We start from the raw sequence: 57671 nt of genomic DNA, 5'->3' as shown, positions 1-57671 counted from the left end.
TTGATCGAGCCGTCGTTGCCTTTAATCGGGTCTAGGGACGTGAGCGTCGGCATCGTCGATTGCAGGACGAGCGAATCCGTGCCGCGCTTCGCTTCGTCCTTGAAATCGATGTCCTCCCAGACGAGCGAGCGGGACTTGGACAAACGGACGGACTCTTTCTTGAGTACGTCCTGGTTCAACGCCTGCGCCTTAAGGGAATTGTAGAGCGGCGCAATGTACGCTTTGTCGAAGACGAGCTGCTGCTCGAATTGTTTGTACGTATCGACGTACTGTTCCGGCGTCTGCGTAGATGCCGTATCGATGAGCTTGTCGATCTCGGGATCGGCCAGAATGCTGTAATCGCCGCCCGTCTTGAACAGGGAGCGAACCGCGTAATCGGGATTGCCGGTTACCGTCGTCCAGCTGGACAAGGCGATGTCGTAATTGCCCGCGTCCTGCTGCGATTTGAAGCTGCCGTAGTCGGCCTGGATGTTGAGCTTGACGTTGAAGCCGTTCTTCGCGAGCTGGTCGCGGACGATGTTCAGATCGGCTTCGTTGGCGCTCATGCCGAGCAGTTCGATATCGACGGGCGCGCTCTCGTTCGTGGATTCGGTCTGCTGCGCGTTCGTCGTGGTGGACGTATTCGCCGGCGCTTCGGCCGCCTCGTTCTTGGTCGTGACTTTGCAGCCGCCGAGCACCACCGTCAAACTAATAAGCAGCAGCGCGGCAAGCTTTCCTCTCTTCATCATGCCAATTACCCTCCTGATAGATCAATATAAGTATGTAAACTCATACGCATCAATCGTTCATTCCTGTTTCGAAACGTCAGAAGGCCGATAGAATATGAATGGGTTTTTGTAATTGCGAATGCTCGTTACCGCAATGCGGCGGCTTCGTTAATCCAGCTTCGGATCCAGCGCGTCGCGCAAGCCGTCGCCCAGAAAGTTAAAGGCGAGCACGAGCGCGATGATCGCGATGCCCGGATAAATCGCCGTATAGGCATGCGTCTCGAGATAGGCGCTTCCCAGCTTCAGAATGTTGCCCCACTCGGGAATATGCGGCTCGACGCCAAGACCGAGATAACTGAGGCTGCTCGTCGAGATGACGGCCGTCCCGATCGTCAGCGTCGACTTGACGATCATCGGCGCGAGCGAGTTCGGGATGACGTGCTTCGCGAGTATCGTCCAATCGCCGGAGCCGAGCGCCCGGGCGGCCTGCACGTATTCGAGCGTGGAGACGAGCATGACGTTCGCCCGCATCGTCCGGGCATAGGTCGGGATCGCGCCGACGCTAAGGGCGATGATGAGATTCACGGTGCTGGCTCCGAAGGCGGCGATGATCGCGATCGCGAGCAGAATGCCCGGTATCGCGTACAGAATATCGAGCAAGCGCATGATGACGTTGTCGGTCTGCCGTCCGTAGTACCCCGAGAGGGCGCCGAGCAATCCGCCGATCAACACGGGGATGATCGTGGAGAGCAGCCCGACGATCAGCGAGATGCGCGCGCCGAAGACGATGCGCGAAAACAGGTCGCGTCCGAAATTATCGGTGCCGAGCGGGTAAGCGAGACTCGGCGGCTGCAAGATCGCGCCGTAGTTATTCTCGATGGCGAGACTGTAATCGAAAGTCCAATAGCTGGCCGCCGATAGGGCGAATAAGAAGAGAACGAACAGCAATCCGAGCATCGAGGTCGTGCTTCCGGACAACCGGTCGATGACCTGTCCGGCCCTGGATCCGGCGGTGCCGCCGCCGTCTCTTCGTCTTGCAAGGAGCAGCAGGCCGAGCATGAGGGCGAACAAGTTGCCGGTCGCCGCCGTTACGATTAAGGCGGCGGCCACGAATGCCGCGGAGCGTGGGAGAGCGGTTCGATCCGCCGTCTTCGCCACGTAGAGCAGGGCGCCCAATTGCACGATCGCCGCCGCCAGCAGGAGCGACATGCCCGGCAGGAAGCTGTTCGCAACATAAGGTTTGAACAGATGAAGCGCGGACACGGCCATAACCAGCAAGGTGGTGATCAACGTATACACGGCCAGCGTATAAGCGGCGTTCTTCCTTGTCCGGACCAGCTGGAACGCGGCGGTGGCGATGAAGATATTCCCGCTCAGCAGGCTGAGCATCAACCCGTAGCCAAGCGCCCTTGTCTGGATTCTAATCGCCCCGAATTGAATCAGATCGGCGCGAATTCTGATCCATGCCGCAAGCTGCAGCAGGGCGAAGAGGAGGTAGACGCAGCTTGCGGCCAGCAGAATAGGCGCGAATCCGCCCGTGCCAGGCGAGTATCCGCCGAGCAGCAGGGCTAGGGATGCGGCGAAGGAGACGATCCAAGCGAAGCTCGCCTGCCCGTATTCGGGCGCGGATTTCAACCGGAACCGCCTTTGTTCAATCGAGATCTTAGGCTTCATAGGACAGCTCCTGTTTCAATATTGTTTCATTTTGGAGCGGATTCTCGGATCGATGAACGCATAGAACAAATCGACCAGCACGTTCACGATGGAGATCGTAATGGCCGTATAGACGACCCCGCCCATAATGCTCGGGATATCCGGAATGAATTGTTTGTCCACGATATAACTGCCGATGCCGCTAATGTTGAACACTTTCTCCGTCACCGCGGCGCCCCCGAGCATCCCGCCGAATTGCAGGCCGATCACGGTGATGATCGGAATGAGCGCGTTGCCCACTCCATGCCGCCACAACACCGTCCGTCTGCTCAGTCCCTTGGCTTTGGCCGTCGTGATGTAATCCTCATGGATGACCTCGAGCGTGGAAGAGCGGGTCATGCGCGCCACGGCGGCGGTTAATCCCGTGCCAAGCACGACGATCGGCATGATCGCCGACAGCCAGTTGTCCGGATTATAAGTTGCTGGCAGCCAGGACTGTTTGATCGAGAAGTTCAGGATGAAGATGAGTCCCTGCCAGAAATTCGGGATCGACAATCCGAGCAGCGCGACGAACATGAACGTATAGTCGAAAAAGGAATTCGGACGCGTCGCCGAAACGATGCCGATCGGCAGCGCGATCAAGACGGCAATCAGCGTCGAGACGAAGGTCAGCGTCAACGTAACCGGGAATTTGCCGGCGATGGCGGCGGTCACCTGCTCGTTGCCAGCGAACGATTTGCCCAGGTCGAATGTCAGAATGCCTTTGAGCGTATCCCACAGTTGGACCAGATAAGGCTGATCCAACCCATATAGCCGGTTAAAGGCGGCAATCTGTTCGGCCGTCGCGGTCTCCCCGAGCAAGTTGGCCGCCGGATTCATCGGCGATACGTAGAGAAGGGTGAAGACAAGGAACGCGACGCCGAAGATGACGAAGATCGCCATGACGAGCCGTTCCGCGATGTATTTCGAATACGGATTGGCATAGATGGCCATCAGCGCGTACATCGGCAGGCCGAGCACGATCGACAGCGCGAACGCGAGCGGGCTTTCGATTAATTGACGATACGTATCCTCGAACGAAATCCGTCCGCCGGATCCCGCCAGCCGCTGCTCGACACGCTCCTTGACTCTTGCGTCGAATTGCTGCCCGGCGATTCGACGCACGTCCTTCTCCACGAGGGCGGCTGCCGGCTGCCTGCCGAAGAACCGGTGCTTGCGCAGCTGCTGGTCGCGAACTTCGGCCGCCAGCGCATCGTAGACGCCAGCTTGCCGAAGTTCCTTCGCGGCCTCGGCGGCGATCGTCCGGTAACCGAGCTTCGTCCGACGGGCCAGGTAGCAGACGAATACGATTAACGTAATCGGCGCGCCGGACAGGAAGAGCAGATACCGGTAGATGCGATGTCGCATCATCTTGCGAAAAACGGCGCTTAGCGGCTGAGATATTCCGCTGCTTGCGGCCGTCACATACTCAACCAAAGGTATTCGCTCCTTTTCCAACACTTTAATTGAACTATTCCGATAGATATAGTATATTTTAGTTCGATAGAAAGTCAATATTTTCTTATTTATCGATTGCGTCATGATTTTAGGCTCGAGTTGCTCATGAATTTCGTTCCAATATCGGCCGAGTCATGAAGTAAAGCATGAATTGCGCATGAATGAATTCTAATATTTGGTAATATTAAAAGGTGCAGGTGACACGATGAGCCAACTATTGCAAGTCCACAATCTATCGGTTTCTTTCTTTGCGCATGGCCGTGAAACAGAAGCGGTGCGAAACGTCAGCTTTGAGCTTGCCCGGGGGGAGACGCTTGGCATCGTCGGAGAGTCCGGTAGCGGGAAGAGCGTGACCGCCCGCACGATCATGCGGCTTCTGCCGTCCCCGCCTTCGATGGTGAAGAGCGGGGAAGTGCTGTTCCAGGGAGAGAATTTGGCCGAGAAGACGGATGCGGAGATGGAGCGGATCCGCGGCAGCGAGATCGGGATGATCTTCCAAGATCCGATGTCGTCGCTCAATCCGACGATGCGGATCGGCCGGCAAATCGAAGAAAGCTTGATCAAGCACCGGAAACTGAAGGGACGGGAGGCGAGAGAGGAGACGATCAAGCTGTTGGATATGGTCGGCATTCCGGATTGCGTAGCGCGATACGAGCAATATCCCCATGAGTTCTCCGGCGGCATGCGGCAGCGGGTCATGATCGCCATCGCGCTCGCCTGCCGTCCGTCGCTGCTCATTGCCGACGAGCCGACCACGTCGCTTGACGTGACGATACAAGCGCAAATTCTGCATGAGTTGAAGACGATTCAGCGGCAGCTGGGCACCGCGGTCATTCTGATCACGCACGATCTTGGCGTGGTAGCGGGCATGTGCGATCGCGTCGTGGTCATGAAGGAGGGCGAGATCGTCGAGACTGGCGCGACGGAGCAAATCTTCGCCGATCCGAAGCATCCCTATACGAAGCAGCTGCTTCAAGCGCTGCCAAGGCTGGACGAGCCCAAGAAGGCGAAGCCGCCGGCTCCCCGCGTTCGATCGTCCGACGACGTCCCGCTGCTTCAGGTGCGGTCGCTGCGTCAGCATTTCGACCTGGGCAAAGGGCAGGTGGTGAAGGCGGTCAACGATATTAGTTTTCATATCGAGGCCGGCGAGACCCTTGGCGTCGTCGGCGAATCGGGCAGCGGAAAGTCGACGACGGGGCGGACGATTCTGCGCCTTCACGAAGCGACGGGCGGCGAGGTGCTGTTCCGGGGCATTCCGCTCCAAGGGCTGAACCGGACGGAGCTGAAGACGATGCGACGGCACATGGGCATTATTTTCCAAGACCCGTACGCGTCCTTGAATCCGCGGCTTCGCGTGGCGGATCTGATCGGCGAGGCGCTTGACGTGCACGGGCTCGCGAAGGGAAGGAAGGAGCGGCAGCGGCGAATCGACGAGCTGCTGGAGATGGTGGGACTTCAAGCTTCCCATGCGCAGCGTTATCCGCATGAATTCTCCGGCGGCCAGCGCCAGCGGATCGGCATCGCCCGGACGCTCGCGGTATCGCCCGAGTTCATCGTATGCGACGAGCCGCTGTCGGCGCTCGACGTGTCCATTCAGGCGCAAATCGTGAACCTGCTCGAGGACCTCCAGCAGCAGCTGGGCTTGACCTATCTGTTTATCGCGCACGATCTGTCCATGGTGAAGCATATCAGCGATCGCGTCGCCGTCATGTATAGAGGCCGGATCGTGGAGATGGCGGAGAGCGAGGAGCTCTATTCCAACCCGCTGCACGCGTACACGCGGTCGCTCTTGTCGGCGATTCCCGTTCCGGATCCGGCCGTCGAATCCCGGAAGCAGCCGCCAGTCCGCGCAGAGGCGGACATCCCGGATCCTTATGGGCTTGAACATGCCCGATTCGTCGAAGCTCGTCCCGGCCATTGGGTAGCCGTCGCGGCCAATTAACGCCGGCGAAGAAGATGCCAATCCTCCTATTCGGGAGCGATTGGCATCTCTTTGGCTTAGCGTACGTCCGGCCAACCGCCGCGCACGGGTTTCAGCTGCGTCGCAAGGGAGACTGGAATGAACCGCAGATCATAGATTTCCCGAAAAGGAACGGGAATCTCGTTCACGAGCTGCAGCGTCCGAAGGTCGATGGTACGCACGCGGGCGATTCCCGCATCCTCCTGACGGCGATGGCCGCTAATGCCGATGGCGACGATCTCATCCGTGATCGCAATGCCCCGCGGGTAGCCGCCGAGCGGAATTTCCGCCCTGACCTCGGCGCCGTCGGAGATGAGCAGCCGCCCGGTTCCGGAATCGCAGATCAAGTAATAAGCCCCGGCTTGCCGCGGAGAATGAGGCTCCGTCAGCTGTCCCCATACGTCCTCGCCCGTCTGCACGTCCATCACTAGACCGTTCAAAGGGGCGCTGCCTTTATACTCGCGATGCTTGGCGAATCTGCCGAACGCCGATACGACAAGACGATCATTCCATTCGTCCAGGCAATTCAGGTGCATCGAATCGGGTTCGCCGGGGAATGTCCGCCGGGATACGATCTCGCCGCTGCGCGCCGAAAGGCAGACGATCTCGTTCGTGCCGGTCGACACCGCATAGATAAAGCCGTTCTTCACGTAAACGTCATGAATGTCCGAGAACTCACCGAACCGCAGCCGCCTCGTCCGGCCGCTCAAGTGCTGCACCACCAGATCCGCATGGTCTTCTTGCTGAACCGAACGAACGAAGAATTCATCGTCCGAACCGATTCCCGTCGTCGATACCCGGTCGATGACGTGCCAGTGCCGCTGATCGAATATGGCCATGCCGCCGCCGTTCGGTGACGATAGAAGCAGCATCTTTTCATCGCTCCACATCATCTTCCCTACTTTCGGAATATAATAATCTACTCTATTCTTGCATCGAGCGCGCCGTCCGTGCCCTTGTTCCGCTTGCGAAGAAAATCCGTGTACAGAAAGCCTTTCCGTCTTCCGGCTTCTTACATAAAATGATAGAGAGTTCGCAGAACAAGCATGGAAGAGAGGAGGAGATTGATCATGCCTTCGGAATCGGTTGAAGAGGGCCGCGAGGCGGCTTCCGCATCCCATATCGTCAGGCACGAATCGTCCGTAACCAAAGAGGAACGCGCCAGGCGCGCCGGTCACGGCGGAGGGATCGCGTGGTTCACGGGTCTGCCGGGGTCGGGCAAGTCGACGCTGGCCGGAGCGGTGGAGCGCAGCCTGTTCGACAGAGGCGTGCAGGTCTTCCTGCTGGATGGGGACAATGTCCGCCATGGCTTGAACGGCGATCTCGGGTTCTCCCGGGAGGACCGAAGGGAGAATGTGAGGCGAATCGGCGAGACGGCGAAACTTATGGCGGATGCGGGACTTATCGTTCTTGTCGCGTGCGTATCGCCTTACCGCGAGGAGAGGGAGAAGGCGCGCGCGCTCGTCGCCGAAGGGGCTTTCGTCGAAGTGTACGTGAACTGCGCGGTGGCGGAGTGCGAGCGGCGGGATCCCAAGGGACATTATCGCAAAGCTCGAGAAGGCGTTATTCCCGATTTCACGGGCATTAGCGCGCCGTACGAGCCGCCGCCGGCTCCCGAGCTCGCCGTGGATACGGAAGCGGAGAGCGCGGCGGACGCCACCGCGCGAATCGTCGGCTATTTGGCGGCTTGCGGTTGGATTGCGCGATAAGCAAGGCAACATGGCGCCGTGAGGAGATGCCGGCCGCAGGCGCCATGTTGTATAACCGGTCGTTATCAGTCAGTCGCTATGTTCACGGCGGTATTTCGGCTTTACGCAACAAGCGATATTTGTTTTCTTGTAAAAAATGCTTTACAACGCTGCTCAAACTCGCTATTGTATACATGGGCATCATTACCAGCCCTCCTCGGATAGACTAACGTTGACCGAATACCCTCGTTTCAGCCGCTGCCGCGCAGCGAATACCCGAACCGCTTTTGATTCTCCTTCCGCTTGACAACCAACTTCCGAACCGATGTTATTGCCTTTTTTCTTCGTTCATACTTTTCTGCTCTGCATGATCCGTCTGCCCATTGCCGCGAACGAGCGGCCAACCACTCCGCAATACCGCTTGATTTTTCAAACTCGCCAACCTTTATTTCTGTTTGACCACCTATCATTTCGCTTATCTCCCATCCGTAGTCTGACCTTGGCGACCGCGCGCCTGCCGCTATTTTCATTCCGAGCGCGGTAATTTCGGCATGCTTATTTAAGTATCGCCGGGCTTGGCCGCCGCCGGGTATTTCAGCCGATCAGGATGGGTTGCATGAGATAGAGAAGCACGACAATCCAAGGAGGAACGACAATGAAACGTTTACGCAAAACGATCCAGACCGCTGCCATCGGCGCGATCGCGGTTCATACTCTGGCAATGGGCGGAGCGGCCTTCGGGGCCGACATCGTCGCATCGCCGCTGCAGGTCAAGGAGTTCCGGTATCTCGATAAAGAGTTGGACCGGATCTCGCTCATCAAGACGGGCGAACCGGACGGGACGCGCGACGGCCATCTCAGCCTGCTGATCGACGCGGGCGAAGGGATGGAGATCAAGCAGATCGTCATGAAGACGGCCGACGGCAAAGGCGTCGATACCGGACATGGCATATGGACGACGTGGAAAGAGCCGAGCGACGTCGGCAAATACCTGCTAGCCGTGGAGCACGACGGCAAGACGCTCAATACGACGTTCAAGGAATCGCTCGGCCAATTCAAGGGCATCAACCAGTTCGACCTCTACGCTTCCGACAACAACAGCATGAAGGACGGCGAATATTACTACTTGGAGATTACGACGAGCTCGGGCGTCGTCAAGACGGACATCACGCCGTTCGCGGACGCCGCTTTTTCGTACGCGCCGGTCATTATTCGCGAATTCAGCGGGGCGGGCTTGACCGAGGACAAGATCTCGATTGCCAAATTCGGCGAGGACGGCAGTAAGGACGGCACATTCAAGCTGAAGCTGGCGTTCGCGCAGAAAACGAAGGTGCTCTCCGTCATTCTCCGCGCGACCGATAAGGACGGCAAGGAAGCCCCGGGCATATGGCGCACGAACCGGGCGGGCGTAGGCTGGCTCCTCGGTCTTAAGCAAGGGGAGAAGATCGTCAATCCGGAGTTCAACAAAGACGTGACGACGCCGGTCGGCACGTTCCGGGGGACGGTCGACCTGACGCTGTATGCCAACAACAACGGCTCGATCAAGAACGGCCAGTTCTACGTGATCGAGGTGGAGACGCAATTCGGGACGGTGATTTCCAAGCCGGTCGAGTTCGGGAATAAGGACTCCGTCCACCTCGACAATACCGTCTTCCCGTTCAAGACGATCTCGCTGAAGCTCAACCAGACGGAGGCGTCCGTGGACGACAAGAACGTCAAGCTGGACGTCGCCCCGTTCTCGCTGGACGGCCGCACGATGGTGCCGCTTCGTTTCATCGGAGAAGCGTTCGGCGCGAAGGTGGACTGGGATAAGAAGGCGAACCGGATTACGATCGCGAAGGACGGCAGCACGATCCAGCTCGTCATCGATCAGAAGGAAGCTCTCGTCAACGGCGAGAAGGCGCTGCTCGATTCCCCGGCCATCACGCGCAACAACGTCACGCTCGTGCCGATCCGTTTCGTCAGCGAATCGCTCAAGATGAAGGTATTCTTCGACGAAGGCGAGATTTTCGTCACGGACGCGACGGAACAGTAGGAGCAAGCGCCAATATCCGAGCAGCTTGTTTCCGCTTATATACCATGAACAAGCAAGGGTTCTCCCATCGTCGGCTTCAAGCTGGCGAAGGGGGAGCTCTTGTTGGCTTTGCGGATCGAATTCGGCTATCTCCGCAGTTCGATCGCCTCATGCCGACGTCTGCTTCATGACGAATGCCATCAATATTTTACACCGGGATTGTTCAATTTTCTGGGTATGGTCCTCGCGGGAAGGTCTCTACAATAGGCAATGACAGCGCTTACGGGCGAAGTAAGTCGAACGAAGGAGGGAGTGGGCGAAGAATCATCAAGCGCAGTCAGAGCATGCAGGCAATTGGACGAGGAGGCTGGTTAGTGTGTCAAGTTTAAGGTCGAAGGCGAGAAGAAGCGTCTCGCTGTTGCTCAGCGCGGTTATGCTGTTCTCGGTCATCTTCTCGATCAACGTGAAGAATACCGAAGCGGCGGTCGCAAGCAATTTCAAGGCGGCCGTGATGGGGCCGCTGTCGCAGGTGACGGATTGGAACGCGTTCAAAGCCCAGCTGCAGACGCTGAAGAACAACAACGTATACGCAATCACGCAGGATGTCTGGTGGGGCATGGTGGAAGGCGCGGGCGACAACCAATTCGACTGGAGCTACTACAAGCAGTACGCAAGCGTAGTGAGAGAGGTTGGTTTGAAATGGATTCCGATCATCTCGACGCATAAGTGCGGCGACAACGTCGGCGATGCCTGCTTCGTCGAGATCCCGTCCTGGCTCTGGAGCAAAGGAACGGCGGACGAGATGAAACTGAAGAGCGAGACGGGCTTCGTGAATTCCGAAGCGGTATCCCCGCTGTGGAGCGGCGTCGGCCAACAGTACAAGGAGCTGTACAGCGCGTTCGCGGCTGCCTTCGCCGAGTACAAATCGATCATTCCGAAAATCTACTTGAGCGGCGGTCCGTCCGGCGAGCTTCGCTTCCCGTCCTACTATCCGCCGGCCGGTTGGAGCTATCCGTCCCGCGGCAAATTCCAGGTGTATTCGGAGCACGCGAAGCAGACGTTCCGCACGGCGGTGAAGACCAAATACGGGACGCTCGCCGGCATCAATTCCGCTTGGGGAACGAGCCTGACCGCAGATAGCCAGATCAACCCGCCGTCGGACGGCGACGGATTCTACACGAGCGGCGGCTATAACACGACCTACGGCAAGGACTTCCTCTCCTGGTACCAAAGCGTGCTGGAGAATCACCTTGGCGTCATCGCCCAAGCCGCGCACGAAAGCTTCGATCCGGTGTTCAACGTGCCGGTTGGCGCCAAAATCTCCGGCGTCCACTGGCAGATGACGAACCCGACGATGCCGCACAGCGCGGAGAATGCAGCAGGCTATTACGACTACAACCGCCTCATCCAGAAGTTCAAGGACACGAATATGGATCTGACGTTCACATGCTTGGAAATGTACGATTCGGGCAGCGCGCCGAATTACAACATGCCGTCCACGCTCGTCGATCAAGTATCCGCAATTGCCAATAGCAAGGGCGTTCGCCTGAACGGGGAGAACGCGCTGCCGGTCGGCGGATCGGGCGGTTTCTCCAAGATCGAGGAGAAGCTGACGAGGTACGGGTATACCGGGTTTACGCTGCTGCGCATCAATAACGTGGTGAACGGCGACGGCTCGGCCACGGGCGAGATGGCGAATTTCAAGAACTACGTCACGAAGTATTCCACGCCGGATAATACCACGAACAACTCGGTGACGGTGTATTATAAGAAAGGCTTTGCGACGCCATACATGCACTACCGTCCTGCGGGCGGCGCATGGACGACCGCGCCAGGCGTTGCGATGCCGAATTCGGACGTGAACGGTTATGCGGCGCTCACCGTCAATATCGGCTCCGCCTTCCAGCTGGAAGCTGCCTTCAATAACGGCAGCGGCACATGGGACAGCAACGCGACGAAGAACTATATCTTCGGCGTCGGCACCTATACGTACACGCCGGGCGCTAATGGCGCGGCAGGCGCGATCACCCCTGGCAAACCATCGGGCGACACGGGCACGGGCACCAATTCGGCGACGATCTATTACAAGAAAGGGTTCGCGATGCCTTATGCCCACTATCGGGTAGCCGGCGGCACCTGGACGACGGCGCCGGGTACGGCGATGGCGGACTCGGACGTAAGCGGCTACGCGTCGATTACGATCGCGCTCGGCAGCGCGACATCGGTCGAGGTTGCCTTCAATAACGGCAGCGGCACTTGGGACAGCAATTCGTCGAGCAACTATATCTTCCAGACGGGGACGTCGACCTATTCGCCTGGCGCGAACGGCGGAGCTGGCGCGATTACGTCCGGCAAGCCATCGGGAACCGGCGGAGGCACGACCAATACGGCCGTCATTTATTACAAGAAAGGGTTCGCGGCCCCTTACGCGCATTACCGGGTAGCCGGCGGCACCTGGACGACGGCGCCGGGCGCGGCGATGGCGGATTCCGATGTGAGCGGCTATGCGTCGATCACGATCGCGCTCGGCAGCGCGACGTCGGTCGAAGTGGCTTTCAACAACGGCAGCGGCACTTGGGACAGCAATAACCAGAAGAACTATATTTTCCCGGCAGGCACGTCGACCTACACGCCGGGGACGAACGGAGCGGCGGGCGCCATTGCGCCCGGCGCTCCTTCCGTCGACGGAGGTACGGGCAATGGGGGCGGAGGTACGCCGGTCGATTTGGCCGACTGGTCGACCAAAAACATCTATTTCATCATGACCGACCGATTCGTGAACGGCGATCCGAGCAATGATAATTACGGCGGATTCAACGCGAACAAGTCGGACATGACCAAATGGCACGGCGGCGACTTCCAGGGCATCATCAACAATTTGGACTACATCAAGAACATGGGCTTCAACGCGATCTGGATTACGCCGGTTCAGATGCAGCGCAGCGACAACGCTTATCACGGCTATCACACCTATGATTTCTACGCGATCGACGGCCACCTCGGCACGATGGCGAAATTTCAAGAACTGGTGAACGCGGCGCACGGCAAAGGGATGGCGGTCATGCTAGACGTCGTGCTCAATCACGCCGGCGATTTCAACAACAGCGGATATGCGAAGGCGCCGTTCAACAACGCCGATTGGTATCACCATAACGGCGACATTACGAGCGCGGATTACAACGCTAACAATCAGTCGAAAATCGAGAATGGCGACGTGGCCGGCCTTGATGACCTGAATCAGGAGAATCCGGCGGTCATGTCCGAGCTGAAGAACTGGATCGGCTGGCTGAAGCGGGAGTCCGGCGTGGACGGCTTGCGCGTGGATACGGCGAAGCATGTGCCCAAGTGGGCGCTGAAGGAATTCGACGCCGCGGCCAATACGTTCACGATCGGCGAAGTATACAGCGGCGACGCCGGTTATGTCGGCGATTACAGCAACTATCTCGATGCGGTGCTCGACTTCCCGATGTATTACACGTTCAAAGACGTCTTCGGCGGCGACGCCTCCATGACGCTCATCCGGGATCGCTATGCGCAGGATGCCAAGTACCGGGATACCCGCTATAACGGACTGTTCCTCGATAACCACGACGTGAAACGGTTCTTGAACGCGGCGACCGGCAATCCGTCTAATCGCAGCGACAAATGGCCGCAACTGAAGGCGGCGCTCGGGTTCATGTTCACCTCGCGCGGCATTCCGATCGTGTATCAAGGGACGGAGCTTGGCTACACGGGCGGCGATGACCCGAGCAACCGCGAAGACGTCGTGCCGAATGCGAACCACGAACTGTATACGTACATCGCCAAGCTGAACGGCGTGCGCAATAGCCATCCGGCGCTGCAGAACGGCTCGCAGAAGGAGAAGGCGGCGGAGAGCGCGTTCTACGCGTTCCAACGGTCGAAGGAGGGCGACGAAGTCGTCGTGCTGATCAACAATTCGTGGAGCAGCCAGACGAAGACGATCGGCAACTTGGATAACCTGGCCAGCGGGACGCAGCTTAAGAATCAACTGGGTTCGGACACGCTGACGGTCAATAACGGCTCGATCACCGCGACGCTCGGACCGAAGGAAGTGAAGGTATTCACGAAATAAGTCCGATGGGATCGCGCGTGCGTGTCGGAGAGGTTGCCCTGGGAAGGCGGGGCGGCCTCTTCGTTTTTTTCGTTGGTATTCGAAAAAAGCAGACCCGCCTTCAAGACGGGACTGCTTTATTTTCGTTTAGAAAATTATGCGGTCGTTCATGTTGTGGAACAAAAAAGCGTGTCCACGGGAGTGGGCGAAAGCGAAGGGTCAGCACGTTGTCCCGCCAAGTGCTCGGAGTGACAGTTTTACACCCCAAGGCAAACCGTCTCGAACGAAGCTCGAACAAAAGCTTTGTCCGGTAGGACAAAGCGGCTTATTGCGAAAGGACACATCAAGGACGGCCGCGAAACGAGGCACGCTTATTAGCAGAGTCCAGAGGGTTGAACGTTTTTCGAAGAAAAACGACATCGGAAGCATAAGCTTAACCCTCTGGTTCCCTTCCGTTGGAGGGGGAAGGGGCGTGGGTGAAAGGAATTACGCCGCGTGGGACGCTTGGTTCTCCTTGCTTTTGCCGCCGGAGAGGAACCAGCCGGACACCGCGATGCCGATCAGCACGGCGTAGAAGGTGAGTTTCCAAGCGGTCGACTCGGCGAAATCATGCGGGATGACATGGATCGAAGGGTGCGCCAGCGTATGAACCGCGAGCTTCACGCCGACCCAGCCGACGATGCAGAACGCCGCGACTTCCAGCGCCGGGCGGCTCTCCAGCAATTTCACGAACAACGTGGCGGCGAAACGCATGATGACGAGACCGATGAAGCCGCCGAGGAAAATCACGATGAAGTGACCGCCGTCCATGCCGCCGATATCCGGCAGGCTCGTCGTCGGCAGCGCCACCGCGAGGGCGACGGCCGCCAGAATCGAGTCGATCGCGAACGCGATATCGGCGATCTCGACTTTCAGCACGGTCATCCAGAAGCCGCTCGGCTTGCGTTCTTTTTTCTCGCGTTTCGCGTCGTCGTCTTCGCCTTTCTTCACGATCAGCTTGCGGAAGATATGGTTAAGCGCGATGAACAACAAGTATAGCGCGCCGAGCGCCTGTACTTGCCACACGTCCACGAGGAAGGAGATGGCGAACAGCGAGGCGAATCGGAAGACGAACGCGCCGGCCAATCCGTAGAACAATGCTCGCTTTCGTTCCTGCTCCGGCAAATGCTTCACCATGATCGCCAGCACGAGCGCGTTGTCGGCGGCAAGAAGACCCTCCAGCGCAATCAATACGAGCAATACCCAACCATACTCCAGCAACAATCCGAATTCCATTGTGGGACCTCCTTAGAATAGTGAAAATCAGCGACTCCAGCCATTTGCGCAAAAGAAAAGAGACCTCTGCCTTATATAAGGCAAAGGTCTCGCTAACAGTGCCGTCTGAACGGCAGTGCCAATAAAGCCGGAGGCGCAAGCCGCGCGCTCGTAATGACGACGTTTATTGTACCAGCTACTCCCCTTTGGAGCGGTTCTTCCTATGCAATTTGCGTAAAGCCTCTTATAGACAGGTGATACGGGAGACGAATAGCTTGGTTTCGAATTCCGAAGAAAAAAGTTGCGGGCCATCCGCGATCGGCATGCGGAAGGGCGGTCTCGAAAGGCAAACGTAACGCAATCTCTTTTTGCGGCAATTGAGATTCTGGGGCCAAAGTTGGAAAAGATAGCGTTTCCACAGGAGAAAAGGAGAGCCGCGTCGAATGGGTCGTGAAAGAAGCATCGGCTAAAGGAGGTACCGTCCGTCTTGCAGGTGCGCGCTTACTACAACAACCAGTTGATCAAGAACAAAATTTTCCTCATCACGGCCGTCATCATGGCGCTCGTGTCGGGGCTCAGCATGATCGCCGTTCATTTCGCGACTCGTATTTACGAGGACAAGGTGTACGCCGAGGCGGCGCAAGTGCTGAATTTGTCTTCGGGCACGGTCGACGGCAAGTTGAGGGAGATCGAGGATTTGACCTTCGACATTCTCAGCGACCGGACGATCCAGTCGCAGTTGTCAAGCGTGACCGACACGATGAACGAATACGATTATTTCAAAATGAAGGACAAGCTGATGGATCGGCTCGTCGAGCTCGCCCGGCATCAACGCGCCATCGCGGCGATCCAGGTTAACGATGCGTCGGGCGGCGAGAGTCAGGCAGCCATCACCTCGCGTTATCGCCTGGACACGGAAGCGTACGAGCGGAAGGCGATGGAGGCGGGCGGCTCGGTCGTCTGGTTGCCGGCCGACGAGCCCAACGTGCTGATCGCCGCCCGGCAGATTCGCCGGATGAGCGGTCTCAGCTTGAAAAATCTCGGCGTCATGATCGTCTTCGTCGACATGAAGCGATTGACCGGTCAGTCGCTCGAACTGGCGGAAGGCCGCTTCTTCGTTATGGAGCATGCGGGGCGCGTCGTGCTGGCGAGCGGCGATGGCCCGTCCGAGCAGCTAGCCCAACTGCCGCTTCGCGAGCGGCAGGGCTACACGATTATGAAGTTGAACGGCGACGCGTATTTCATCACCCATCTCATCTCCAAGTACCAATCCTTTACTTACTACAACGTCCTGCCGTACGGCAGCGTCTTCCTGCAGTCCAAGATGATCAAGTGCGGCCTGTTCGGCCTCTATGCGCTGCTGTTCATGCTCGCGCTCTACTTCGCCAGGGTGGCCGGCCGCGCAATCTCCAAGCCTTTGGAGCAGCTGACGGCCAAGATGAAGCTGGTTCAGAAGGGGAACATCGATTCGGCCGACCTGTTCCGGGACGAGAATTTGAATATGGACGAGACAGGCCAAATCCACCGTCATTTTCGCCTCATGCTGGAGACGATCAACGCGCTCATCCGCGAGAATTACGCGAAGCAGCTGGCGATTAACGAATCGGAATACAAAGCGCTGCAGGCGCAGATCAACCCGCACTTTCTGTACAACACGTTGGAGTCGATCAACTGGATGGCCAAGGCGAATCGGCAGCCCGACATCTCGGCGATGGTGACGGCGCTCGGCCGTCTGCTGCGGGGCATCATCAGCCGCAAGGAACCGCTCATTACGATCGAGGAAGAGATGCGGTTCGTCCGCAACTATGCGACGATTCAGCAAATCCGGTTCGGCGAAAGACTGCAGCTGCGCATCGAAGGCGACGAGCAGCTGGCGGGCTGTTATATCCCGAAATTGACCGTGCAGCCGGTCATCGAGAACGCGATCCAGCACGGCTTGGAGGCGATGTCGGCGCCTTGCGCCATCACGCTCTCGTTCGTCGCGGGCGAATCGCATATGACCATATGCGTGACGGACAACGGACCCGGCATCGACGAGGCGACGCTGGCGGCCATCCGGGAAGGGCGGGTCGTCTCGAAGGGGACGGGGATCGGACTGAGCAACATTCGCGAGCGGATCCGGCTCATGTTCGGGGATGAATACGGCGTCGAGATCGAAGCCGGAGCCGAGTCAGGGACGACGGTACGTATCCGCGTGCCGTACAGATGGGAGGGAGATCATGTATAACGTGCTGCTCGTGGACGACGAGCGGATTATTCTCGAAGGCATCGCAAGCGTCGTGGAGTGGGACAAGCACGGCACGCGTCTGGCGGGCAAAGCGGTCAACGGGAAGGATGCGGTCCGGCTGATCGAAGCGCAGCCGCCGGATATCGTCATTACCGATATCCGGATGCCGGAGCTTGGCGGCATCGAGCTCATTCAATGGGCGAAGGAGCGCTATCCGCGCATGCACTTCATCGTCCTCTCCGGGCATGAGGAGTTCGCCTCCGCCCAGACGGCGATGAAGCTGGGGGTACGCCATTATTTGCTTAAGCCTTGCTCGGAAGACGAAATCGCGGGCGTGCTGGACGAAGCGGTGGAGGAGCTGCGGGAACGGGAACGGCAGGAGTCGTTCAAGGCGTCGACGATGGAGCAGCTCGCGCGGGTGCTGCCGCAAATCAAGGAGCAATTTCTGAAGGAATGCCTCATGAACAAGACGTACAGCAAGCGGGACTGGGATTACTACGGCGGCTTGCTCGGTCTCGACATCGATGACCGTTCGGTCCGTCTGCTGTTGTTCGAGATCGAAGGCAGCTGCGAATTCGAGCATCTGTTCGCGCTGCATAACATCGCCGAGGAACTTGTTCGGGAATCGGGAAGGCATGTGCTGCTCAACACCACGATCGGCGAGCGGCTCGTTCTGCTCGTCGAAGAAGGAGAGCTGGCCGAGTGGCTCGCCTTGCTGGAGCGGGTCAAGCGAATCTACGGGCAATATTTCCGGCTCGATCTGACGATCGCCGTCAGCCATCCGGGGTTGATCACGCAGCTGCGGATGCTGTACCGCGAGACGCAAGCTTGCTTGTCGCACCGGTTCTATTTGGGGGAAGGGAGCATTATCACGTCCGAGGATATTCACCATCCGGCCGAAGGGCTTCCGATGGAACTGGAGGTAGACACGGAAGCGTTCGCCATCGCGGTGCGCAGCGGGAATACGGAACGCGCCCGCGAATTCGTCCGCGAGACGATCGCCCGTCTGAAGGCAAGCAAGCTGGACGTCGGGCTCGTCAAATCGTGCGTGCTCGAGCTCTATCTCGTGCTGCTGCGCGAGAAGGGGCGGGCGAAGCCGTCATGGTCGGCCGGGGCCGACGGAAGCGGGCAGGCGCGGGCGAGACCGATGCGCGGGCTCGAGACGTTCCTGCTGCGGGAAGATGCGTTCGATACGCTCGACCAGACGGAGGACTATCTGCTCCAGGCGGCCGTCGAGGCGGCGGAGCGCAATTACGAGGCCAACGTGCAGACGCAGTCCAAAGTCATCGCGCAAGTGGTTCGTTACGTGGAGGATCATCTGGACGACGAGTCGCTGACGCTGTCGAAGCTGGCGCACGACATCTTCTACTTGAACGTGGACTACCTCGGGAAGCTGTTCCGGAAGGAAACCGGCGAGAAATTCTCGCTCTACATGATCCGCGTGCGCATGGAAGAGGCGATGCGGCTGATCGCCCGCGCCGAATCCGTCAAAATATTGGACATCGCCGCGAAGGTCGGGTTCCGCGGCAATCCGCAATATTTCAGCCAAGTGTTCAAGAAACATACGGGCTCGACGCCGTCGGAGTATAAGAAGCAGCTATCCAACATGTCGGAAAATTGAACGAAAGCCGCAATAATGAACGTCAACAAGCCGATACCGCGGGCGCACGCCCCTTGCGATATCGGTTTTTTTAACGAATTAGACCGTTTCGTTTCATTTTCGCCCGGCGTTGTATGCGCTACCATGAAGAGGAAGATAAACGAGATAAGCCCAAGGAGGTCTATCGATATGATGAGAACACGCTCGACGTTCATGACGCTTGCCGCGGCATTGCTGTTGACATTCTCGCTGTCGGCATGCAGCGGCGGAGGCAGTAACGGCGCGGAGACGAACAACGGCGTCGCCGGCAATAACGCGGCACCGGCCGAGACCAGCGAAGGCGCGAACCAGACGGAGCCGGCGAAGACCGAAGGCGGAGAAGAAGACGTTACCCTGCGTCTCATGTGGTGGGGCTCCCAAACCCGGCACGATCTGACGAACGAAGTGGTGAAGCTATACGAATCGAACAATCCGCACGTGAAAATCGAGACGGAGTTCACAAGCTTCGACGGGTATTGGGAGAAGCTGGCCGCGATGGTCGCGGGCAACAACATGCCGGACGTGCTGCAAATGAACTTCGGCGAATATTTGACGCAATACGCGAGCAAGGACGTGCTGCTCGACATGAAGCCGCTTACCGAGAACGGCACGATCGACGTCGGCAAAGCGAACGAGGGCATCATGGCGTCGGGCGTCGCGAACGGGAAACTGCTCGGCATTCCGCTTGGGATGAACGCGCTCACGGTCATCTACGACGAGAAGATGCTGCAGGACGCGGGCGTCGCGTCGCCGGATCTGAATTGGACGTGGGACGACTGGAAGAAGGCGGCCGAAGCGGTGCACGCCAAGTCCGGCAACTACGGCACGCAAGGGCTGGAGATCACGAATATTTTCGAATACTACGTCCGCCAGCACGGACAGACGATGTACAGCGCCGACGGCAAGGGACTGGGCTTCGACGACAAACTGCTGACCGACTACTTGGCGATGACGCTGGAGCAGCAGGAGAAGAAGACGTATCCGTCGATGGACGTGATCATGCAGCACGAGGCGATCGAAGATCAGCTCATCGTGCACGGGAAGGCGCCGTTCGACTTCCGCTGGTCGAACCAGGTCGTCGCGCTTACGAAGGCGGCGAACCGGATGTTGAAGCTGGCGCCGCTGCCGGGACCGGATAGTAGCAAAGGGATGTACTTGAAGCCGTCGCTGTTCTTCTCGATCAGCAAGCAATCGAAGCATCAGGAGGAAGCGGCGAAGTTCATCAACTACTTCATCAACGACGCGGAAGCGAACAAGATCATGAAGGGCGAGCGCGGCGTGCCGATCACCTCCGACATTCGCGAAGCGCTGGCGGCGGACCTGGACGAGACGAACAAAATGATCTTCGACTATATCGATATGATCGGCGCGAACAGCAGCCCGATCGACAGCGTCTATCCGGCCGGCGCGTCGGAAATCTCCAAGGCGATGGAAGAGATCAACGAGCAGGTCATGTATAAGCAGCTGAAGCCGGAAGAAGCGGCGGCCGAGTTCCGCAAGCGGGCGGAAGAGATCATCGCGCGCGGCGCGGAATAACAAGAGCGACGAGCGGCTGGAGAAGGGCCGGTTCTATGACGGATGGTCCGCGGGAAGCGCATCCTCGGGCGGAACCGGCCCGCATACGCAGACGCTGAAGGGAAGGCGGGAATGTAATGAAACAGGAGGCTTCCATGCCGCTTCTGGCGGCTGAGGCGAAGGGCAAGCGCAGGCGCAAGAAGGGGATGGAGAACGATAATCTGACCGGTTATCTGTTCATTCTGCCGTTTCTCATCGGATTTTTCGCGCTGACGGTATTCCCGGTGGCGATGTCGCTGTACCTGTCGTTCACAAACTACGACATGCTCGGCACGCCGCGCTGGATTGGCTTGGACAATTACGAGCGGATGCTCATGGACGATACGAAGTTTATCAAGTCTATCAAGGTGACGCTGTTCTACGTCTTCACGGCCGTGCCGTTCCGGCTCGTCTTCGCGCTGGCGATCGCGCTGTTGCTGGCGAGGCTCGTCGTCCTGAAGGGCGTGTACCGGACGCTGCTGTACCTGCCGTCGGTCATCGGCGGCAGCGTTGCGGTATCTGTTATGTGGCGACAGTTGTTCGGTAACGAAGGGGCGCTTAACTCGATTCTGGCGAAGCTTGGACTGCCGACCGTGTCGTGGCTCGGCGATCCGTCGTACGCAATCTGGACGCTCATTTTGCTGTACGGCTGGCAGTTCGGCTCGTCGATGCTTATTTTCCTCGCGGGGCTGAAGAACATCCCGGCTTCTTATTACGAAGCGGCGGAGGTGGACGGCGCCGGTCCCTGGCGTCGGTTCATCAACATCACGATTCCGCTGCTGACGCCGATCATCTTATTCAACGTGGTCATGCAGACGATCCAAGGGTTTATGGCGTTCACGCCGAGCTATATCATTTTCGAGGACGGTCGGCCGCTCAATTCGACGCTGCTGTACGTGCTGTATATGTTCCAGCGCGCGTTCACCTTCTTCGATATGGGGTATGCGTCGGCGATGGCGTGGCTGCTGCTGCTCGTCATCGGGCTGTTCACGGCATTGATCTTTAAGAGCTCCTCGTATTGGGTCCACTACGAATCGGAAGGAGAGCGGTAATATGCAGGCGCGGCGAAAGGCGGTTATCAAGCTGGCGGGCGAGCAGCTGCTCCTGCTCGCGCTGACGTTCATGATGCTCTATCCGCTGCTGTGGATGGTAGCCGGCTCCTTCAAGGATAACGGCACGATCTTCACGACGGCCCATTCGCTCCTCCCGAACAGGCTTGATTTCTCGAGCTATATCGAGGGCTGGAAGGGGTTCGGCGGCGTTACGTTCGCGACCTTCTTCTTGAACTCGACGATCATTACGCTGTTGTCGACCTTCGGAAGCGTCGCCTCCTCCGCGCTCATCGCGTACGGGTTCGCCCGCATCCGGTTCCGCTGGAAGAAGGTCTGGTTCGTCTGCATGATGCTGACGATGATGCTGCCGTTCGAGATCATCATGGTGCCCCAGTATGTGATGTTCAACTGGTTCGGCTGGATCGACACCTATTGGCCGCTTATCCTGCCGACCTTATTCGGCACGCCTTTCTTCATCTTCCTCATCATGCAGTTCATTCGTACGTTGCCTCATGAGATGGACGAAGCGGCCAAGATCGACGGATGCGGCAAGTTCGCGATATTCTCGCGCATTATCGTGCCGCTGATCGTGCCGGCGATGATGACGTGCGCGATTTTCTCCTTCTACTGGCGCTGGGACGACTTCATGGGACCGCTGCTCTACTTGAACAAACCGCAGCTGTATCCCGTGTCGCTGGGGCTGAAAATGTTCTCCGATCCCGATTCGATCACGAATTGGAGCGCGCTGTTCGCCATGTCGACGCTGAGCGTCGTTCCGGTGTTCGTCGTCTTCTTCCTGTTCCAGCGGTATATCGTCGAAGGGATTAGCACGAGCGGGTTGAAGGGTTGATCGGTCAGTAGAGAGTTGCCTGTTCGCGCTTGCTCGGCTGTTCGCCGAAGCGAGAGGCGAGCGACGCCCGATCGTGCCTCGAAGCCGCGTCTTTTGAAGGGAGGTGGTTGACCGCAGACTGAACGTTCAGGCTCATAGGAACAACATTGGCCGGGAGCTTAAGACGCGATAGACCGGACATTCAAAGGAGGAAAGGGTAACGATGAGCAAACGCAATCCGTTCCAAGCGAAAACCTTTAAAGGCACGGTGGTCACGCTGTGCATGGCGTTGGCCGTCCCGTTCGCCATATACGGCACCGCGGCGGCGGAGACGCCTTTCAGCGATAATTTCAACGATGGGAACGCCGCGGGCTGGACGGCTACGACGGGCAGCTGGTCCGTCGTAGCCGACGGGGGCAACTATGTGTACGCGCAGACCGGCACGAGCGAAGGCCGCACGTCGGCTGGCAGCGCGTCGTGGACGGATTACGCCGTCGAGGCTAAGGTGAAGGTCGACAACTTCAACGGCACGAACCGGACTTATGTGGCCGGCCGTTACAAGGACGGCAATAACTATTACGCCGCGTCGTTGTATAACAGCAGCGGAGGCAAGCTGGAGATTCGCAAGAAGGTCGGCGGCTCCTCGACGACGCTCGCTTCCAAAACGTACGCCTTATCGACCGGAACGTGGTATAACGTAAAATTGGAAATGGTCGGATCGACCATTACGATGTACGTCAACGGCGTGAAGGAACTGACCGCCTCGGACACCGCCTTGGCATCCGGCGGAGCCGGCTTGCTCGCGGTCAAGACGGCGTCCAAATTCGACGACGTCACCGTCACGACGGGCGGCGGCGCGACCGATCCCGGTACGGATCCCGGCACGGATCCCGGCACCGATCCCGGAACGCCGCCGACTCCGGCAGCCGGAGACTTGTTCGTCTCTCCGACTGGCAATGCCAATAACGCCGGCACGCTGGATAGCCCGACCACGCTGGAATCCGCGCTGACGCGCATCGCCGCCGGCAAAACGATCTATATGCGCGGCGGAACGTACAGTTATTCCTCGACGATCACGATCGCGCGCGGCAACGACGGAACGGCGAGCAGTCCGAAGAAACTCGTCGCCTACGGCAGCGAGAAGCCGGTGCTCGACTTCTCGGGGCAGGCGTTCGGCTCCGCCAATCGCGGCCTGCAGCTGTTCGGCCATTATTGGAACGTGGAGCGGCTCGAGGTGAAGGGGGCCGGCGACAACGGCATTTTCATCGGGGGCAATTATAACGTCATCCGCAACGTAGAGGCGCATCACAACCGCGATACGGGCATTCAGCTGGGTCGTTACGCGTCGACCGCGGCATACAGCGAATGGCCGCAATACAATCAGGTCATCAACAGCTATTCCCACGACAATTACGATCCGGACAACGGCGAGGACGCGGACGGGTTCGCGGCGAAGCTCACGGTCGGGCCGGGTAACGTGTTCGAAGGCTGCATCGCGGCGTATAACGTGGACGACGGCTGGGATTTGTACGCGAAGACCGATACGGGGCCGATCGGCGCCGTCACGATCCGCAACAGTATCGCGCATCATAACGGGCAGACGTCGGACGGCACCTCGACGACCAATAGCGACGGCAACGGCTTCAAGCTGGGCGGCGAGCAAATCCCGGTCGACCATATCGTCTTGAATAGCATCGCTTACCAGAACAAGAAGCACGGTTTCACTTACAACAGCAACCCGGGCTCCATTACGATGACGAACAATACGTCTTGGGACAACGGGCAGAGCAATTTCGCGTTCGACGTCGGCACGCACAAGTTCACGAACAATCTCTCCTTCGACGGGGGCTCTAGCGATAAGACGAGCGGCACCGACATTAGCGGCACGAACGTCTGGTGGAAGAACAACGCGACCGTGAACGCAAATGGACTGGCGGCGAGCGCGGCCGACTTCGTCAGCCTGACGCCGTCGGTGACGCGCAGCGCGGAAGGCTCGCCGAATCCGGGTAATTTCCTGAAGCTGACAGACAACAGCGATTTGAAAGGCGCGGGTACGCCGAGCGGGACGAACATCGGTGCGCGTTAGAGCGCGATACGGCCGGCCCGCCGATGGGTTAATACGCGAACGTAACGATATCGGCTTGGCAGACAATCATGCTGCTTCGGACTGACGAAAGAAGGGGACCGCGATGGCTCGAACGAGCCGTCCGGTACCTTTTTTATATGCGTCCCGAACCGACCATCTCTTCACCGAGCATAGGCTGCTTATGCCGATCCGCGGGTGGAGAAAGTTTTATTCTCACCGTTGACAGAAGGCATGGTTCCTCTCTATACTGTAACTAAAGTTATAACAGTAACTAATTAAATTACAGTTTAGAGAAGATGGAGGAATTATGATATGACGCAGAAAACAGGCGTGGATTTCTATTCGGTCATTCGCGAACGCCAATCGATCCGGGGCTATGATCCGAGCGTGGCGATTACGGAGGAAGAGCTTAAGGAATTGCTGCGTGAAGCGACGCTGGCGCCGTCCTCCTCGAACTTGCAGCCATGGCGTTTCGTGGTGGTGACGGACCCGGCGGTGAAAGCGGAGTTGCTCCCGATCGCCAACAACCAGAAACAAGTGGTCGACGCGGCGGCGACGATTATTCTGCTCGGCGACACCGAAGCCTACAAGCGCGCGGACGAAATTTATGACCTGTCCGTCGAAGCGGGAATGCCGAAGGAAGCACGCGATGCGTACGTGCCCCGGATGAAGGAATATTACCGGACGATGTCCCCGGAGACGGCGCGCAGCGTGGCGTTGATCGATGGCGGCCTTGTCGCGATGCAGCTGATGCTGGCGGCCAAAGCCAGAGGCTACGACACGGTGCCGATGGGCGGCTTCTCGCACGAGAAATTGATCGAGCGCTTCCAAATTCCGGCGCATCTCATTCCGGTCATGCTCATCTCGATTGGAAAAGCGGCGGCGGGCTCGGGTAATCCGACTGCGCGTCTTCCGATCGAAGAGATTACATCTTGGAATAAGCTGGAGCAATAACGTCTTTCGGCCGTTGATAGGAACGGCATTTCCATGCAAGAACCCATTGTCCTCGGCGGATCGTGGGTTCTTTTTTTTGAATGGCGCAGCCGTTTCGCCTTTCTTTACGAAATTTTAAGAATGGCCGAGAAGGAAATGAAGCCGCTTGCATGGTATTGTAATGGTTAGACATCTATGGAAAAGGTGGGTACCTTCATGCAAATTACCGATATCCGACTTCGCGCCGCGAACAATGACGGCCGGATGAAAGCCATTGCGTCGATTACTTTCGACGACGAATTCGTCGTTCATGACATCCGCGTGATCGAGATGGAGGGCCGGTTGTTCGTCGCTATGCCGAGCAAGCGCACTCCGGATGGCCAGTTCCGCGACATCGCGCATCCAATCTCGTCCGCCGCGAGAGAGAAGATTCAATCGGCCGTGCTGGCCGAATACGAACGGTCGGCCAATATGGCGGATCGGCGGGAAGAAGAGATTGCCTGAACCGAAGCCGCCTGCTATATTATTCCCCTAAATAGCCAAACGAAAGAGCCGCTGCGGACGCAGCGGCTCTTTCGTCTAATACGGCTATATACCAGCTAGATGCCGACTAATTGCCAGTTAGATCTCGGCAAGATTCCGACTTCATAGCAGCTAGATTCCGACTTCATAGCAGCTAGATTTCGTCTTCAAGCCGGCGAGCTTCCGGCTCTTGCGTATCATGACGCTCACGAGTGGCAGCGATTATTCCTTCTTCTCCAGCTTATCCATCCACGCTATCATGGCGTCCGCAACGGCATCGACTTGCTCGGCAGACGAGATGTCCGCGTCGTTGTCTCCTTTTTGCTTGCCATACAGGCCGAACTGACCGTGGTTGGCGCCCTTGATCGCGATATACGTCGTATCCCCCGGAAGGTTCGTCTTGGCTTCCTCCCATTTGGCCGCATTCATTACGCCATCCTTGGTGCCGGTGATTTGCAGCGCGGAGATCTGCGATCCGCTCAAGCTGCCGCCCTCATCGGCGTAGGAAGCCAGGAAGTAGGCGCCGGAGATCGTATCCGGATGCTTGGCCGCGTATCGGGCCGCGAAGACGCCGCCGAGGGAATGGCCGCCGATCACATAGCGATCCTCGGGATGATTAGCGATGATGCCATCCGCCCGGTTCGCGCCGAACATGGCGAGATTAAGCGGCATCGAGACGACGTAGACCCGGTGACCTCGCTCCGCGATCGCTCGGGCGAGCGGCGCGTAGCTCTCGGGTTCGACCATGCCGCCGGGGTAGAGGATGACCGCAGGCTGGCGAGCATCGCCCGTAGCGGGTTCGAAGTAGAATCCGTCCGGCTGAATAACGACCGTCACGCCGCTGCCGCTCTGAAGCGCGGCGAGCGCTTCTTCCTCGGGCTCGTAAGTCAGTTGGTTCAGCGCGACGAATCCGCCGACAATGAGCACGAAGACGATCGCGGCTGCCCAATACAGCGCTTTGCGCCATCGGCGGCGGGCTGGTTTGACTTTTGCGGGAGGTAAGGCATTCGTTGGATCGGTCATGGTAGATGCATCTCCTTGGGGTGCGATTATCGATCTTAAATTATTATACCCTAAGGTTAATTAATTTGAACGTGAACGTTGCATGAACCGTCGATTTCGAACTCGGCGCTTTTGTATATGAAAACTCCTCTAATAAATCGTGTTCCGGTTTGTAGCAATAGAATTTATAATAGGGGTCACTTTCCGCGCACAAGGGGGTATTTATGCGAACACCATGGCAGCGCGCCCGGCATCCGCGCGGGCCCAAATCGCTGCGCCGCACGCTTGTCTTTTATTTGATGATCGCCTGCATGCTGCCGCTCGCGCTCGTCGGCATCGTGACGTACACCTCCATTTACGACATCTTGACGAACAAGATCAAGAGCGGGATCAGCGCGAGCCTGAAGCAGGAAGCGGGGGCGCTCGAGAATTTGATCAGCAATCTGGACTTCGCCTCGAAGCAGTTCGCGCTCGACGACCAGTTGGCGGGCGAAGTGTCCGCTTTTCTCAAGGAGACGCAAGTGTACAAGAAGTCCGAAATCATGACCCGCATCAGCCAGAAAATGAATCTCGTGAATTTCACGAACCCTTACCTCGGGTTGACCGCCTATGTCATGCCGGAAGCGGAGGACCCGATTCTGTTCGCGAATTTGAGCGTCACGCCGGAATTCGACCTCGCCGCATTCCGTCCGTTCGTCAAGTACAACGGCGCCGGCTACAACGGACCGCACCGGACGATGTACAACTACGGGGCGAATATCGTGTTCTCTTCCGTCCGTCCCGTGCGCATCGACGGCGATCGGAAAATCTACGTGTACCTGGAATCGAACTACAATTTGTTCCGCAAAATTTTGAATCCGCAAGCCTACGGCGTCGAGGTGTCGCATTTGCTCATCAATGAGCAAGGAGAAGTCGCGTACGTCGAGAACGACGAAGCGCCGATCCCCACGAGCCAGCCCAGTTGGCGGGATGCCTCCATGCTGCACGAAGAGTACAAGGGTTACCATCTGTTCCGCTACAAGAGCGAACAGGGCTGGGAATTGATTACCGCGGTGCAGAAATCGACGTTCAACAGCGAACTGCGGTCGTGGTTCACGAAGATGGTCATGATCACGTTCGCGATGCTGCTGTTCGCCGGCATGATCGCCATGCTCATCTGGCGGAAGGTGTACCGGCCGCTGCGGAAGGTGAATGCCGAGATCGTGCGAATGGCGGAGAACCGGACGGCGCCCGTCACGTATACGCGCATCGAAGAATTCGATCTGCTGCTGTCGAACTTCCAAGAGATGAAGACGAAGGTGAACGACCTGATCGATGCCGCCGAGCGGAACGAGCAGCAGCGGAGCCAGCTCGAGATCGAGAAGCTGCTCAGCCAGATCAATCCGCATTTCCTGCACAATACGCTCAATTCGGTGCAGTGGCTGGCCCGGATGAACGGACAGAAGGAGATTGACAAGCTAGTAACGCTGCTCGTGAAGGTGCTGCATTACAACCTCGGCAAGCAAAGTTTGATCGTGACGCTGCGGGAGGAGTTGGAAGCGCTTCATCATTACATGGAGCTGCAGCGGGTCCGGTATGACTACGAATTCGAATTCGACGTCTGCGCGGACGAGTCGCTGCTCGGCTCGGCCATCCCGAGATTCCTGCTGCAGCCGCTGGTTGAGAATGCGATCTATCATGGGACCAGCGAGCAGGCCGGCCGCGTGGCCGTGACGATTCGCGGAGCGGGCCAAGACCGGATGGAGGTCGTCGTCCGCGACAACGGAAGCGGCATGACCGAGGAGGAGGCGAAGCGGCTGCTGCAGGATGATCCGAGAGAAGCCCGAAGAGGGCTTGGCATCGGGCTCTCGTATGTGAGCAGGCTGCTGGAACGTTATTACGGCGCCGAAGCGAGGATGACGATCGAGAGCCGGCCCGGCTTCGGGACGGAAGTCGTCATCGCGCTTCCCGCCAGAGGAAAGGAGCATCTGACATGATAAGAGCGATCGTCGTGGACGACGAGAAGCTGGTCCGCAAAGGGTTTATTTCGATGATCGAATGGGAGCGCTACGGCATCGTCATCGCCGGCGAGGCGGCGGATGCCAAGTCCGCGCTCGCGTTATTAGCCGCCGTGCCGGTAGACCTGATGTTTACCGATATCACGATGCCGGGGCAATCGGGCTTCGAGCTGATCAAGCAGGCGAGGCTGCAATATCCCCGGCTGCAAGCCGTCGTGCTGACGTGCCATCACGAGTTCGATTACGTGCAGGAAGCGCTGCGGCTCGGGGCGATCGATTACATCGTCAAGACGCTGTTCGAGCTGGACAATACCGACGAGGTGATGAACCGCATCGTCGAGCGTTTCCGTTGGGAGCTGGAGAGCCGTAAAGGGGAGGAGGCGAAGGAAGAGGGAAGTCCGTCGGCGGACGCGGCGGTCGTGTTCGTGCCGGAGTCGGAGGAAGCGGACGGCAAGGAGCTGTACCGGCTGCCGATGATCCAGCGCGGTCCGCGGCCGATGCAAGCGGGACGGTACTGGTTCGTTCCCCTGCCCGAACCGCTGCACAGGACGGAATGGCAGCAAGAGGCGGATAAGCTCCAAGGCTGGAGCGCGGCGTTCGTGACGGGGCTGACCGGACGGACGGCCGCGGAGATCGAGCGCGCGCTGGCGGACGGGATGGATGCGGCGCTCTTCTATGCCGACGGCGGTCTTCATGCGATGCGGACGATCCGCTATGAAGCGTTGACGGAGATGGAGACGAAGTCCGGGGCAGCGCCGTTCCGAATCGGCGACCGCTTGACCTGGATGCTGTCCTCGCGCGAATTCCGGTCGCTCGCGCAGCGGATCGAATCCGAGCGTCCATCGCCCGCGACGCTGACTTCGGAAGCGGAGATGCTGCTCCGCGAGTGGCAAGGGCTGCTGCTCGCGCCGGGCGAAGCGGACGAGCTCGCCGCGCAGATGCGAAGCTTGCGGTCGTGGGCGGATTGGCAGCCGTGGCTGCGCCGCTTCGCCGATTGCGCGCAGCGGCGCATGGTCGAGCTGTCGCTGTCCAAGGAGGTCATGCAATGTTTGATCGGGGCCGTGCAGCTCATGCGCGCCGAGGCCGGAAGCCGGATCAACCAGCATGAGGTCGCCGCGCGCGTCGGCATGAGCCGGAGTTATTTCAGCCAATGCTTCGCCCGGTTCGCGGGGGAATCGTTCGGCGAAGTATTGCGTGGCATGCGGATCGAGCGGGCGAAGAAGCTGCTGCTGGAGACGGAGGAGCCGATCTATGCGGTCGCCTCGCTGGCCGGCTTCGACGACGACAAGTATTTCAGCCGTCTGTTCCGGGACCGGGTCGGGATGCTGCCGACCGATTTCCGAACAAGCGGTGGGAAAACGGTTTAGCGATAGGGGGAATTTCGTCGGTGAATTGCGGACGTTTAACGGGCAGCCGCGGTCGATTTTCTCTCTCGGTCGGAGCCGGCGATCCCATACAATGAAAGCGTAATCAATCGTGACCAACATCGAAACGGGGGATAGCATGAAACCGAAATTATGGCTGGCAACCTCGATGGCGCTCGTCATGGCGCTCAGCGCCTGCTCGAACGGAGGAGGCAATAACGCGCCTGTGAACGAAGGCGGCAATTCCGGCAATGCGGGCAATAATGGCAAGGCGGCGAACAATTCGTCCGCGACCGGCGAAGGGAACGCGGAAGCGGGGGCCAAAGCCGGCGACGACCTCGCCTACGAGAAGGTCGCGGAGCCGATTACCGTCAATATCGGATTCCGGGCGCCCGACGACAAGCTGCCCGAAGGAGAATCCAACGACAACAACATCGTCTCGCGCTACTTGGAGAGCATCACCGGCATTAAGGTCGTCCACACGTGGGAAGCCAAGGGCGAAGATCCGTTCAAGCAGAAGGTCAATCTCGCGATCGCGAGCAACGACCTGCCGGATGCGCTCGTCGTCGACCGCAACCAGCTGCGGAAGTTGATCGACAACGACATGCTGGAGGATTTGACGGAAGAATATGAGAAGTACGGCTCCCAACTGGTGAAGGACATGTATGATTCGACCAAAGGACTGGCGCTGGCCGACGCCACGGTGGACGACAAGCTGTACGGCCTGCCCAACGTCGCGATCGAGGCGGACGCCCCGTCGCTGCTGTGGATTCGCCAAGATTGGCTCGACAAGCTCAAGCTTCCCGCGCCGAAGACGCTCGCGGATTTGGAGAAGATCGCGGACGCGTTCGCGAATCAGGATCCGGACGGCAACGGCAAGAAGGATACGGTCGGCCTGACCGGCGACAAGATGGTCGTCTACGGCCAGAAGCCGAATCCGAACGGCTTCGATACGATCTTCAGCGCGTTCCGCGCTTTCCCCAAGAACTGGATCAAGGACGCGTCGGGCAACGTCGTCTACGGTTCCGTCCAGCCGGAGAACAAGGAAGCGTTGACCAAGCTGGCCGATTGGTACAAACGAGGGCTGATCGATCCGCAATTCGCGCTTTATAAGGAGACGCAGGAGCCCATCGTCGCGAACAAAACCGGCTTGTTCTTCGGTCCATGGTGGATGCCGTACTGGCCGCTGGCCGACTCGGTCGTCAACGATACGAAGGCGGACTGGAAGGCTTATGCGGCTCCGACTGACGAGAGCGGGAAGTTCGTCACGCACATGGCGCCGGTTACGGACCGCTACTTGGTCGTGCGCAAGGGTTACGAGCATCCGGAGGCGGTCGTGAAGCTGCTGAACGCGTTCACCCGTCTGGAGCGCAGGCAGGACCCGAACGCGGCGGAAGTGAAGAAGCTCGACGATTTCGCGGCCGAGACGGGCGTGCACGTGCGCAACTTCTATCCGTTCGACCTGCTGCTCGACTACTCCGACGCGGTCGTCCAGCGTTACGACAACGTACAGAAGGCGCTTAAAGGCGAGCTCGACCCGAATTCGTTCGACCCGGATATGAAGCTCGTGTACGACTATACGGTGACGGAGAAGGAGAATCCGAAGAAGAACATGGATGCGTGGAAAGCGGCCAAAGCCTACGAGCTCGGCGGCGGCGTCCTGTTCGGCACGGACATGGAGAAGGTGTACAGCGTCTTCTACGGCATGACCCGCTCGATGGAGATGAAGTGGACGACGCTGGAGAAGCTGGAGAACGAGACGTTCCTCAAAATTATCGTCGGCGATCTGCCGGTGTCCGCCTTCGACGATTTCGCGGCGCAGTGGCATAAGCTCGGCGGAGACCAAATCACGAAGGAAGTCGCCGACATCGTAAACGGCAAATAAGGCGGTGTCACGCATGTATTCTCGCAAAAACGCGCTTCACTACCATGCGATGGTGCTCCCCGGCATTCTGCTGCTGCTCTTGTTCAGCGTCGTGCCGATCGGGTTTGCCGTCATCGCGTTCCAGAACTTCAAGCCGGGCCGGGGCATTACCGGCTCGGAGTGGGTGGGGCTGGAAAATTTTCACTACCTGTTCCAGCTGCCGGACAGCCGGCTCATTTTCTTCAACACGATCTTCCTCGCGGTGCTCAAAATCGCCGCGAACCTGATCGTGCCGCTCGTCTTCGCGCTGCTGCTCAACGAGGTGCGGGTTCGGTTCCTCCGCAAGTCGATCCAGACCATCGTCTATTTGCCGCACTTCATCTCGTGGGTGCTGCTGGCCACGATCTTCTTCGACGTCTTCTCGCTGGAGGGCATCGTGAACCAGGCGCTCGGCTTGTTCGGCATCGATCCGGTACTGTTCTACGCGAGCAACCGGTGGTTCCCGGCGATCATCGTCGCCACGGACGTGTGGAAGGAGTTCGGCTTCAACGCGATCGTTTACTTGGCCGCGTTGACCGGGATTAATCCCGCGCTCTATGAAGCGGCTGGCATCGACGGCGCCTCGCGGTTCCGGCAGCTGTGGCATGTCACGCTGCCCGGCGTGAAGACGACCGTCATCCTGCTGGCGACCTTGGCGCTCGGCAACGTCATGAACGCCAACTTCGATCAGATCTTCAACATGTACAACCCGCTCGTGTACCAATCGTCCGATATTATCGACACGTACGTGTACCGGGTCGGCCTGAACGATCTGCAGTACAGTCTCGGAACGGCCGTCGGCCTGTTGAAATCGGTCGTCAGCTTCATTCTCGTCGTGCTCTCGTACGTGCTGGCCAGCCGGTTCGCGGGCTACCGGATTTTCTAGATAAAAGAGGTGACTTCTTGTGGTAGGCCAAAACAGCGTCCGAAACCGGATTATCGACGGTTCGATTCTGGCGGTCCTCTTCCTGATCACGATCGCTTGCTTGATCCCGCTGCTCCATACGGTCGCGGTGTCGTTCAGCGATAAGACGGCGGCCGATGCGGGACGGGTATTCCTGACGCCGATCAAAGCGACGACTGCCAGCTACGCGAAGGTGCTGGACGACGGGCAGTTCTTTCAAGCGTTCCTGATCTCGGTGCAGCGCGTGCTGCTCGGCGGCCTGCTCAATTTCGTGCTGACGGTCATGATGGCGTTCGCGCTGTCGAAGGATGCCAAGCAGTTCCCGATGCGCAACGTCTACATGTGGTTTCTCGTCTTCACGATGCTGTTCAGCGGCGGCATCGTCCCTTGGTTCATGACGATCAAATATTACGGACTGCTCGATTCCATCTGGGCGCTGGTACTGCCGCATGCCGTGCAGGTATTCAACGTCATCCTGCTCATGAACTTCTTCCGCAACCTGCCGAAGGAGCTGAACGAAGCGGCCGAGATGGACGGGGCGGGGCCGTGGTACGTCATGGTCCGGCTGTATATCCCGCTGTCGCTGCCGTCGATCGCGACGGTGACGCTGTTCAGCATCGTATTCCACTGGAATTCGTTCTTCGACGGGCTTGTGCTTATGAGCAAACAGGATCATTACCCGCTGCAGACGTATATCCAGACGCTGGTGACGCAGATCAGCGCACAAGCGATGACGAGCATGTCGCCGGAGGAGCTGGCGGCGGCGATGGCCGTGTCCAACCGGACATTCAACGCGGCCAAAATCATCGTCTCGATGATTCCGATCCTGCTCATCTATCCGTTCATTCAGCGCTTCTTCATTCATGGCATAACGCTTGGGTCGGTGAAGGAGTAGAGGGAACGGCGAACGTATCGCATGGGAGGCAATAGCGAAGGGCAATCGGCCGACAAGGCCGATTGCCCTTTTTGCGTTTGGGCCGAGATCGCCCCGAGCGGCGCTCGCCGCTTCACTCCAACAGCGTCGAGACGTGCTTCTCGTCCTCGGCCTGCCGCAATTCCTCGCGTAACTCTTCTTTGAATTTCGCTTCGATTCGCGACTTATCCCCATACAGGAAGAGCAGGTCCCCAGCCGCCAGCGTTTCCAGCCGAACGCCTTTCCGCAGATGCACGTGGCCGCGTTTGATATAGAGCAGATGGATATCTTCTTCGTCATTCAGCACGTCGCGAGCTTGTCGGCCAATATAACCGGAGCGCTCGTGCAGGGAGACCGACGCGAGCAGATCGTTGTCGTGAATATAGAGCACTTCCTGGACGGGCAGCTCGTGCAGCTGGAAATCCTGCTTGAGATGCTTCTCGAACAGCGGTCGCGTCCGGGCGTGAAAGCGGCGGTTCTTCACGATCGCGCAGACGATCGTCAGCGAGGCGGTCGCGACCAGCAGCTGGGGAGTGCGGAAATCGTCGGCCAATATATTCGTGATGGACGAGATGACGACCGCCAAGGAGAAGGCGCCGAACAGAATGAGGGCGATGCCGATTTTGCGCCGGATCGGATGGCGGAGAATCAGCTCGGATTCCTTGGTCGTGAAGCCCGTTCCCGTCAGCATGGAGATGACCTGGAAGCGGGAGATGCTCCGTTCTAGACCGGTCACGACGAACAGTTCGCTGGCGATTTCGACCACGAGACCCATGATGCCGAAGTAAATGAGAATAAAAACGAGTCCGGACATGCGAATCACCTCGGAGGTTTCGGGTGGGGCGTCACGAAGGGACGGCAATCATGCCCGAACCTGCGTTTGCTCGTTAATAAACGCAAAACCGCGCGGTCGAAGCAGCGTTCCGCCGCCGGGAAGCTCGCAAGGACTTGCCTCTAATGGATGCCCCGCCCGCGTGCGCTCCGAATACGCTCCCGTCTACCCGTCTACATACGCAGGTTCTTCCTCCATCTCCGTTTTACAAAGCCTTTAATTGTTCCTGACGCTCCGTTGACAATCAAACGGTACATTAAGTGTACAAAAATAATTGAACGATCAATGGAAAGCGGTGATTACACCCGATACTTCGATCATAATTAAAAGAAAATTGAATGGAGTGTATGCCGTATGACACGAGCCGAGAAGCTTCGGAAGGATGCGCTGGCGCTGGCGTTCACGCTTCCGGCCATGATTCCGATGACGCTGTTCTGGTTCATTCCTCTCGGATATGTCGTGTATCTAAGCTTCACGGCATGGGACTTCATGAGTCCGGAGAAAACGTTCGTCGGCCTCGAGAATTATCGCTACTTGTTCGAAAGTCCGGCGTTCTACGAGGCGGTAGGCGTGACGCTCTTGTTCTGCGCGGGCAGCGTGCTGCCGACGATGGCGGGCGGACTTGCGCTTGCGCTGCTGCTGAATCGGGCGATGAAGGGGGCGAGCGTCTACCGCACGCTGATGTTCCTGCCCTGGGTGACGCCGACGGTCGCCGTCTCCATCGTCTGGTCCTGGATCTTCGAGCCGGATGTGGGGCTTGCGAACACGGTGCTGCAAGCGATCGGCCTAGACGCCGTCGGCTGGCTGCAGGATCCGCAGTGGGCGCTGCCCGGGGTGCTCGTCGTGACGATCTGGAAGTCGATCGGCTGGGCGATGGTGTTCTATCTGGTGGCGCTGCAGAACGTGCCTGCAGAGCTGTTGGAGGCGGCCGAGCTGGACGGCGCGAGCGGCATGGACAAGCTGCGGCGCATTACGCTGCCGTTGCTGTCGCCGACCACGTTCTTCCTGTTCATCGTGCAGACGATCGGGGCGCTGCAGGCGTACGACCAAATTAACGTGCTCACCCAAGGCGGGCCGTCCGGCTCTACCCGCACGCTGCTGTACATGTATTACCAGTCGGCCTTCGAATCGTTCAATATCGGGGAAGCCTCCTCGGTGGCGGTCGTCCTGATCATCAGCTGCCTGCTGCTGTCGCTGGCATCTTCCTTCGTCAGTCGCAGAAGCGTCCATTATTAATTTAGAGGAGAATGCAAGGTGCATACGACACGCAAGATGCGCGCCTGGGACAGGGCAGGCACGGCGCTCCGCCACGCGATTCTGCTCGCGATCGCCTTGGCCATGGCGTTCCCGTTCTACTGGATGGCGACCAGCGCGCTGAAGACGAACGACGAAATTTGGAGCTTCCCGCCCGTGTTGTGGCCCGACTCGCCGCAATGGGGGCAATACGCCGAGGCTTGGGTGGAGGCGCCGTTCTGGCGGTATATGGCGAACAGCGCCGGGGTGGCGCTGGCGATCGTTCTCCTGCAAGTCATCAACTCGGCGATGATGGCCTATGCGGTCACCCATATGAATTTTCGGCTGCAGCGGTTGTTCTCCGGGGCGATTCTGCTCGGATTCATGATTCCGGCGACGGCCGTCTATTTACCCGGTTACGTCGTGCTCTCGAAGCTGCAATTGCTCGATTCGTACGCCGGTCTGATCGTATCCAACATGGTCAGCGTGTTCGCGATCTTCCTCGCGCGGCAGGCGTTCCTGCAGGTGTCGCACGAGCTGATCGAGGCCGGCCAGATCGACGGCGCGTCGCATGGCCGGATCCTATGGACGATCCTCGTGCCGCTGACCCGGCCGACATTCGCCGTCATGGCGCTCATTACGTTCATCGATCAGTACAACAATTACTTCTGGCCTTCGCTTATCACGAAGAGTCCCGAGCTGCAGCTCGTCTCGGCGGGCTTGCGCAGCTTCTTCGTGGAAGGCGGCGCCTACGGGCTGAAGTGGCCGCTTATCATGGCCGCCAGCGCCTTCACCATCGCGCCGCTGCTTCTGCTATTCCTGCTCACGCAGCGCACGATCATGAACAGCTTCAATCTGTCCGCCGGCGCCGCCAAGGGCTGAGGGCAGCATTCTATATTCCATAATAATGGAGGGTCTATCCACAATGAAGAACGGCAAACAAACGATCGCCGCCACGATGCTGATCGCGATCAGCCTCTTGACGGCATGCGGCCAGAACGGCGGCAGCGCGAATACGGAGAACGCGAATACGGGCGCAGCGGCCAATGCGGGCGCCGAGTCGGCCGCCGCGAACGGAGCCAGCGCCGAACCGGCGGCCGCTCCGGCAACCGAGCCCGTGACGATCGAGTTCTGGTACGGACTCGGCGGCAAGCTCGGCGATCTGATGAAGACGCAGATCGACAAGTTCAACGCCTCTCAGGACGAAGTTATCGTCAAAGGCATCGCGCAAGCGGACTATTCGGAGACGGAGAAGAAGCTGCAGGCGGCCATCGCCGCCAAGCAGGTGCCCGCGGCGGTATTGACCGCCAACTCGGCTTGGGCGCGCAAAGGATTGTACGCGCCGATGGACGAGCTGATCGCGGCGTTGCCTGATTTTAAGGCCGATGACTTCGTGCCGACCTTCCTCAAGCAAGGGCAGGTGGACGGCAAGCAATATTTCCTGCCGATGTACGGCACGACGCAGATCATGTATTACCGCAAGGATGCGCTCGAGAAGGCCGGCATCAAGCCGGAGGACATGAGCACGTGGGAAGGGCTGGCCGCGGCCGCCGCCAAAATGGCCGTGAAGGACGGGGACAAAACGACGTTCTACGGTTGGGAACCGATGTGGGGCTCGGCAAATATGATCGACGCGGTGCTTAGCAAAGGCGGCCGCATTCTGAGCGAGGACGGCAAGACGGTCACGATCGACGCGAAGGAATGGGTCGACACGTGGGAGCTGTTCCGCACGTGGATTCACGAGGATAAGATCATGCGCGTTCACTCCGGCGGACAAGGCTGGGAGTATTGGTACAAGACGATCGACGACGTCATGAAAGGCCAAGCGGCCGGCTACACCGGCTCGAGCGGCGATCAGGGCGATCTGGATTTCTCGATCGTAGCGGCGATGGAGCAGCCGGGCTGGGAAGGCGTAGGCGCCGGCCGTCCTGTCGCCCAAGCCATAAGCGCCGGCATTCCGGCCGCGGCTTCGCCGGAGCAGCAGGCGGCGGCCATGAAGTGGTACGCGTTCTTCACGAGCGCGGAGAATACGGCGTTCTGGTCGATGAACACCGGCTATATCGCGGTGCGTCAATCCGCGCTCGAAGACCCGGCCTTCAAGGCCTTCGGCGAGCAGAACCCGCAATCCCAAGTGCCGCTCAAACAGGCGACGCACGGCTCGGAACCGTTCGAGGATCCGACGGGCGGCAAAATCAACGACGCGCTGACGATCGCGGCGGACAAGGTGCAGATCGAGAACGTGCCGGCGGCGCAAGCGCTCAAGGAAGCGCAGGAGACGGCGCAGAGCGAGTTGGATCGGCTGAAATAGACCAAACGCATGAGAAAAAGCCAATCGGGCGATCCGATTGGCTTTTTAGCTGCTTAGGAAATTATGCAACCATTCTTGTTGTGGATAAAAACGTAAAGCGTGTCCGCGGGAGTTGACGAAAGCGAAGTTCAGCAGGGGGTAGCAAGTCACGGTACTTCCAGGTGTCTTGAAAAAATGCTTCCCCATACGCATGAAGCTTTGTCCGCAAGGACAAGAAAGTGCCAGCTCGAAGCAACCCGCCATCCGCGAACAAACGTGCGAATACGAAAGAGGGAGTCCTGAGCGTTTTCAAAGGAAAACGCACTTCGGAAGCATAGGCTATGGTTCCCCTGAGCGGAGGACTATGCTGTCAGGTTAAGGAAAATGTCCGATGAAGCAAACCAAGGCCAGCGGTAAACAGGCTTCAACGGGCTTATGTCTAAGAAGGATCTTTAAACCCACAGAAGCTTTGTCCGCCAGGACAAAAGCGTGCCAACTCGAAGCAACCCGCCAGCCGCGAACAAGTGAGCCATCACGAAAAAGGGAGTCCAGAGGGCAAAGCCCTATGGTTCCCCTCAGCGGAGGGGGAAGGGGGAGGGAGCATAAAAGTCGGGTCAAAGGGCGGAGCCCTGCGATCGACAATCGGCGACTCGCGTTGATTTTTTATAAAAATCCGTAGATTTATTGCAAAGACCCAGGCCGGCAAAATCTCCTAAGATAGACCTATCGCTTCACCACCAACCGAAAGGGGACAACGAACCAGATGAGAAAAGCGCTTACGCTCATCATGATGACGATGCTCGTCATCGTACTCGCGGCATGCGGAGGCAATAACGGCGGAGGCAACGCGGGCAACGCCGGCAGCGCGGGAGGCAATGCGGCCGCGGAAGGAAACGCGAGCGAAAGCGGAGGCGGCGACAAGGGCAAAGTCGGGATCGCCATGCCGACCAAGTCGTCCGAACGCTGGGTCGCCGACGGCGACAACATGAAGAAGGAATTCGAGGCGCTCGGCTACGAGGTCGACCTCCAGTACGCCGAGGATGTCATCGAGAATCAAGTGTCGCAAATCGAGAACATGATTACCAAGGGCGCGAAGGTGCTCGTCGTCGCGTCGATCGACGGCGAATCGCTGACCGACGTGCTGCAGAAGGCGGCCGATCAGGACATTAAAGTCATCGCCTACGACCGGCTGATCAAGAACACCGAGCACGTCAGCTACTACGCGACGTTCGACAACTTCAAGGTCGGCGTGCTTCAAGCCTCCTACCTGGAGGAGAAGCTGGGGCTCAAGGACGGTAAAGGGCCGTTCAACATCGAGCTGTTCGCGGGCTCGCCGGACGACAATAACGCCTACTTCTTCTTCGACGGCGCGATGTCCGTGCTGAATCCTTATATCGAGAGCGGCAAGCTCGTCGTCAAGAGCAAGCAGACGAGCATGGAGCAAGTCGCGACGCTTCGCTGGGACGGCGCAACCGCCCAATCCCGGATGGATAACCTGCTGAGCGCGAACTATGCGGACGACCTCGTTCACGCGGTGCTGTCTCCTTACGACGGCATTAGCATCGGGATCATTTCCTCGCTGAAGGGCGTCGGCTACGGTTCCGGCGACAAGCCGATGCCGGTCATCAGCGGCCAAGACGCGGAGCTGGCTTCGATTAAGTCGATCATCGCCGGCGAGCAGACGTCGACCGTGTTCAAGGACACGCGCGAGCTGGCCAAGGTCGCGGTGAAGATGGCCGAGGCGGTCATCGAAGGCAAGGAAGCGGAAGTGAACGATACGAAGACGTACGACAACGGCGTGAAGGTCGTGCCTTCCTTCCTGCTGGAGCCGGTATCGGTGGACAAAGAGAACTACAAGCAAGTGCTCGTCGATTCGGGCTATTACACGGAAGACGAGTTGAACTAATCGCAAGTACGACAGGACGGACGCGATTGCGCGGTGGCCGGCAGGTTCGCCGCGAAATCCGTCCTTCATATTTCGAGGGGCTGGTGACGGCTACGATGAACGATATATTGGAAATGCGCAACATCACCAAAACCTTCCCCGGCGTGAAGGCGCTCGGGAATGTCAATTTAAAGGTCAAGGAAGGCGAAATCCACGCGCTGATGGGCGAGAACGGCGCCGGCAAATCGACGCTCATGAAGGTGCTCTCCGGCGTCTACCCGCATGGCTCCTACGAAGGCGATATTTTGTTTAATGGAACGGTGTGCGAATTCCGTTCGATCCGGCACAGCGAGGAGCTCGGAATCGTCATCATTCACCAGGAGCTGGCGCTCATCCCGCAGCTGTCCATTGCAGAAAATATCTTCCTCGGCAACGAACAAGCGAAGCGAGGCATCATCGATTGGAACGAAACGACGATCCGGACGCGGGAACTGCTGCGGAAGGTGGGACTGAGCGAGAATCCGAATACGGAGGCCGGCTCGATCGGCGTCGGCAAGCAGCAGCTCGTCGAGATCGCCAAGGCGTTGTCCAAGAAGGTCAAGCTGCTCATCTTGGACGAGCCGACGGCCGCCTTGAACGAGGAAGACAGCGAGAACCTGCTGCGGTTAATGCTCGCGTTCAAAGAACAAGGCATCACCTCGATCATCATCTCCCACAAGCTGAACGAGATCATGAAGGTAGCGGACTCCATCACGATTCTGCGCGACGGCCATACGATCGAGACGCTGGACGTGCGGGCGGATCGCATTACCGAGGAACGAATCATCCGCGGCATGGTCGGCCGCGATCTGACGCATCGGTATCCGGAGCGGGAGCCGAAGATCGGGGGAACGCTGTTCGAAGCGAAGCATTGGACGGTCTACCATCCCTTGCAATCGGATCGTAAGGTCGTCGACGACGTCAGCTTCGAGGTCAAGCGGGGCGAGATCGTCGGCATTGCCGGCCTTATGGGGGCAGGCAGAACCGAGCTTGCGATGAGCATCTTCGGCCAAGCGTACGGGAAGCGGATCAGCGGGCAGCTGTTCAAGGAAGGGCAGGAGCTGAAGCTGACCGACATTAGCCAAGCGATCAAAGCCGGCATCGCGTACGTGACCGAGGACCGCAAGGAGTACGGCCTCATTCTGATGGACGATATCAAGCGCAATACGACGCTGGCCAACCTGAAGCACATCTCCAAATGGTTCGTCGTCGACGATAACCGCGAGGTGATCGAGGCGGAAGGATTCCGCAGCCGAATGAAAATCAAGACGCCGAGCATCCACCAGAAGACGGGCAACTTGAGCGGCGGCAACCAGCAGAAGGTCGTGCTCAGCAAATGGATGTTCACCGGGCCTGATCTGCTGATTCTCGACGAGCCGACGCGCGGCATCGACGTCGGGGCGAAATTCGAAATTTACACCATCATCAACGAGCTTGCCGATCAAGGCAAAGGCATTCTGATGATCTCCTCCGAGCTGCCCGAGCTGCTCGGCATGTGCGATCGCGTCTACGTGATGAACGAAGGCCGGTTCACGGGCGTCGTTCCGCGTTCGGAGGCGAGCCAGGAGGTACTGATGAAATACATGACTAGCAGGGGGTAGGACGGCATGGCAACCGCGCTTCGCGCCATTCGCGGCAATGTTCGGCAGTACGGCATGATTATGGCCCTTATCTTTATTATGCTGCTGTTCCAGTTTCTATCGGACGGCATCTTGCTCAAACCGCTTAATATTACGAATTTGATTCTCCAGAACAGCTACATTCTCATTCTCGCGATCGGCATGCTGCTCGTGATCATTACCGGCCATATCGACCTGTCCGTCGGTTCCGTCGCGGCCTTCGTCGGCGCGGTATCGGCGATCATGATGGTGAACCATCAGATGCCGTTCCCGATCGCCATGGTACTGTCGCTGCTGATCGGCGCGGCGGTCGGCGCCTGGCAGGGTTTCTGGGTCGCCTACGTGCGCATCCCTTCCTTTATCGTGACGCTGGCGGGCATGCTGCTGTTCCGCGGGTTAACGATGCTCGTGCTGGACGGGAAATCCGTCGCGCCGTTCTCGGACGGCTTCCGCTCGATGAGCACCGGATTCATCCCGAACCTGCCGGGGGAGTGGAGCCTCCATATGGTCACGCTGGCCGCCGGCATCGTGCTGTCCATGCTCTACGTCTTCATGGAATGGCGGGCTCGGCTCGTTCAGAAGCGCTATCAATTCGAGGTGCTGGCGATGCCGCTCTACGCGGCCAAGCTGATCGCCATCGTGGTCGTGATCAATTTGTTCACTTACGTCCTCGCGTCCTATAAAGGACTGCCGAATATTCTCGTCTTGCTGCTTGCGCTCGTCGCGGTCTACACGTTCGTCATGCGCAAAACGATCATGGGACGCCACATTTACGCCCTGGGAGGCAATGAGAAAGCGGCGAAGCTGTCGGGCGTGAAGACGAAGAAGGTCACCTTCTGGGTGTTCGTCAATATGGGCGTCATGGCGGCGCTCGCGGGCCTCGTGTTCGCCGCGCGTCTGAATGCCGCCACGCCGAAGGCCGGCGTCAACTTCGAGCTGGACGCGATCGCGGCGGTGTTCATCGGCGGGGCCTCGGCCAGCGGAGGCGTCGGCACGGTCATCGGCGCCATCATCGGCGGTCTGGTGATGGGCGTCATGAATAACGGCATGTCGCTCATCGGTCTTGGCATCGATTATCAGCAGGGGATTAAAGGACTGGTGCTGCTGCTGGCGGTCGCATTTGATTTGTATAACAAAAACAAATCCTCTTGAAGTCCGGCGAGTAAGGGACCGGGGGGTCGCGTATTTTTCAATGGACTTCTTGAGCATTTCGCGTAAGGATTGGCGCGGCGAAGCACCCGAATCGGTGCGACAAGCCGCGCCTTCGCCGTTTCGCATACGTATGCGCTTTCATGCGGGGATGCTATAATGGGATGCGATTAAGCTGCATACCGGGAGGGATGGTTGTGAAGAAGCTCCTGCTTCTGTATCTGGTATTGATCGTCACCTTCATGGCTTATCTCTACACCGCTTATTTCCGGGAGAGCGACGACGGCCTGAATGCGGTGACCGGTCTTCATGGCGAGCGGGAAGAGAAGTATGTGATGGTCAATTTTTTGACCGGGATCGATTATTGGAAGAACGCGCTCAAAGGCTTCGAAGATGCGGCCGAAGCGCTGGGCGTGTCGGTGGAATACCGAGGCTCCACGCAATACGACGTGCACGAGGAGGCGATGGTGCTCGAACAGGTCATCGCGCGCAAGCCGGCCGGCATCGCCGTGAGCGCCATCAATTCGGAGGCGCTCAACGCCGCCATCGACAAGGCGGTCGAAGCCGGCATCCCCGTCGTCATGTTCGATTCGGACGCGCCTAACAGCAAGGCGCTGTCGTTCCTCGGAACGGACAATTACAGCGCGGGCGCGGCGGCCGCGCGCCTAATGGCCGAGCTGGCCGGCACGGAAGGGAAGGTCGGCATCATCACCCATCCGAACCAGTTGAACCACCAGGAACGAACGAAAGGGTTCGACGAGACGCTGCGCGGCGAATATCCGGGGCTTGAGCTCGTCAGCATCGCCGACGGCAAGGGCGATCAGCTCGAATCGGAGAAGCAGGCGCTGACGATGATGCGGCTCCATCCGGACCTGTCGGGCATCTTCGTGACCGAAGCCAACGGCGGCGTCGGCGCGGGCAACGCGGTATTGAAGGAAGGCAAGCTCGGGCAGGTCCGCATCATTAGCTTCGATACGAACAAAGGGACGCTCGACATGGTCAAGAGCGGCACGATCGCGGCGACGCTGGCGCAGGGAACGTGGAATATGGGCTATTGGTCGCTGATGCAGCTCTTTCACGCGCATCACGAGCGGAGCGCCGGCACGCCGGATTCGCAGGATTCGGGGGCATTCCCGCTGCCCGCCTATGTCGACACGGGCATCAGCGTCGTGACTCGGGCGAACGTCGACCGATTTTACGCCAAGTAGCGATGAAGTGCTTCGGCCGACTTGGCGATCGAAAGGAAGGGAGAGCTCCGTGCCTGTCAAATGGCTTCAGCATAATAACTGGTCTATTCGCTACAAGTTGATCGTTCACTTCCTGTTGATCAGTACCCTCCCGGCCTTATGCATCGGCATTCTCATCGCCTGGGCGACGAACGGGACGATCGAGAAGCAGGTCAACGATCATACCGGACAGCTGATCGGCAACGTGAATAAGTCGCTTGATCACTATGCCTCGAATCTGCAGAGCATTACGTATTTCATCGCGATGAATCCGGATATTCAAGCCTTCCTTAAAGTAGGCCCCGCCGCGCTAGCCGACGACGAGGTTCAATATCGGACGAGTAAATTTCTCGAGGGGTTCACGACGCTATACAGCGAGGTGGCCGGCATTATGGTCGTGAACGCGAACGGCGAGTACGTGAGCAACGACATGTATGCGCGCAATAACCGCAAGCTGACGGAGGAGAGCTGGTATCGCGAGGCGGTCGCAGCTCAAGGCATCTTCCGTCTGATCGGCCATCCTGCGGGCCGCGGCGTGATCACGCACGCCAATTATAAGGACAGCGAGATCGTATCCGGCGTCCGGGCGATCTTGCAGCCCGAGTCTCAGCGGACGGAGGGCGTCGTGCTGATCGATCTGAAGCTGCGCGTCATCGCGGAGACGCTCCGGGACGTGACGCTCGGCAAGTCCGGGTATCTCATGGTCATCGACGACAAAGGCGAGACGATCTATGCGCCGCGCAGCTCCGTCGCCGGGCTGCTGGACGCCAGCCGGCTGGCCGACGCTACCGGCACCTTCGGGCAGGAGGTTGGCGGGACGGACCTGCAGTTTATTTATCAACGCTCCTCCTTCACGAATTGGACGACGGTCGGCGTATTCCCGGTCGCCGATACGGTGCAGGAGAACAAGGAGTTGAATCTGTATTTGGTGTCGTTCGTGTTCATCGTCTGCATGCTCGGCATTGCGGCCTCCTACTATCTATCTCGCTCGATTTCGCGGCCGATCTCGCAATTAGCTTCGTTGATGCGCAAGGTGGAAGAAGGCAATTTGCATATTCGGATTAACGGAGCGAGGCAGGACGAGGTCGGCATGCTCGGTCAAAGCTTCAACACGATGCTGGCCCAGATCAACCGGCTGATCGGCCAGGTCGGGGAGGAGCAGCGGCAGAAGCGGGAGGCGGAGCTGAGAAGCTTGCAGGCGCATATCCAGCCCCATTTTCTATACAACACGCTCGACACGATCCAATGGCTGGCCCGCAAGGATGGCGCGCTTGAAGCTGCGGAAGTCGTGGAATCGCTATCCAGGTTGTTCCGCATCGGACTAAGCAAAGGGCAGGAGATGATTACGCTCGGCGAAGAGCTGGCGCACATCCGAAGCTATCTCAACATTCAGCAGACCCGGTATAAGGAGAAGCTCCGTTATGCGATCGAGGTCGACGAAGAGGCGTTCGGCCATTGGTTCGTTCCGAAGGTGTTCCTGCAGCCGATCGTGGAGAACGCCATCTATCATGGCATCAAGGAGCGTCGCGGACCCGGGATGATCACGATCCGCGCGTCCGCGTATGACGGCGTCATCCGCTTCGCGGTCGAAGATAACGGGGCGGGGATGAGCGAGGAACGATGCGCCGAGCTGCAGCGGATGCTGAGCGCTTACGGCAAGCCGAAGGCCGAGACCGCATACGCGAAGTCCGGCGAACGGCCGGAGACGCCGCGGCCGATGAGCAGCTACGGGCTGCGCAACGTGCAGGAACGGATTCAATTAAGCTTCGGCGAACGGTATGGCATTATGGTCGCCAGTCAGCCGAAGGCGGGGACGGTCGTCACGATCGATCTTCCCGTCAACTGGTCCAAGGAGGAGGGGGCGGTATCGTGATCGCGAACTGGAGAGTCATGATCGCCGACGATGAATCGATTATACGCGAAGGCATTCGGCGGTCGATACCGTGGGAGCAGCTCGGCCTTACGGTCGTCTGCGAGGCGGAGGACGGCGAAGAAGCGCTGGAACTGGCCGAGCGCCACCGCGTGCATATCATGCTCGTCGATCTCAGCATGCCGATCATGAACGGGCTGACGCTCATTCAGCATATTCGGGAGCGGCAGCCGGATTGCAAGATCGTCATTATAACCGGCCACGACGAATTCGCGTACGCGCATGAAGCGATTAAGCTGAACGTGGACGATTATATTTTGAAGCCGGTCAATCCAGAGGCGCTCGCCGAAGTGCTGAAGCGCGTCGCCGGCAAGCTTAAGGAAGCGGTCATGCAGGACGAGCGGCTGCAGATGGCCTCGAAGCAGATCGAGAAGAACATGACGCAGCTGCGCGAGCGGTTCTGCCTGGAGTGGATCCAGGATCATCCGGCGCGGGACGAAGTACTCGAACAGCTGGCCTTCCTGCGGATGCCGGCGGAAGCGCCGCGGCTCGTCGGCGTGCTGCGATGGCCGGAGCAAGCCGGCGGACGCTCGTTCCATTCGGAACGGGACCGGCAGCTGCTGCTCTTTGCGATGGAGAATATCGTGGAGGAGTGTCTGCGCGACTTCGAGACCGTTCATTTCCGAGACCCGAGCGGACTCATCGTTCTCTTCATCTGGGGGGAACCGGAGGCCGCGCAGTTGGAACGGATTCCGAGCAGCATCGCGGACTATTTGCGAATAAACGCGCTGACGAGTTTCCAAGCGTCCGGCGGGGAGCTCTCGCGTATCCCGGAGCTGTACGGCGAAGCGAAGGCGGCCGTCTATCGGGAATCGCGGTTATCGCCGCTTACGCGCAGGACGAAGGAGATCATCGAGACCCGCTTCCACGAACCTCACCTGTCGCTCGAAGGCGTGGCCGCCGAGCTGTGCGTCTCGACCGTCTACCTCAGCCGCATCTTCAAGCAGGAGGCGGGGATCTCGTTCGTCGGCTTGCTTACCGGCGCTCGGATCAAGCAGGCGCTGCTGCTGCTCTGCGAGACGGACCTGGCCATGCACGAAATCGCGGAGCGCATCGGCTACGAGACCCAGCACTACTTCAGCACGGCGTTCAAGAAGGCGGTCGGCATATCGCCCAACCAATATCGGAAGCGCTCGGTCGCGGGAGTCGGGAGATAGGGCGAGCGCTGGCGGCGGCTCGGGATTCCGGTACATCCATAGGATAGCGCAAAATAGGGTATCCCTCGTCAACTTGATGACGGAGGATACCCTATTGGTATTCGAGTTAAATTTTAAATTGCTTGATGATGCGTTGAAGATCGTCCGCCAAGCCGGCAAGCGCTTGGGAGGAAGACGAGATCTCTTCCATGGAGGCAAGCTGCTCTTCCGTCGCGGCCGAGATGTTCTGCGTCATCGAAGCCGAGTCGCTCGCGACCGCATGGACGTCCCGGATCGAGTCGTTCACGTTCGCCGTTCCGCCGGCCAGCTTCCGCAGCGCCCCGGAAATTTCTTCGATCTGCGCGACGACGCTGCTGACCGCCTGCTCGATTTTGAGGAACGATCCGCCCGCATGGTTCACGACCGCCAAGCCGCTGTTCACCTCTTGCGCCGCTTTCTCCATCGTCCGAAGCGTCGTCTCCGTGTCCTGCTGGATCAGATGAATGAGCTGCGAGATTTGGTCCGTCGATTTATTGGACTGTTCGGCCAGCTTGCGCACTTCCCCCGCGACGACGGCGAAGCCTTTGCCGTGCTCGCCCGCCCGCGCCGCCTCGATCGCCGCATTCAAGGCGAGCAGGTTGGTTTGCGCCGAGATGCCGGAGATGACGTTCGTGATCTGCTCGATTTCGTTCGAGCGCTCATCCAAGCTTTTCACGGCGTCGAACAAGCTGTTCACGTTGGCGTAAATGGAGTTCATCTGCGCATTGACTTCGCCGATCGCTTGGTTGCCCTCGGACGAGACGGCGGACGCGTGCATCGCCTCTTGCTTCATCCGATCCGTGGAATCGGCGATGGATTGCGTATAGCCGGCCATGTCGGAAATCGCCTTCGTGCTGTCCGCGACAAGCTTGGCCTGCTTCTCCGTACCGACTGCCAGCTCTTGCACGGAGAGCGTCACATGCTCGCTCGCCTTGCTGCTCTGCTCGGCGCTGGCGCTAAGCTCCTCAGCTGCCGCCGCAACCTGGAACGTCGACTCGTGCACCGTGCCGAACGCCGTTTGGAGGTTGGCCGTCATACTGTTAAAGGATGCCACGAGTTCGCCGATTTCATCCTTCGAAATGTAGCTGCCTTTGACGGTGAAGTCGCCCTGTTCCGCTTCGGTCAGCAGAAGCTTGACTTCCTTGACCGGCTTCACGATCATACGCGCGATCACGAGACTAAGGGCGACGAGCGCCAGAAGGGCGGCAATGACGACCGAAGTCACGAATACCGTGACGTCCTTGACATCCTGTTGGTTGGTTTCGTTAATGGTTCCCGCGTTTTCGACATTTACCTTTTGCAGCGCCTTCAACGTGTCGTTGACGAGCTTGCGCATCGCCTCCACGTCCTCGCGATAGTGGGCGTATGCCTCCGCGTTCTTATTGTCTGCGGCCAACGCAATGACTTGATTGCGCGCTTCTTTCAAATTCGCGGCATGTTCCCGGTATTGCGTGAGCAGCGCGATCTCTTCGTCCATCAAGTCGCTGCCGGCAAGCTCTTCGATCATCGCGTCGATTTCGTCCCACGCGGACGTAATTTCGTCGACCAGCTCCTGGTTGCGCGCCGGGTCCTTCGACGTCAGCAGCTCGAGGGTGTACGCGTCGCTCGCTCGGGCATTGACCCGAATTTGCATGACCGTGTTCAGCGGGATCAAATTGTGAGCGTACATCTCTTCCGAGTTCTGCGCGATGTCCCGGATATAATTAATGCCGACCGTCCCGACCGAACCGAGTCCGACCGCGCTTACGAAGATGAGCAGCGTCAGTTTTTTTGATATGGTAAGGTTTCGTAGAAGTTTCAACTCGCTATCCCCTTTAATCGTGAAATGAATGGCAACAGATAACTCTCGTGATGCTCATACTCTCTCTATCGACAAAGTACGAACCAAGTTGTTAATTCGGCCAACCGGTAAGTTATGGGATGCCGCGTACCGGCAGCGAGGTTAGCGGATTCGAAAGGTGATGACCGTGAAACTATCGCTAAAAAGCAGTTTAACGCCAATAGTAGAAGCTCCCGGTCGATGGATTTTCGCGTTGGTTCGACAAAAACAGGGAACAACAAGCAAAAATGTAAGCGGTAACACTTCCACAAAAGAACATTGTGATATATATTAATTACATAATATAAAGGTTACTGTTATAGGCTTGAATGGGATGCCGATTGTTCTATTCATTCATTCTCGCAGAAATCTACTTGGGGGTATTTAATGTTTAGGTTAATTAGAGAGAAAATATCTAATGGAATTACCAGTCTGCGGATTGCCAATTCACAGGCCGCTCCGAAGCGCGGCGCGTTCGTTCTATCATTGCGAAGCAAACTTATTCTTACGTTCATCGTCATTCTGATCGGTCCGGCGCTCGCGATCAGCCTGCTCTCGTACAATACGGCGAAGGACAAAGTCGCGGACCAAATGACGGGCGGCGCGCGCCAGAACGTGCAGCTGTTGAACGCGGTTATTTCGCAGTATGCCTCGGCGGAAGCGGCCAATGTCGATTACTTGGCTTCGCTCATTACGGAAGAAACGTACACCGGGCCGGACCAGACGCTGCAGCGTAAAATACTCGAACCGTTCTTCAGGTCTCACCCGATTCTCTCGAGCATTGAGTTCGGCGGCGAGTCCGGCTATTACCGGAACGTGCAGGGGACGCCTTGGTCGCAGGATAGAGATCATCTCTCGCAGCCGTGGTACGAGGAAGCGAAGAACGACACGGCAGCGGTCATCTCCGCCCCTTACGTGTCGGCGATTACCGGCGAATTCGTCATCGGCATCGCCAAATCGGCGGCGGACGGGAGCGGCGTCGTACGCAGCGAAGTCAAGATCAACGAGTTGATCAGCATGGCGGACACGGTGGAGGTCGGCAAGCAGGGGTACGCGTTCATATTGGACGAGCAGCGGAACATCGTGTTCCATCCGGTATTCGAAGCCGGCGAAGCGGCGCAAGGCGATTGGGTCGACCGCATTTTCGCTTCTGACGAGGCGCAATTTAGCGCTCATGTGAACGGGGAGGAAGAAGTTATCGCTTTCGCGACGAACCCGGTGACGGGCTGGAAGATCAGCACGACGATGTTCCGGTCGGAGATCGCCGAGGAATCGAGACCGATTCTGAACCTGACGCTTCTGGTCGTCGCCGCGTCGCTCCTCATTGCGGCCGTCTTGATTTTCTTGATTTTGCGCGGGATGTTCAAATCGCTGCGCGTCATGATGACCACGGCCGAGACGATCAGCCAAGGCGAGCTGTCCGCAAGGATTCCCGCCATGCGGCAGGACGAGCTGGGCCGATTAAGCGCAAGCTTCAATCACATGGCGGACCATATTCATCGTACGATCCGTCGCATCAACGCGACGTCCATCAGCTTGGCGACCGCTTCACAAGAAATGAGCGCGAGCGTCGAGCAGGCTGCCAAAGCCACCGAGCATATCGCGGAATCGTCGCAAGGCATCTATGACGGCGCCAGCCGGCAAGGCGAGCTCTTAAGCGAGAACCATGGCCGTCTGGAGTCGATTACGGAGCGAATGGCGAAGATCGACGGCTTCGTCACCCAATTGGACGCGTTGTCCGTCGAGGCGGGCGATCGGTCGCGCGCGGGCAGCGACGGCGTGCGCAACGTCGTCGATCAAATGGGCGTCATCCATGATTATGCCCAGTCGCAATCGTCGATGATGAGCGGCCTGATGACGCAATCGGGCCAGATCGAGCAGATCGTTAAAGTCATTCAAGAAATCGCGGGCCAAACGAATTTGCTCGCCTTGAACGCCAGCATCGAGGCCGCCCGGGCGGGCGAACACGGCAAAGGGTTCGCGGTCGTGGCCGCCGAAATTCGCAAGCTGGCGGAACAGACGGGCCGATCCACCGGCTCGATCAAACAGCTCATCGGACAAATCCAAGCCAGCACGAACAATGCCGTTGCCTCGATGGGCCAGACGATCTCGGAGATCGGCAAGGGGATCGACGTCGTCCGCCAGACGGACGACAATTTCAAGCGCATCCTGACGGCCGTCAGCCCGCTTGCGGATATGAGCCGCACGCTGCGCGAGGTGACGTCCGAGATCTCCGCGCAGGCGGCGTTGATGACCAATTCGGTCAATAACGTCATGCATATCGCCGGCGAGAACACCGGCGGCACCGAGAGCGTCGCCGCTTCCGTCGAAGAGCAGCTCGCGTCGATGGAGCAGATCGCGGCTTCGGCCTCTTCCTTGTCCAAGACGGCGGATGAGCTTGCGAGCCTGGTCGATACGTTCAAACTCTAACGTCGGCAGGGTGGAATAATTACATCGGGCAAGACGAATAGTAAGCAAGGAATGGAAAGCGCTTATCAAGGAAATGGAGTTCCGCGTCAAGACGGAGCTCTTTTTCGCGTTTTGGCCTTCAATCGACGACTTTCATCTTAGATTGGTCGGAATGGAGCGCTAGCCATGGTAATGCCGCCATTCGCGGTTGAGGTATGTATGGACCGATACGGCAAGCGATCCCGCTATAATTTGGCAGACACGTGCGTGGTTTGCATGACGTTGGACGAGTTGTTCGGCTTCGGCGGCCAAGAGTCTCGCGAACGGCTCTGGCATGCGATGTCGCACCGGAAGCAAATGTACGGGGAAAGCGCGGGCTCGTCCAGACTGCGTTCGGCTATCGCGCGACTGTATGAAGGCGCTTCGGCGGATCAGGTTTTGGTCATGAACGGCGCGCTAAGCGCCAATGCGCTGGTCATGACGACGCTGCTTCGGCCAGGCGATCGGGTGATCTCTTTTCACCCTTCCTTTCAGGAGCTCTTCGAATACCCGCGATGCTCGGCGCCAAGGTGGGTTTGCTGCCATTGCGGCCGGAGAACCGATTCGTTCCCGACCCGGAAGAGCTCCGAAGCATCATGACGCCCGATACGAAGCTCATCGTCATCAATAATCCGAATAGCCCGACGGGTACGTTATACGACCGTGAATTATTAACGCAAATTAGCGAGATTGCACGGGATGCCGGGGCGTATATCCTATGCGACGAGGTGTACTACAATTTGCGGGCCGACAGCCAGCCTAACGCTCCCTCGATCGCGGATGTGTACGAGCGGGGCATTGCCACGTCCAGCCTATCGAAGGCATTATCGCTGGCGGGGATTAGAATCGGATGGATGACAGGGTCGTCCGACGTGATCGAAGCTTGCAAGCAAAAAAGCAAAAGCATTTCTACATGACGATTAGCTGCGGCGTGCTTTACGACCAAATCGCGGCGCAAGCGCTGACCCATTATGATCGCATACTGGAGTTGGAAGCGGGCTACTTGCGGGTGGGCTGCGCGGGAAATACGGACGTGCTTCAAGACGGACTGCTCCATCTCCGAAGGTTCCTTCGCGACGAGTCGTACACTACGGCAAGCCAAGGATGAAGCCCATAAGAAGCAAGCCGCTCCTGACCGGCAGGAGCGGCTTCTTGCCATTCCAAGCCAGATAGCAAAAGGCCTTAGCGAAGGCGGATACGACCGCTACCTAATGACGTGATGCGTCCTGCTTCGTTTCTCGTAGAACAGTTGTCGACTGCGGTTGAATACGCAGCGCAGCGCATGTATGGCAAGAACGGCATCCAGCGCGAACAACGCCATGGCAGCCGGCAGCAGCAAGATTGCGGGCGAACGGGCGGCGGCCATGAGCAGGAATGCTTCGTGCAACCCTCCGATCACGCCGTATAGCAAGCCGTAGCGAATGACAAGCTCTCGCGTCATGATCCGATCTGCCTTTCCGCGCAGCTGGATCCGCACGAGCCACTTGCCGAACGTCCGGCCATTCGTGACCAGCGGGATGAGGATGAAGTAAATCGCGACCGTCATCCAATAGGGCAGCGGGACGTGCAGGACGCCTAGAACTACCCATATTGGAAGCGCGATCGTCCAGTCGCATAAGAACGCAACGGCCCGACGGGTATAGGACACGCGCTTGGTTGCCAGGTCGACATTGTCGTCAAGCCGATCGATCCGAGGCAATCGCTTCGTTAGCCATGCGGCGGTCAGGAAGCCAAGCAAGCCGCCTGCCGTATTGGCGATCAAATCATCGACGTCGAACAAGCGGTACGGGTAGTCGTAGATGCCGTATATCCCGGTCACCTGGGTGATTTCGAACAGGAGCGACAAGCCGAGCGCCAGCAGCAGGCATGCGAGCCAGGATCGGCGGAAGTAGAGACGCAGGAACATGCCGAGCGGCACGGTCAACAGAATATTGAACGCCACCTGGAGGAAAGCTTGCTCCCGCAGCAGCCGCCAATAGGTGGAGGGCGCATCCGCGCGAACGGCCGTCTCCGACGCGATATCCCGGATAAAATGAAACGGCACCCACTGGACGTAGGAATCGGCGTCAGGCGGCTCGTTATGAATCGTAGGCGGAAGCGGCAGCAGGATCAAGTAGACGGCGTTCATCAGATAGAGCAGCAGCAGATAGAGCATGAGCGCGCGGTATTTATGAATATAGCCGTGTCTGCGGTATTGCGTAAGCAGGAACGGAAGCGTGAACAACGCGGCGGCGGCCGGGAACGTATAGAACGCCATGGAGATCGTGTTGGCGTAAACTTCCATTGTCTCGAATCACCTCATCTTTCTTCACCTAGCCATACGCGGTGAATACGTCCGGCATGACGAGAGATAACTTCCTAAATAATACCCCGAAGCGTTGTCCTTGATCTATAACCTATTGTTCCAACGCTGCGTAACGCTCCTATGCGCATTAACAATATCTTCATGAAAGCATCACGCCGGCTTTACATCCGTTTGTTAATCTGCCGTTAAGATCACGGGCATGCGCCGACGGGGGAGAGAACGATCCCGCCCGGAATCGCGAATGGCGTATGCGCGCGCATCACGACGAGAACAGGAGTGAAGTGGCAGTGAACAGACGTAGTCGGCAATTATTGACCGGCGTGCTGGCCGCGGGAATCGTAATGAACGCGGTGCTTCCGGGCGGACAAGCCGCAGATGCGGACGAAGGAGCGGCGGCGGTCGTCAGCGTGCTTCCGGGCACGCCTTACAAGGCGGACGGCACTTATGATGTGACGGTTCCCCATGTCATCATCAATCAAGTCTATGGGGGCGGGACGTCTTCGGCGACGGATACCTATATCTCGAACGGGTTCATCGAGCTATACAATCCGACGGATGCCGATATCGCGCTGACCGGCTGGTCGATCCATTACGCCTATGCGGCCGACCCGACGACGGGCATATCCGGCGATTGGCAGAAATTGAGCCTGAGCGGCACGATTAAGGCCAAGTCGTACTACCTCGTCTCCGCCGCGCCGACAGGCGCTTCCGCGGCGAACGTGAAGGCGGATATCTCTACGCCGGACAAGTATGACATCGCCTGGCCGGATACGTTCATTAATAACAAAGCGCTGAAGGTCGTGCTGTTGAGCAACGATGCCGCGCTGGCCACCGACAATAAAAATCCGTTCGCGGCGAAGACCGCCGGGTATGTGGATATGCTCGGGACGTCGGGCAACGACAGCGACACGAAGATCGACGGCTATGAGACGGCGCACCCGAGCGGCAAACCGAACGCGAATTCGAAGAAAATCGGGTTGCGCCGGCAAGGGTTCACGGACACGGACAACAACAAAATGGATTTCGTGCCGATCGACTACAGCTCGGCCGCGACGCCGATCGCCGACGTGCGTCCGCACAGCGGCAAGGAGCTGAAGCTGGCGGTGACGACGGCGCTGCTGCCAGGCGCAACGGCCGGCAAGGCGTATTCCGCGGTCATCGAAGCGGAAGGCGGAACCAAGCCGTATACGTTCGCCGGTTCGGCCTTGCCGGAAGGCCTCGCGCTCGATCCGGCTACGGGCGCGCTGACCGGGACGCCGACGTCGGCGGGTTCAGTCGACGTGACGTTCACGGTGACCGACGGCGCGCAGACGCCTGCGGCGGCGACCAAGACGCTTACGCTCGCCGTAAGCGCGGCTCCGACCCATACCTACGAGGATCAGTTCACTTTGCGCAAACTGAGCGAATATTCGGTGGGGACGACGAATGCGGACGGCGGCGTCGCGGAGATCGTCAAATACAATGCGGATAACGGGAAGTTCTACCTCGTGAACGGCTCCGGCAATCCGCCGTCGTTGGAGATCGTCAAGCTGGAAGCGGACGGCAAGCTGACGCACGAGCGGACGATCGAGGTCAAGGCGCTGTCGGAGACGGACGGGTTCGCCTACGGAGATTTGACGAGCGTGGACGTGAATACGGCCGTGGACCGGATATTCGTGGCGGTGCAGGAGGCGGGAGCCGCGAAGGCGGGCAAAATCCTTGAGCTGGACTACGACGGCAACTTGGTGAAGGCCTATGACTCGGGCATTCAGCCGGATATGGTGAAATCGACGCCGGACGGCCGCTACGTGCTGACGGCGAACGAAGGCGAACCGCGCACCTCCAAGATCGATCCCGAGGGCGGCGTGACGATCGTCGACCGGCAGGCGGGCACGTCCTCGCAGGCGAAATTCGATAAGCCGGCGATCATCGACGAGAGCGTCCATATTCGCGGCACTTCCGAGACCGGTCAAATTCTCGGCGAGGGCCGCAACGAGCACGCGGTCTTCGATCTGGAGCCGGAGTACATTACGCTGTCGGCGGATAATAAGATTGCGTACATCTCCCTGCAGGAGAACAACGCGATCGCGGTATTGGATATCGCGACGAAGGAATTCACGGCGGTCAAGGGGCTTGGCTTCAAAGACTGGTCCGATCCGGCCAACGTGATCGACGTCGCGAAGGACAAGACGATCAAGCTGGAGAACGTGCCGTTCAAGGGCATGTACATGCCGGACGGTCTGGCTTCCTTCAGCGCGGGCGACAAAACGTATATCCTCTCCGCGAACGAGGGGGACGTGACGGAATGGGAAGATCGGGAGGAAGGCACGCCGGATCGGAAGAACGGAAAGAAGCTAAGCGCCGTGAAAGGCAGCCTGGATCCGAATTCCGAGGCGGCTAAATTCCTGAACGGCAAGACGGCGTACGACGGCATCGAGGTCGCGACCGACATGGGCAACGACGGCGTCTATATGTTCGGCGGCCGGTCGTTCTCGATCTGGGACGCGTCGACGCTTGGGCAGGTGTACGATTCCGGCAGCGAATTCGAACAAATTACGGCTCAGCGTCTGCCGGATCGGTTCAACGCGAGCAACGATGACGTCGAACTGGACAGCCGCAGCGCGAAGAAGGGACCGGAGCCGGAGGATATCAAGGCCGGCAAGGTGGGCAGCCGGACGATCGCGTTCGTCGGCCTGGAGCGCGTCGGCGGGATCATGGCGTACGACGTGACGGACCCGGCCAAGCCGGTATTCGCCAACTATACGAATACAAGGGAATTCAATTCCGCCAAGGCGGAGGACACGGATACGGCCCCGGAAGGCATCGAGTTCATCCCGGCGGAGAACAGCCCGACGGGTCGTCCGCTGCTGCTCGTCGCGTACGAAGTCGGCGGGCGCGTGTCGGTGCTGGAGCTGAATGTTGCGAAAGTGACAATGGACCGCAAGACGCTGGCGCTAACGGCAGGCGGCGCGGCGGGCAAGTTGAGCGCGACGGTCGAGCCGGTAGGGGGCGGAGAGGCGACCGTAACATGGACGTCTTCGAATTCTTCGGTGGCGACGGTAGACGCGAGCGGCAAGGTGTCTCCGGTGGCGGCGGGCACGGCGGTCATCACCGCGGTGTCGGCCGACGGTTTTGGATCGGCGCAGAGCGTGGTTACGGTGACTGCGCCTACAACGTACGTGCCGGGACCAGGCACGACGGGAGCGGCGAATGGCAACACCGTGACGGCTTCGACCCAAGACGGCATCACTACAGCCACGATCGCCGTGAAGACGGCGGCGGCGAACGGACAGGCGACGGCCGAGGTCGGCGAGGCGGCGATGACCGAAGCGCTCGCGAAGCTGGGCGGAGCGGCGGCATCGGCGCTGGAATTGCAGGCGACGGACGCCGGCGACGCACGGCAGATTAGCTTCAAAGTGACGGCCGCGGCTCTCGCCAAATTGGCCGGGGCAAGCGTGCCGACCGTCAAGCTGTCGGCCGGTGTGGCGGCGATCACGCTGGACCGCGCGGCGATTCAAGCGATCGTCAAGACCGCGGGCAGCGGCGACGTGACGATTACGGCAGCCCGTGCCGCGGACGGCGGCCTTACGGGCGAGAGCGCGATCTTGATCGGCAGCCGTCCGGTCGTCGACCTGACGATCGCCGGCGGCGGCAAGACTGTCGACTCGTTCGATGGCGGCAGCGCCAAGGTGTCGATTCCATACGCGCCGGCCGCCGGCGAAGATCCGAACGCGATCGTCGTGTATTACGTAGATGCAGGCGGGCAGCTGAAGACTGTCGCGAATGGCCGCTACGATGCCGCTACCGGCACGGTAAGCTTCACGTCTAGCCACTTCTCGCGTTATGCGATCGGGTATAACCGCGTCGCCTTCGGCGATGCGAACGGCAGCTTTGCTTCATCCTCGATTACGTACTTGTCCGCCCGCGGCGTCATTAACGGCGTGGCGGAAGGGAAGTTCGCGCCGGAGCGGCAAG

39 protein-coding genes and 2 pseudogenes (2 of these 41 running past the window's edge) are annotated in these 57671 nt (G+C 58.7%); 32 read left to right on the top strand and 9 right to left on the bottom strand.

Going from position 1 to position 57671, the window contains the following annotated elements; all coding sequences use genetic code 11:
- From BCM02_RS09720 to BCM02_RS09710, 3 genes are all read right to left on the bottom strand, one after another.
- Nucleotides 1-725: the start of an ABC transporter substrate-binding protein gene (locus tag BCM02_RS09720; protein WP_148929223.1), read on the bottom strand. It extends 1123 nt beyond the left edge of the window; 725 of the gene's 1848 nt are visible here — the first part of the coding sequence; its start codon is at nucleotides 723-725; its stop codon lies beyond the left edge, outside the window.
- A gap of 150 nt (nucleotides 726-875) precedes the next feature.
- Nucleotides 876-2381 (bottom strand): ABC transporter permease, encoded by a 1506-nt coding sequence (locus BCM02_RS09715; RefSeq protein ID WP_148928890.1) that lies wholly within the window; start codon nucleotides 2379-2381, stop codon nucleotides 876-878.
- 15 nt (nucleotides 2382-2396) lie between these two features.
- Nucleotides 2397-3836 carry an ABC transporter permease gene (locus BCM02_RS09710; protein ID WP_425466164.1) on the bottom strand — a complete coding sequence of 480 codons (1440 nt, stop codon included), beginning with the start codon at nucleotides 3834-3836 and terminating at the stop codon, nucleotides 2397-2399.
- Between the two features lie 226 nt (nucleotides 3837-4062).
- Here BCM02_RS09710 and BCM02_RS09705 point away from each other — a divergent pair, with 226 nt between their 5' ends.
- Nucleotides 4063-5799 (top strand): ABC transporter ATP-binding protein, encoded by a 1737-nt coding sequence (locus BCM02_RS09705; RefSeq protein WP_148928889.1) that lies wholly within the window; start codon nucleotides 4063-4065, stop codon nucleotides 5797-5799.
- Nucleotides 5800-5855: 56 nt separating this feature from the next.
- Here BCM02_RS09705 and BCM02_RS09700 read toward each other — a convergent pair whose 3' ends face one another.
- Nucleotides 5856-6689, bottom strand: a complete 834-nt coding sequence (locus BCM02_RS09700) for a DUF4915 domain-containing protein (protein WP_187434121.1) — start codon at nucleotides 6687-6689, stop codon at nucleotides 5856-5858.
- Nucleotides 6690-6887: 198 nt separating this feature from the next.
- On the opposite strand from BCM02_RS09700, the gene cysC reads away from it, so the two are divergent.
- The 3 genes from cysC to BCM02_RS09685 all read left to right on the top strand — a co-directional run bounded on the left by cysC (nucleotide 6888) and on the right by BCM02_RS09685 (nucleotide 13612).
- The gene (cysC, locus tag BCM02_RS09695) at nucleotides 6888-7526 is read left to right on the top strand and encodes an adenylyl-sulfate kinase (RefSeq protein WP_148928887.1); all 639 of its coding nucleotides are present in this window, start codon (nucleotides 6888-6890) and stop codon (nucleotides 7524-7526) included.
- A gap of 634 nt (nucleotides 7527-8160) precedes the next feature.
- Nucleotides 8161-9540, top strand: coding sequence for a copper amine oxidase N-terminal domain-containing protein (locus tag BCM02_RS09690; protein WP_148928886.1), 1380 nt, complete (start codon nucleotides 8161-8163; stop codon nucleotides 9538-9540).
- 412 nt (nucleotides 9541-9952) lie between these two features.
- Nucleotides 9953-13612, top strand: coding sequence for a family 14 glycosylhydrolase (locus BCM02_RS09685; protein WP_148929221.1), 3660 nt, complete (start codon nucleotides 9953-9955; stop codon nucleotides 13610-13612).
- A 465-nt stretch (nucleotides 13613-14077) separates the two neighbouring features.
- Here BCM02_RS09685 and BCM02_RS09680 read toward each other — a convergent pair whose 3' ends face one another.
- The gene (locus BCM02_RS09680; protein ID WP_148928885.1) at nucleotides 14078-14866 is read right to left on the bottom strand and encodes a TerC family protein; all 789 of its coding nucleotides are present in this window, start codon (nucleotides 14864-14866) and stop codon (nucleotides 14078-14080) included.
- Between the two features lie 472 nt (nucleotides 14867-15338).
- Here BCM02_RS09680 and BCM02_RS09675 point away from each other — a divergent pair, with 472 nt between their 5' ends.
- From BCM02_RS09675 to spoVG, 9 genes and pseudogenes are all read left to right on the top strand, one after another.
- The gene (locus BCM02_RS09675) at nucleotides 15339-17072 is read left to right on the top strand and encodes a sensor histidine kinase (RefSeq protein ID WP_246183338.1); all 1734 of its coding nucleotides are present in this window, start codon (nucleotides 15339-15341) and stop codon (nucleotides 17070-17072) included.
- Entirely contained in the window at nucleotides 17065-18693 is a 1629-nt protein-coding gene (locus tag BCM02_RS09670; protein WP_187434120.1) for a response regulator, read from the top strand. Before BCM02_RS09675 ends, BCM02_RS09670 begins: the two co-directional genes overlap by 8 nt.
- A gap of 168 nt (nucleotides 18694-18861) precedes the next feature.
- Nucleotides 18862-20247 carry an ABC transporter substrate-binding protein gene (locus BCM02_RS09665; protein ID WP_187434119.1) on the top strand — a complete coding sequence of 462 codons (1386 nt, stop codon included), beginning with the start codon at nucleotides 18862-18864 and terminating at the stop codon, nucleotides 20245-20247.
- Between the two features lie 143 nt (nucleotides 20248-20390).
- Nucleotides 20391-21317, top strand: a complete 927-nt coding sequence (locus BCM02_RS09660; RefSeq protein ID WP_425466168.1) for a carbohydrate ABC transporter permease — start codon at nucleotides 20391-20393, stop codon at nucleotides 21315-21317.
- A gap of 1 nt (nucleotide 21318) precedes the next feature.
- On the top strand, nucleotides 21319-22167 hold the full coding sequence (locus BCM02_RS09655) for a carbohydrate ABC transporter permease (protein WP_148928881.1): 849 nt from the start codon (nucleotides 21319-21321) through the stop codon (nucleotides 22165-22167).
- A 202-nt stretch (nucleotides 22168-22369) separates the two neighbouring features.
- Nucleotides 22370-22924: pseudogene (locus tag BCM02_RS35920) on the top strand (LamG-like jellyroll fold domain-containing protein); the annotation flags it as partial.
- Nucleotides 22925-23062: 138 nt separating this feature from the next.
- Nucleotides 23063-24232: pseudogene (locus BCM02_RS09650) on the top strand (right-handed parallel beta-helix repeat-containing protein); the annotation flags it as partial.
- A gap of 312 nt (nucleotides 24233-24544) precedes the next feature.
- A complete protein-coding gene (locus tag BCM02_RS09645) occupies nucleotides 24545-25186 on the top strand; it encodes a nitroreductase family protein (protein WP_148928880.1) in 642 nt (213 codons plus the stop codon).
- 195 nt (nucleotides 25187-25381) lie between these two features.
- Complete coding sequence (gene spoVG / locus BCM02_RS09640) at nucleotides 25382-25669, top strand: septation regulator SpoVG (protein WP_148928879.1); 288 nt, start codon at nucleotides 25382-25384, stop codon at nucleotides 25667-25669.
- 240 nt (nucleotides 25670-25909) lie between these two features.
- Here the strand turns inward: spoVG and BCM02_RS09635 are convergent, their stop codons facing one another.
- The gene (locus tag BCM02_RS09635) at nucleotides 25910-26710 is read right to left on the bottom strand and encodes an alpha/beta fold hydrolase (protein ID WP_148928878.1); all 801 of its coding nucleotides are present in this window, start codon (nucleotides 26708-26710) and stop codon (nucleotides 25910-25912) included.
- Nucleotides 26711-26913: 203 nt separating this feature from the next.
- Between BCM02_RS09635 and BCM02_RS09630 the strand changes: the two genes are divergently transcribed.
- From BCM02_RS09630 to BCM02_RS09610, 5 genes are all read left to right on the top strand, one after another.
- Complete coding sequence (locus tag BCM02_RS09630; protein WP_148928877.1) at nucleotides 26914-28665, top strand: sensor histidine kinase; 1752 nt, start codon at nucleotides 26914-26916, stop codon at nucleotides 28663-28665.
- Nucleotides 28662-30053 carry a helix-turn-helix domain-containing protein gene (locus tag BCM02_RS09625; protein ID WP_148928876.1) on the top strand — a complete coding sequence of 464 codons (1392 nt, stop codon included), beginning with the start codon at nucleotides 28662-28664 and terminating at the stop codon, nucleotides 30051-30053. The genes BCM02_RS09630 and BCM02_RS09625 overlap by 4 nt, the downstream gene beginning before the upstream one ends.
- Nucleotides 30054-30189: 136 nt before the next feature.
- Nucleotides 30190-31935 (top strand): extracellular solute-binding protein, encoded by a 1746-nt coding sequence (locus BCM02_RS09620; protein ID WP_148928875.1) that lies wholly within the window; start codon nucleotides 30190-30192, stop codon nucleotides 31933-31935.
- Nucleotides 31936-31948: 13 nt separating this feature from the next.
- A complete protein-coding gene (locus BCM02_RS09615; protein ID WP_148928874.1) occupies nucleotides 31949-32839 on the top strand; it encodes an ABC transporter permease in 891 nt (296 codons plus the stop codon).
- A gap of 19 nt (nucleotides 32840-32858) precedes the next feature.
- Nucleotides 32859-33752 carry a carbohydrate ABC transporter permease gene (locus BCM02_RS09610; protein WP_148928873.1) on the top strand — a complete coding sequence of 298 codons (894 nt, stop codon included), beginning with the start codon at nucleotides 32859-32861 and terminating at the stop codon, nucleotides 33750-33752.
- A 112-nt stretch (nucleotides 33753-33864) separates the two neighbouring features.
- Here BCM02_RS09610 and BCM02_RS09605 read toward each other — a convergent pair whose 3' ends face one another.
- Nucleotides 33865-34584 (bottom strand): hypothetical protein, encoded by a 720-nt coding sequence (locus BCM02_RS09605; protein WP_148928872.1) that lies wholly within the window; start codon nucleotides 34582-34584, stop codon nucleotides 33865-33867.
- A gap of 372 nt (nucleotides 34585-34956) precedes the next feature.
- Here BCM02_RS09605 and BCM02_RS09600 point away from each other — a divergent pair, with 372 nt between their 5' ends.
- From BCM02_RS09600 to BCM02_RS09560, 9 genes are all read left to right on the top strand, one after another.
- On the top strand, nucleotides 34957-35838 hold the full coding sequence (locus BCM02_RS09600) for a carbohydrate ABC transporter permease (RefSeq protein WP_148928871.1): 882 nt from the start codon (nucleotides 34957-34959) through the stop codon (nucleotides 35836-35838).
- A 36-nt stretch (nucleotides 35839-35874) separates the two neighbouring features.
- Nucleotides 35875-36717 carry a carbohydrate ABC transporter permease gene (locus BCM02_RS09595; protein WP_148929218.1) on the top strand — a complete coding sequence of 281 codons (843 nt, stop codon included), beginning with the start codon at nucleotides 35875-35877 and terminating at the stop codon, nucleotides 36715-36717.
- A 43-nt stretch (nucleotides 36718-36760) separates the two neighbouring features.
- The gene (locus tag BCM02_RS09590; RefSeq protein ID WP_148928870.1) at nucleotides 36761-38143 is read left to right on the top strand and encodes an ABC transporter substrate-binding protein; all 1383 of its coding nucleotides are present in this window, start codon (nucleotides 36761-36763) and stop codon (nucleotides 38141-38143) included.
- Between the two features lie 742 nt (nucleotides 38144-38885).
- Nucleotides 38886-40028, top strand: a complete 1143-nt coding sequence (gene chvE, locus BCM02_RS09585; RefSeq protein ID WP_148928869.1) for a multiple monosaccharide ABC transporter substrate-binding protein — start codon at nucleotides 38886-38888, stop codon at nucleotides 40026-40028.
- A 95-nt stretch (nucleotides 40029-40123) separates the two neighbouring features.
- Nucleotides 40124-41647, top strand: a complete 1524-nt coding sequence (gene mmsA / locus BCM02_RS09580; RefSeq protein ID WP_148928868.1) for a multiple monosaccharide ABC transporter ATP-binding protein — start codon at nucleotides 40124-40126, stop codon at nucleotides 41645-41647.
- A 6-nt stretch (nucleotides 41648-41653) separates the two neighbouring features.
- Nucleotides 41654-42817, top strand: a complete 1164-nt coding sequence (mmsB, locus tag BCM02_RS09575) for a multiple monosaccharide ABC transporter permease (protein WP_148928867.1) — start codon at nucleotides 41654-41656, stop codon at nucleotides 42815-42817.
- A 194-nt stretch (nucleotides 42818-43011) separates the two neighbouring features.
- The gene (locus BCM02_RS09570) at nucleotides 43012-44022 is read left to right on the top strand and encodes a substrate-binding domain-containing protein (RefSeq protein ID WP_148928866.1); all 1011 of its coding nucleotides are present in this window, start codon (nucleotides 43012-43014) and stop codon (nucleotides 44020-44022) included.
- Between the two features lie 49 nt (nucleotides 44023-44071).
- On the top strand, nucleotides 44072-45913 hold the full coding sequence (locus BCM02_RS09565) for a cache domain-containing sensor histidine kinase (RefSeq protein ID WP_148928865.1): 1842 nt from the start codon (nucleotides 44072-44074) through the stop codon (nucleotides 45911-45913).
- The gene (locus BCM02_RS09560) at nucleotides 45910-47127 is read left to right on the top strand and encodes a response regulator (protein ID WP_148928864.1); all 1218 of its coding nucleotides are present in this window, start codon (nucleotides 45910-45912) and stop codon (nucleotides 47125-47127) included. Before BCM02_RS09565 ends, BCM02_RS09560 begins: the two co-directional genes overlap by 4 nt.
- A gap of 106 nt (nucleotides 47128-47233) precedes the next feature.
- Here the strand turns inward: BCM02_RS09560 and BCM02_RS09555 are convergent, their stop codons facing one another.
- Entirely contained in the window at nucleotides 47234-48946 is a 1713-nt protein-coding gene (locus BCM02_RS09555; protein ID WP_148928863.1) for a methyl-accepting chemotaxis protein, read from the bottom strand.
- A gap of 405 nt (nucleotides 48947-49351) precedes the next feature.
- On the opposite strand from BCM02_RS09555, the gene BCM02_RS09550 reads away from it, so the two are divergent.
- The 4 genes from BCM02_RS09550 to BCM02_RS09535 all read left to right on the top strand — a co-directional run bounded on the left by BCM02_RS09550 (nucleotide 49352) and on the right by BCM02_RS09535 (nucleotide 52520).
- Nucleotides 49352-51394 (top strand): methyl-accepting chemotaxis protein, encoded by a 2043-nt coding sequence (locus tag BCM02_RS09550; RefSeq protein ID WP_148928862.1) that lies wholly within the window; start codon nucleotides 49352-49354, stop codon nucleotides 51392-51394.
- A 165-nt stretch (nucleotides 51395-51559) separates the two neighbouring features.
- Nucleotides 51560-52012, top strand: a complete 453-nt coding sequence (locus BCM02_RS36290; protein ID WP_148928861.1) for a PLP-dependent aminotransferase family protein — start codon at nucleotides 51560-51562, stop codon at nucleotides 52010-52012.
- Entirely contained in the window at nucleotides 51928-52329 is a 402-nt protein-coding gene (locus BCM02_RS35915; RefSeq protein WP_148928860.1) for an aminotransferase class I/II-fold pyridoxal phosphate-dependent enzyme, read from the top strand. The genes BCM02_RS36290 and BCM02_RS35915 overlap by 85 nt, the downstream gene beginning before the upstream one ends.
- Complete coding sequence (locus BCM02_RS09535) at nucleotides 52326-52520, top strand: hypothetical protein (protein ID WP_148928859.1); 195 nt, start codon at nucleotides 52326-52328, stop codon at nucleotides 52518-52520. Before BCM02_RS35915 ends, BCM02_RS09535 begins: the two co-directional genes overlap by 4 nt.
- 96 nt (nucleotides 52521-52616) lie before the next feature.
- Here BCM02_RS09535 and BCM02_RS09530 read toward each other — a convergent pair whose 3' ends face one another.
- Nucleotides 52617-53696 carry a VanZ family protein gene (locus BCM02_RS09530; protein ID WP_148928858.1) on the bottom strand — a complete coding sequence of 360 codons (1080 nt, stop codon included), beginning with the start codon at nucleotides 53694-53696 and terminating at the stop codon, nucleotides 52617-52619.
- A 308-nt stretch (nucleotides 53697-54004) separates the two neighbouring features.
- Here BCM02_RS09530 and BCM02_RS09525 point away from each other — a divergent pair, with 308 nt between their 5' ends.
- Nucleotides 54005-57671 carry the 5' portion of a choice-of-anchor I family protein gene (locus BCM02_RS09525; protein ID WP_246183292.1) on the top strand. 449 nt of this gene lie beyond the right edge of the window, so 3667 of the gene's 4116 nt are visible here — the first part of the coding sequence; its start codon is at nucleotides 54005-54007; its stop codon lies beyond the right edge, outside the window.

This window comes from Paenibacillus methanolicus (genome assembly GCF_008124765.1).
GTDB lineage: Bacteria > Bacillota > Bacilli > Paenibacillales > Paenibacillaceae > Paenibacillus_Z > Paenibacillus_Z methanolicus.
The sequence above is the reverse complement of the archived record's forward strand: the minus strand, read 5'-3'. Positions and strand labels throughout refer to the sequence as shown.

Coding starts and splice junctions, on each gene's coding strand:
- BCM02_RS09715 (WP_148928890.1), bottom strand. CDS start 2,381: ATGAAGCCTAAGATCTCGATTGAACAAAGGCGGTTCCGGTTGAAATCC.
- BCM02_RS09705 (WP_148928889.1), top strand. CDS start 4,063: ATGAGCCAACTATTGCAAGTCCACAATCTATCGGTTTCTTTCTTTGCG.
- BCM02_RS09700 (WP_187434121.1), bottom strand. CDS start 6,689: ATGCTGCTTCTATCGTCACCGAACGGCGGCGGCATGGCCATATTCGAT.
- cysC (WP_148928887.1), top strand. CDS start 6,888: ATGCCTTCGGAATCGGTTGAAGAGGGCCGCGAGGCGGCTTCCGCATCC.
- BCM02_RS09690 (WP_148928886.1), top strand. CDS start 8,161: ATGAAACGTTTACGCAAAACGATCCAGACCGCTGCCATCGGCGCGATC.
- BCM02_RS09685 (WP_148929221.1), top strand. CDS start 9,953: ATGCTGTTCTCGGTCATCTTCTCGATCAACGTGAAGAATACCGAAGCG.
- BCM02_RS09680 (WP_148928885.1), bottom strand. CDS start 14,866: ATGGAATTCGGATTGTTGCTGGAGTATGGTTGGGTATTGCTCGTATTG.
- BCM02_RS09670 (WP_187434120.1), top strand. CDS start 17,065: ATGTATAACGTGCTGCTCGTGGACGACGAGCGGATTATTCTCGAAGGC.
- BCM02_RS09665 (WP_187434119.1), top strand. CDS start 18,862: ATGATGAGAACACGCTCGACGTTCATGACGCTTGCCGCGGCATTGCTG.
- BCM02_RS09655 (WP_148928881.1), top strand. CDS start 21,319: ATGCAGGCGCGGCGAAAGGCGGTTATCAAGCTGGCGGGCGAGCAGCTG.
- BCM02_RS09645 (WP_148928880.1), top strand. CDS start 24,545: ATGACGCAGAAAACAGGCGTGGATTTCTATTCGGTCATTCGCGAACGC.
- spoVG (WP_148928879.1), top strand. CDS start 25,382: ATGCAAATTACCGATATCCGACTTCGCGCCGCGAACAATGACGGCCGG.
- BCM02_RS09635 (WP_148928878.1), bottom strand. CDS start 26,710: ATGACCGATCCAACGAATGCCTTACCTCCCGCAAAAGTCAAACCAGCC.
- BCM02_RS09630 (WP_148928877.1), top strand. CDS start 26,914: ATGCGAACACCATGGCAGCGCGCCCGGCATCCGCGCGGGCCCAAATCG.
- BCM02_RS09625 (WP_148928876.1), top strand. CDS start 28,662: ATGATAAGAGCGATCGTCGTGGACGACGAGAAGCTGGTCCGCAAAGGG.
- BCM02_RS09620 (WP_148928875.1), top strand. CDS start 30,190: ATGAAACCGAAATTATGGCTGGCAACCTCGATGGCGCTCGTCATGGCG.
- BCM02_RS09615 (WP_148928874.1), top strand. CDS start 31,949: ATGTATTCTCGCAAAAACGCGCTTCACTACCATGCGATGGTGCTCCCC.
- BCM02_RS09605 (WP_148928872.1), bottom strand. CDS start 34,584: ATGTCCGGACTCGTTTTTATTCTCATTTACTTCGGCATCATGGGTCTC.
- BCM02_RS09600 (WP_148928871.1), top strand. CDS start 34,957: ATGACACGAGCCGAGAAGCTTCGGAAGGATGCGCTGGCGCTGGCGTTC.
- BCM02_RS09595 (WP_148929218.1), top strand. CDS start 35,875: ATGCGCGCCTGGGACAGGGCAGGCACGGCGCTCCGCCACGCGATTCTG.
- BCM02_RS09590 (WP_148928870.1), top strand. CDS start 36,761: ATGAAGAACGGCAAACAAACGATCGCCGCCACGATGCTGATCGCGATC.
- chvE (WP_148928869.1), top strand. CDS start 38,886: ATGAGAAAAGCGCTTACGCTCATCATGATGACGATGCTCGTCATCGTA.
- mmsA (WP_148928868.1), top strand. CDS start 40,124: ATGAACGATATATTGGAAATGCGCAACATCACCAAAACCTTCCCCGGC.
- mmsB (WP_148928867.1), top strand. CDS start 41,654: ATGGCAACCGCGCTTCGCGCCATTCGCGGCAATGTTCGGCAGTACGGC.
- BCM02_RS09550 (WP_148928862.1), top strand. CDS start 49,352: ATGTTTAGGTTAATTAGAGAGAAAATATCTAATGGAATTACCAGTCTG.
- BCM02_RS36290 (WP_148928861.1), top strand. CDS start 51,560: ATGGTAATGCCGCCATTCGCGGTTGAGGTATGTATGGACCGATACGGC.
- BCM02_RS35915 (WP_148928860.1), top strand. CDS start 51,928: ATGCTCGGCGCCAAGGTGGGTTTGCTGCCATTGCGGCCGGAGAACCGA.
- BCM02_RS09535 (WP_148928859.1), top strand. CDS start 52,326: ATGACGATTAGCTGCGGCGTGCTTTACGACCAAATCGCGGCGCAAGCG.
- BCM02_RS09530 (WP_148928858.1), bottom strand. CDS start 53,696: ATGGAAGTTTACGCCAACACGATCTCCATGGCGTTCTATACGTTCCCG.